This is a genomic window from Metapseudomonas phytobenefica (assembly GCF_043392685.1).
Lineage (GTDB): Bacteria > Pseudomonadota > Gammaproteobacteria > Pseudomonadales > Pseudomonadaceae > Metapseudomonas.
Map to the genome: position 1 here is coordinate 54,556 of NZ_JBHZGM010000017.1, position 52,146 is coordinate 106,701.

Genomic DNA, 52,146 nt, shown 5'->3' on the forward strand with positions numbered 1-52,146 from the left:
GGGGTATCGCGATGACTCGCCAGTCGTTGCCCACGGCGCGCATCTCGACGATTTCAAGTTCCTGCGCCTCCGCCATCCGCGCCAGGGGCCAGTCCAGCAACGGGCGGGCGCTGGAGCCGAGGAACTTGGCGGCGATGAAGATCTGGTACTCATCCACCAGCCCGGCCTGGGCGAAGGCACCGGCCAGGCGCGGGCCGGCTTCCACCAGGACTTCGTTCACGCCACGGCTGGCCAGTTCCTGCAACAGCTTGCGCAGGTCGACATGGCCATTGGCGCCGGGCAGCGCCAGCAGTTCGTGGCCCGCATAGGCGTCCGGGCTGGACACACTGGCGGTCACCACCAGTGCCGGGCCCGCCTGGAAGAAGGGCGCCGCCAGCGGTACCCGCAGGCGGCCATCCACCAGCACCCGCAAGGGCGGACGGCTGACCGCCAGGGCGGTGAGTTCGGGGTCGAGGCCCAGCTCATCGGCGCGGACGGTGAGGCGCGCGGCATCGGTGAGCACGGTGTCGGCGCCAGTCAGCACCACGCTGGCGCGGGCACGCAGGCGTTGCACCGCAGAGCGGGCAGCCGGGCCGGTTATCCACTGGCTTTCGCCGCTCGCCATGGCGGTGCGCCCGTCCAGGCTCATGGCCAGCTTGACCCGCACGAAGGGCAGGCCCTGCTCCATGCGCTTGATGAAACCGGCATTCAGCGCCCGCGCTTCGGCTTCCAGCACGCCGCTTGCGACGGCGATACCGGCATCGGCCAGCCGCTGCAGGCCACGCCCGGCGACCTGGGGATTGGGGTCCTGCATGGCCGCCACCACACGCCCCACCCCGGCGGCCACCAGCGCATCGGCGCAAGGCGGCGTGCGGCCGTGATGGCTGCAGGGTTCGAGGGTGACGTAGGCGGTGGCGCCACGGGCCAGCTCGCCGGCCTGGCGCAGGGCATGGACCTCGGCGTGGGGCTCGCCGGCACGGACATGCCAGCCTTCGCCGACGACCTGGCCATCGCGAACGATGACGCAACCGACGCGCGGATTGGGATGGGTGGAATAGATGCCCTTGCGCGCCAGCTCGAGGGCGCGGGCCATATAGGCCTGATCGCTGGCGGCCATCAGTCTTTAGACGGCTCGCGGGCCAGGCGCTCGATTTCCTCACGGAACTCGTTGAGGTCCTGGAAGCGCCGGTAGACCGAGGCGAAACGGATGTAGGCGACTTCGTCGAGCTTCTGCAACTCGGCCATCACCAGTTCCCCCAGCACCCGCGACTTCACTTCGCGTTCGCCGGTGGCGCGCAGCTTGTGCTTGATGTGGGCGATGGCCGCTTCCAGGCGCTCGACGCTCACCGGGCGCTTTTCCAGCGCGCGTTGCATGCCAGCGCGCAGCTTCTCTTCGTCGAAGGGCTGGCGGCTGCCGTCCTGCTTGATCAGCCGGGGCATCACCAGTTCAGCGGTCTCGAAGGTGGTGAAGCGTTCCTCGCAGGCCAGGCACTCGCGGCGACGGCGCACCTGGTCGCCCTCGGCAACCAGCCGCGAATCAATGACCTTGGTGTCGTGGGCGCCGCAGAAGGGACAGTGCATGGGTTCGAATGGGCATCGGCGGAAAAGGTGGTCCATGGTAGCGCATCCCCCGGGCAAGACAAGCCGGCGGCTTTGCGCTATAAGGCCCGCGCACTTGGCGTCTGTTGATATTTCGTTCGCGGCAACACGGCTCTTAAAGAAACGTCAACAGCCCCCCATATTCAAGGAAGTCCAGATGCGCCCACTCCTTCCCCTGCTCCTGACCGCCCTGCTCGCGGCCTGTGCCAGCGAAGAGCCTGCCCCGCAACTGCCCCAGCCGACGCAGAAACCCAGGGTGGAAGCGACACCGGCCCATATGCGCGAGCTCATCGGCGTGCTGCAGACGCCGCCTTCCGGCAGTGAAGTCGAGCTGGCACTGATGTCGATCGATTCCCGCGACCGTCCGCAGCGCCTGCTGGGCAGCCTCATGCTGAAGGGCAATGGCGGCCCGCTGCCCTTCCGCCTGCTGTTCAACCCGGAGTCCTTCCCCCGTGGCGAGCGCGTGGAACTACGTGGGCGCGCCAGCCTTTCCGGACGTCTGGTCCTCAAGCTGCAACCACGCCTCATCCTGCAGCCGGAAAACCAGACCCTCGGCCCGATACAGATGGTGCCTGCGCCATGACCGCTCCGAAGATGCTGCAACAGGCCCTGAGCCAGTTGCTCGGCGACGCCAGTCTCTGCGCGGAAACCCTGCCCGGCACCGACCTCAGGCTCTGGCTGATCGATGCCGGCAACATGGACCGCGCATTCAGCCCGGAAGAAACCCGGCGCATCCTCGAAGAGCCGCCCTACTGGTGCTTCTGCTGGGCCAGCGGCCTGGCCCTGGCGCGCTGGCTGGCCGAGAAGCCCGAATGGGTCGCCGGCAAGCGCGTACTGGACTTCGGCGCCGGTTCAGGTGTCGCCGCCATCGCTGCGGCCAAGGCCGGCGCCGCCGAAGTGGTGGCCTGCGACCTCGACCCGCTGGCCCTGGAAGCCTGCCGCGCCAATGCCGAGCTGAACGGCGTGGAGCTCAGCTACTCGGCGGATTTCTTCCAGGAAGAGGATCGCTTCGACCTGATCATCGTCGCCGACGTGCTCTACGACCGCGCCAACCTGCCACTGCTCGATCAGTTCCTCACCCGTGGCCGCCAGGCCCTGGTGGCCGATTCGCGGGTCCGTGACTTCCAGCACCCGCTCTACACCCGCCTCGCCGTGCTGGATGCCTGCACCTGGCCGGACCTGGCCGAGCCGGCGGAATTCCGCAATGTGAGCCTCTATCACGCGATTCGCTGAGGTTCTCGCCGGCTTCTGATGCCGGGGCCATGTTTGCGCCGAATTCGTGCGGGCGTATTCATCCCCGGCCGGCAGCCGTATGATTCGCCCATTCTTTCGTGCCTTCGAGAGCCCCGATGAGCGACATTCCCTACATCTTCGATACCACCAGCGCCGACTTCGACCAGGCGGTGATCCAGAACTCCTTCCACAAGCCCGTGCTGGTGGACTTCTGGGCCGACTGGTGCGCCCCCTGCAAGGCGCTGATGCCGCTGCTGGCGCAGATCGCCGAGTCCTACCAGGGCGAACTGCTGCTGGCCAAGGTCAACTGCGACATCGAGCAGGACATCGTGATGCGCTTCGGCATCCGCAGCCTGCCCACCGTGGTGCTGTTCAAGGACGGTCAGCCGGTGGACGGCTTCGCCGGCGCGCAGCCGGAATCGGCCATCCGCGCCATGCTCGAACTCCATGTGCAGATGCCGGCCACGCCCCAGGGCAACCTGCTGGACGCCGCCCAGGCCGCATTCAGCGAAGGCCGCATAAGCGAAGCCGAGAACCTGCTCAAGCAACTGCTGACTGAAGACAACACCAACGCTGCCGGGCTGATCCTCTATGCCCGCTGCCTGGCCGAACGCGGTGAGCTGGGCGAAGCGGAAACCGTGCTCAATGCGGTGAAGAGCGACGAGCACAAGCAGGCGATCGCGGGTGCCCGTGCCCAGCTGACCTTCCTTCGCCAGGCTGCCGACCTGCCGGAAGTCGCCGACCTGAAATCGCGCCTGGCCCAGGATGCCGGTGACGACGAAGCGGTCTACCAGCTGGCCATCCAGCAGCTTTCCCGCCAGCAGTACGAGCCGGCGCTGGACGGCCTGCTCAAGCTCTTCGTGCGCAACCGTGGCTACGAAGGCGGCCTGCCCCACAAGACCCTGCTGCAGGTATTCGACCTGCTGGGCACCGACCACCCCCTGGTCACCACCTACCGCCGCAAGCTGTACAACGCCATCTACTGACCCGCTCTACCCTGTGGGAGCGAATTCATTCGCGATTGAACGCGCTCCCACGGCTCATCACCCCCGCCAGATATAAAGAGGCGCGTCTTCCCGTCCCTCGACATGCACCTGCTCGCTGTGGCGCAGACGCACCAGCAGGCGCTTGCCTGCCGCCACGCCACCGGCCAGGGCTTCCAGCTCGGCGAGCAATCGTGGTCCTTCCATCTGTCCGGCTTCGCGCAAGAGTTGCCGGGCAGTCTCCCAGAGCGCGTCGGTGCGCGGTGCATCCGGGGCTTTCGACGCGGCCGTGTCCTTGTCCACCCGCCCCGGCGACAGGCGACTGGCCAGCTGGCCCCAGTCCTCGGCGTCCATTTCCAGCGTCAGGTCCACCGGCCAGTCGCCGATCTGTCCGCGTATGCGCAGCATGTCCAACTCCTCCAGAAACGAATGCGCAATGCTCCCACGGCGCTGGCGGGCTGCCTACATTTGTTATAACGTAACGAAATCTTTTTGCCTCCACGGAGACCTTCATGCGTCACCTGCTGCTTGTCCTGCCCTTCGCCTTGCTGCCCCTGGCCACTGTCCAGGCCCATGAACACGAGCACGAAAGCCTCGGCGCCCACGAACACGGCGTAGCGCGCCTGAACGCCGCGCTGGACGGCAATGCCCTTGAGCTGGAACTGGAAAGCCCGGCGATGAACCTGGTGGGCTTCGAGCATACCGCCAGCAGCGATGCCGACAAGGCCAGGGTCGCGGCCGTCCGCGCCGAGCTGGAAAGCCCACTGGAATTGTTCGCCCTCCCAGCGGCGGCCGGCTGCAAGCTCGCCTCCCAGGAACTGGAAAGCCCGCTCTTCGACGCGGACGAGCACCACGGCGAACATGCCGAGGATCATGACCATGAGCACAGCGAAGTCCACGCCCACTACCGGTTCGAGTGCTCCACCCCCGACGCGCTGAAGTCCCTGGACCTCGCCGGGCTGTTCAAGCGCTTCCCTGTCACCGAGAAAATTCAGGTACAACTGATCGGCCCGAACGGGCAGCAAGGCGCGGAACTAAGCAAGTCCAACGCCAGCCTGAGCTTCTGATTCCCCTGGAACCGGCCGGGGCAACCCGGCCGCTTGCCCATGAGCCAGACATTGATCGAACTCCAGGGGCTAGGTTTTGCCTGGCCCGGCCACCCGGAACTGCTGGATATTCCCGAGTTCCACCTGCAACGCGGCGAAAGCCTTTTCCTCAAAGGTCCCAGCGGCAGCGGCAAGACGACCCTGCTAGGCCTGCTCGGCGGAGTCCAGAAACCCGGTCGCGGCAGCATCCGCCTGCTCGGCCAGGACCTGGCCAGGCTCTCGGCCAGCGCCCGCGACCATTTTCGCGTGGATCACACCGGCTACATCTTCCAGCAGTTCAACCTGCTGCCCTTCCTCTCCGTGCGCGAGAACGTCGAGCTGCCATGCCGCTTCTCGCGCCTGCGTGCCGAACGCGCGCGCCAGCGCCATGGCAGCGTCGATGGGGCCGCCGCCACCCTGCTGCGCCACCTCGGACTCCAGGAAGAGCTGTTGCAGCGCCGGGCCGACGCCCTGTCCATCGGTCAGCAACAACGGGTCGCAGCCGCCCGTGCGCTGATCGGCCAGCCGGAGCTGGTGATCGCCGACGAACCCACCTCGGCCCTGGACGCCGACGCCCGCGAGGCTTTTCTGCAACTGCTGTTCGCCGAATGCCGAGAAGCCGGTTCCAGCCTGCTGTTCGTCAGCCACGACCAGAGCCTGGCGCCGCTGTTCGACCGCAGCCTGTCACTGGCGGACCTGAACCACGCCGCGCGCATCGAGGAGGTTTGAGATGTATCTGTTGCGCCTGGCCCTGGCGAGCCTCGCCAACCGCCGTTTCACCGCCCTGCTGACGGTGTTCGCCATCGCCCTTTCGGTCTGCCTGCTGCTGGCCGTCGAGCGGGTACGCACCGAAGCCCGCGCCAGCTTCGCCAGCACCATCAGCGGCACCGACCTGATCGTCGGCGCCCGCTCCGGCGCGGTGAACCTGCTGCTCTATTCGGTGTTCCGCATCGGCAACGCCACCAACAACATCCGCTGGGACAGCTTCGAAGCCATCAGCCAGGACAAACGGGTGAAGTGGGCCATCCCCATTTCCCTGGGCGACTCCCATCGCGGCTACCGCGTCATGGGCACCAGCACCGCCTATTTCGATCACTACCGCCATGGCCGCGGCCAGTCGCTGCGACTGGCCGAGGGCAAGCCATTCGCCGACATGTTCGAGGTGGTGCTCGGCGCCGAAGTGGCCGAGGCCCTGCACTACAAGCTGGGGGACAAGCTGGTGCTGGCCCACGGCGTCAGCAGCGTCAGCCTGGTGCAGCACGACGACAAGCCGTTCAGGGTGGTCGGCATCCTCGCGCGCACCGGCACGCCGGTGGATCGTACCCTGCACATTTCCCTGGCGGGCATGGAAGCCCTGCACGTCGACTGGCAGAACGGCGTGCCCGCGCGCGGCGCCGGCAAGGTCAGCGCCGACCAGGCCCGCGCGATGGACCTGCAACCCAGGGCCATCACCGCCTTCATGCTCGGCCTCAACAGCAAGATCGCCACCTTCGCGCTGCAACGGCAGATCAACGAATACCGTGGCGAGCCGCTGCTGGCGATCCTGCCCGGCGTGGCCCTGCAGGAACTCTGGAGCCTGATGGGCACGGCGGAGAAGGCACTTTTCGTGGTGTCGCTGTTCGTCGTGCTGACCGGCCTGATCGGCATGCTCACCGCCATCCTCGCCAGCCTCAACGAACGCCGCCGGGAGATGGCCATCCTCCGTTCCGTAGGTGCCCGCCCCTGGCACGTCGGCAGCCTGCTGGTGCTGGAAGCCTTTGCCCTGGCCATGGCGGGCGCGGTATTGGGTGTCGGCCTGTTGTACCTCGGTATCGGGCTCGGCCAAGGCTATGTGCAAGCGAGCTACGGACTCTACCTGCCGCTGGCCCTGCCCAGCCCCTATGAGTGGACGCTGCTCGCCGCTATTCTGGCAGCCGCCCTACTGATGGGCGTGGTACCCGCCTGGCGCGCCTATCGGCAGTCGCTGGCCGACGGCCTTTCCATTCGCCTTTGAGACGTCCATGACACGCATCCTGCTGGCCCTGCTGCTGGTCCTTTCCTCCCCGCTCTGGGCCGGCGAGGCACGTGAGCTCACCTGGGCGGAGATGATCCCGGAAGGCGCGCCGCCGCCCGCCCCGCCCGCGCCCTTCCATGACCTTTCGCAGCTGTCCGACGCCCTCAACGCCGAGGCCGGCCCGGCTGCGAGCCAGCAATCCCCCGCCGCGCCGGTGGTCGAGGCGCTGGATGGCCAGGAGGTGAAGCTGCCGGGCTACATCGTGCCGCTGGACGTGACCGAGGAAGGCCGCGTCACCGAGTTCCTCCTGGTGCCCTACTTCGGCGCCTGTATCCATGTCCCGCCGCCGCCGTCGAACCAGATCGTCCACGTGAAGAGCGAACTCGGGGTGCTGATGGATACCCTCTACCAGCCCTTCTGGATCGAAGGTCCGCTACAGGTGAAAGCCAGCAACAGCGAACTGGCGGAAGCCGGCTACCAGATGGACGCGAGCAAGATCTATCCCTACGAGTCCGGCGGCAGCTGAGCCGGGCGTGCTCCCCCTGGATGCACAAGGGCCCGGTCTAACCGGGCCCTTTGCTGTCGACCTCAAGCGATATTGCTCTGGATCAAGATACTAAGCTTCCTAATTACCGACACTGGTTCCAGCCAAACACTCTTAGAACTCACTGGAGCCTTCCATGCACAAGCCTCTTCTCGCTGCTTCCCTTCTCGCCCTTGCTGTCGCCTCCCCCCTGGCCCAGGCCCACAAGGCCGGCGACCTGATCGTCCGCGCAGGCGCGGCCACCGTTTCGCCGAACGAAGACAGCTCCAACCTGTCCATCGCCGGCGCCAAGGTCGGCGGCACCAAAGCCACCTTGGACAGCGACACCCAGCTCGGCCTGACCGGCACTTACATGCTGACCGACCATGTCGGTATCGAACTGCTGGCAGCCACCCCGTTCCAGCATGAAGTGGGCGTGAAAGGCCTTGGCGCACTCGACGGCAAACTGGCCGACATCAAGCACCTGCCGCCAACCCTGAGCCTGCAGTACTACCCGATGGACCCGAATTCCGCGTTCCAGCCTTATGTCGGCGCAGGCCTGAACTACACCCTGTTCTTCGACGAGGACCTGACCAGCTCGCGCAAGGGCCAGGGCTTCAGCAACCTGAACCTTGACGATTCCTGGGGCCTGGCCGCGCAGGTCGGCATGGACTACATGCTGACTGACAACATCCTGCTCAACGCCGCTGTCTGGTACATCGACATCGATACCAAGGCCACCACCGACCTGGCAGGCGTGGGCAAGGTCAAGGTCGATGTGGACGTGGACCCGTGGGTCTACATGGTCGGCCTCGGTTACAAGTTCTGAGCGGGCTCCTTTCGAGAGGAACACCCCCGCCAAAAGGCGCCTTCGGGCGCCTTTTTTTGTACCTCTGGGATCGAATTCATTCGCGATTGAAATCGCTCCCACAGGCAAATCGCGGCTCGCTGTTCAACGCCCCAAGAGGCGCGCCACACCCTCGCGCAGCGGTGTGGCCTCGGGGAACTCGTAGCGCAGCAGCAGGCGGGCATTGTTGGCCCGTGAATGGCGGATGTCCCCGGCGCGGGCTTCGGCGTAGTTCACGGTTGGCATTTCGCCCAGCACCTCACCGATGGCGGCAAGCAGCTGCTTGAGGCTGGTGGCGCGGTTCAGGCCCACATTCACCGGCCCGGCTTCCAGCCACTCCGCCTCCAGCGCCTGCACCAGCACCTGCACCAGGTCGCCGACGTAAACGAAATCGCGGGTCTGTTCGCCATCGCCGAACACGGTGATGGGCAACCCGGCCTGGGCGCGCTCGGTGAAAATGCTGATCACGCCGGAATAGGGCGAAGACGGGTCCTGGCGCGGACCGAAGATGTTGAAGAAGCGGAATACCGCCGGCTCCAGGCCGTGCTGGCGACGATAGAAATCCAGGTAGTGCTCGCTTGCCAGCTTGTCCGCCGCGTAGGGTGTCAGCGGCGACTTGGGGATGTCCTCATCGATGGCCATGCCTTCGCCGTTCTGGCCATAGACCGCAGCGCTGGAGGCGAAGATCACCCGCCTCACGCCGTGCTCGCGCATGGCTTCGCAGACATTCAGGGTGCCGATGAAATTGCTCTGGTGAGTCGCCACCGGATCGTCCACCGACGCCTGCACCGAAGCCACCGCAGCCAGATGCGCCACGGCCTTGCAGCCGGACATGGCGCGTGCCACCAGGGCAGCGTCGGCCACATCGCCCTCGATCAGCTCCAGACGCGGATCGTCCAGCGCCAGGTTGGAGCGCTTGCCAGTGGACAGGTTGTCCAGCACGCGCACGGCGTGGCCCCCGGCAAGCAGCGCATCGGCCAGGTGCGAGCCAATGAAACCGGCGCCGCCGGTGATGAGGATGGGGGAATCAGCCATGGCGGTAGTAACGGTCCAGCAAGGTTGGCAATGCAGCGCGCCAGGCGCGCGGCTTGATACCAAAGGTATGGAGGATTTTCTTGCAGGCCAGCACCGCGTTCTGCGGTTCGTCCGCTGCGTCGGGACGGGCAGCGTGGGCCTGCGGGGTGATGTCCTGGACCTTCAGCGGATGCAGGTTGCGGGCCTCGCTGAGCAGCGCCTGACCAAGGGCCAGCGGCGTCGTGGCCTCGTGGCCGCCGTAGTGATAGGTGCCCCAGAGCGGCGCCTGGCAATCCAGCTGCTTGATCACTGCGAGCAGCACGCGCGCGGCATCGTCCACCGGAGTGGGATTGCCGCGACGGTCATCCGCCAGGCAGATTTCCTCCGCTTGTTCGGCGCGGCGCAGGAAGCGCCCCAGGGAACCTTCCCGGCTGTCGTCCAGCAACCAGCCGAAACGCAGCAACACGTGTTTGGGGCAGGCGGCACGGACACTCTGTTCCATGCGCCAGATGGCCCGGCCACGTTCGCTGAGCGGGGAGGACTCGTCCTTCTCGCTGTAGGCGGTGGCGCGGGAGCCATCGAATACCCGGTAACTGGAGGGTTGCAGCAGGATGATGCCGTGGTGCTGGCAGAGCTCGGCCAGACGCTCCACACCGCGTTCCTGGGCCGCCAGGCGGACAGTACTGACGTCCTCGGCCTGGAACCAGTCGAAGTAGTAAGCGAGGTTGATCACGGCATCAGGCCGGGTGTCATCGAGAAGCTGGGTCAGGCTGGCGGCGTCCCAGCCCTGCTCGGGCGGACGCGGAGCGAGAAAACCTATGTCTTCCTCGGCGCCCTGGTGAATCAGCGCCTGTCCGAGAGAATTGCCGCCGCCCAACAGCATCAAGCGCATTCGCATAGAGAAAAAGGTCGCTTAAAGCCGGTTAGAGGGAGTTGGCGGGAAAATTGCCCGCCAGATAAGAGCCGCATTCTGCGGGTTTCACCGGCTCACGTCACTAGCCGCGTAGCGGTTACGCCTCACCCGGGCGGTAGAGATGGGCATGGCTGGCACGGTAAAGGGACGAATCGGTAAAGCCATCGGCCGCCAGCACCTTGCCCACGAGGATCAACGCCGTGCGGCGGAAGTCCCGCGCCGCCACCTTGGGGAGGATGTCGCCGAGGGTCCCGGTGACCTGCTCCTGGTCCGGCCAGCTGGCGCGATGGATCACGGCAATCGGGCATTCGGCGCCGTAGTGCGGCAACAGCTCTTCGACGATCTTCGCCAACTGGCTCACGCCCAGGTGGATGGCCATGGTCGCGCGATGCCGGGCCAGATCGCCCAGCGCTTCGCCTTCGGGCATGCGCGTCTTGCTGGCGTAACGGGTGAGGATCAGGGTCTGCGACACATCCGGCAGGGTCAGCTCGCACCCCAGCAGCGCGGCGCAGGCGGCGGTGGCAGTCACCCCTGGCACCACTTCGTAGGGGATGTTCCGTTCGCGCAGATGGCGGATCTGCTCGCCAATGGCGCCATAGAGCGACGGGTCGCCGGAATGCACCCGCGCCACGTCCTGGCCCCTGGCATGGGCCGCGGCAAGCAGGGCGATGATCTCCTCCAGGTGCAGCTCGGCGGTGTTCACCACCTGCTCGGCGCGATGCCCGGCCAACACGGCTTCGGGGACCAGGGACCCGGCGTAGAGAATCACCGGGCAGCTGCGAATCAGGCGCAGGCCCTTCACCGTGATGAGTTCCGGATCGCCAGGGCCGGCGCCGATGAAATAGACCGTCATGGCCTTTCAGCCTCCTGTGGGATACAGACCAGGGCGCAGGTGGCGCTGGCACTGCGGCGTTTGTCGATGAGCAGGGTGGCGCGACCGCCGAACAGGGACTCGGCCTGGACCAGGGCGGCCGCCTCGGCAACGCCCGGACTGCCAACGGCGTCCCGCACCCGGTCTGACGGCTGACTCAGGTATGTCTCACAGGCGGTGAGCCTGTCCACGGGCAGAAAATACAGCGGCAGGCCCAGTCGCCGGGCCAGGGCGATCAGCTCCGGCTCGGCCACCTTCACCTCACTGCTGGCCAGGGCGACCAGCTCATCGAGGGCGGCACCGGCCTCGGCAAGGCACTGCAGCAGCAGGCCTTGCAGCTCATCCACCGGGCAACCGCGCCGGCAGCCCAGCCCGGCGACCAGTTTCAAGCGGAGGGCGAGGCGTGGCGCTGGTACAGCCAGGCGGCTGCCCAGCCCAGTACGGCCCAGAACGCCGCATTGGTGATCAGCGAAGCGGCGATGAACTCATGCTCGAGCGCTTCTGGCGCCAGGCTGGAGTGCACTTCCGGCTGCGGCGCGCCCACGGCATGGGGGATCACCAGCAACACCACACCTGCCACGCGCAGCCCCCAATGACGGCCGAAGGCGATCAGGGCGAGACCGGCGGCCGTGGCGGCGGCAGTGCCGATCCACCAGACCTGGCGCTGGGCCAGATCGGCGGCGGCGGTGCCGGGCAATTCCGGCGGCAGGCCCAGGGATGGCGCCAGGGCGAAGGTAGCGAAGCCACCCAGCCCCCACAGCAGGCCATGCCAGGCGCGGGTCGGGCCGCACAGGCTGAACAGCCCGGCGAGGATCAGGGCGAAGCCCACGGCCACCACCAGGTTGCTGCCGCCCGTGGACAGGGTGCGCTGCCAGCCATCCTCCGGCGCCCAGGCTTCGTCGCTGTGCTCATGGATATGGGCGACAGCCGCGCCGCCGTGTTCATGGTCCAGAGCCTGCTCGACCGGGGCCGGCTCGGCGCTTTCATAGGTTTCCGCCTGGAGAATCAGCGGGGTGACCCACAGGCTCTGCAGCAGGGTCAGCACCAGGGCCGCGATGAGGCCGGCGAACCCGGCGGTCTGGGTGATGCGCTTGATCATGGATACATCACTCAATGGCAGGGGAAGGCGGCGCTGTGGCGGGTGTCGTGGGCCGCGTTGTGCACGGCCTCGATGTGCGAGAAGCCGGCGAAGTACACCAGGGACAGGCCGACCAGGCCGGCACCGATGGCCAGTACCAGGCGCTGGGCCAGGGTCGAGGAGGAAGCGGCGGAATGGGACAGGGTGCGGCTGGACATGGAAATTCCCTCTGCGTTGCTAGTGATACCGGCAGATGAGCACGCGCGAGGGAAGCGGACGCACGAGCGCCCAGGTTTCCGGCTTGCGCCCGCCCACCGCGGGTTGCCAAAACGTGATCAGGCCGGTCTCCGGGCTTGCGACGCCAGCCTTGGGCTGGATGGGCATGCCTTCCCATGCCGGTTCGGCACAGTGGCGTACTTGACCCTACGATCGCTTACCGTTGCGGGGGCAGCATCGGACTTGTCCGAAATGGACGCACCGATTTCCCGTTTCACCTCGCGTACGGCGACGCGAGGCACCTGAAAAAACCGCGCTAGGACATCACGAGTCCGACCGAGCGTCAACTGCGGCGATTGACCGCCGCAGGCACGCTGCGTAGCCTGCGCCCTTTCGAGGTTCTCCGGATGTACGCCGGAGCTAAGAGGGAACGTGGTCAAGGCCACGGCTGCCCCCGCAACTGTGAACGCCCCAGGGCCCTTCGATACGCCACTGCGCAAGCGGGAAGGCGAAGGTGCCGCGCAATGCGCAGGGACGTGAGCCAGGAGACCTGCCTCGAAGACATTCCAGACAACCGGGCGGGGTGATCCGGTGGCGAATCCGTTGCGCGGGGCCGGCCCCGCTGCGTTCGTCATGCCCGCCGACCGACCACGCAGAGGCGCGCATGAAAACCCTGGCCAAGCTCCCCGTCACCATCGTCACCGGCTTCCTCGGCGCCGGTAAGACCACCCTCCTCCGCCACCTGCTCGACAACGCAGAAGGCCGCCGCATCGCGGTGATCGTCAACGAGTTCGGCGAACTGGGCATCGACGGCGAGATCCTCAAGCAGTGCGCCATCGGCTGCACCGAAGAGGAGGCCGCGGGCCGCGTCTTCGAGCTGGCCAACGGCTGCCTCTGCTGCACCGTGCAGGAGGAATTCTTCCCAGTGATGCGCGAGCTGGTGGCACGCCGTGGCGACCTCGACCAGATCCTGATCGAAACCTCCGGCCTGGCCCTGCCCAAGCCCCTGGTGCAGGCCTTCCAGTGGCCGGAAATCCGCAACGCCTGCACCGTCGACGCGGTGATCACCGTGGTCGACAGCCCGGCCGTGGCCGCCGGCACCTTCGCCGCCCACCCCGAGCAGGTGGATGAACAGCGCAGGCAGGACCCGAACCTCGACCACGAATCCCCGCTGCACGAGCTGTTCGAAGACCAGCTCGCCAGCGCCGACCTGGTGGTGCTGAACAAGGCCGACCTGCTCGACGCCGACGCCCTCGCCGCCGTGCGCGCCGACGTGGCCGGGGAACTACCGCCGGCGGTGAAGATCGTCGAAGCCCGCGCCGGCAAGCTGCCGCTCGATGTCCTGCTGGGGCTCAATGCCGAAGCCGAACTGCACATCGACAGCCGCCCCACCCACCACGACCACGAAGGCCATGAAGACCACGATCACGACGAGTTCGACGCTTTCCACGTCGACCTGCCGGAAGTCGAGAAAGCCGCGCTGCTCGCCACACTCGGCTGCCTGGTGGAACGCCACACCATCCTGCGCATCAAGGGCTTCGCCGCCATTCCCGGCAAGCCGATGCGCCTGCTGATCCAGGGCGTCGGCAAGCGCTTCGACAAACACTTCGACCGCAAATGGCTGGAAGGCGAAACACGCGGCACCCGCCTGGTGGTCATCGGCCAGGACCTGGACCAGGCGGCCATCACCAATGAGCTGAAGACCGCGCTGGCCTGAACGTAGGAGCGAGCTTGCTCGCGAATCGCGGCAACCTCTTCGCGAGCAAGCTCGCTCCTACAAGATGTGGAGTCCCGCCATGCACCTGTTGCGCACCCAACCCGGCGGCTTCGTCCCCGACGATGGCATCGCCCACCTGGCCCAGACGCCCGCCGAGCTGGTGATCCTCTGCAGCGGCGATTCGCATCTGGCCCTGCTGGCAGAAGCCGCACGCGAACTGCCGGCGGACTACCCGAGCCTGCGCCTGGCCAACCCCATGCAGCTGCAGAACCACGCCTCGGTGGACCTCTACGTCGACGAGGTACTGCAGCACGCCAGGGTCATCCTCATCTCGGTGCACGGTGGCGTAGGCTACTGGCGCTACGGCATCGAACAACTGGTGGCGCTGGCCGAGCGTGGCGCGACGCTAATCCTGGTGCCCGGTGACGACCGCCCCGATCCGGAGCTGACAAGCCTCTGCAACGTCCCGAGGGAAGACGCCGAACGCCTCTGGCAGTACCTGCGCCAGGGCGGGCTGGAGAATGCGCGACAGCTCTTCAACTGCCTGGCCAATCGCTGGCTGGGGCGTGACTACCCCTGGCGCGAGCCGCAGGTCCTGCCCCGCGTCGCCCTCTACCACCCGCGCATCCGCCCGGCGCAACTGCAGGACTGGCAGGCCGAATGGCGGCCGCACCAGCCCGTGGCCGCCCTGCTCTTCTACCGCACGCACCTGCAGGCCGCGAACACCGCATTCATCGACGTCTTCTGCGAGCGGCTCGCCGCTCAGGGCCTCAATCCCCTGCCCATCGCGGTCGCCAGCCTCAAGGAAGCCGAGTGCCTGGCGGTGGTGGAAGACTGGCTGGACGCCGCAAGCGCCGGGTTGATCATCAACACCACTGGCTTCGCCCAGTCCAGCCCCGATACCCCCCGCCTGCGCCCGTTCCGCCGCGACGTCCCGGTGCTGCAAGCCATCTGCTCCCTGGACAACGAACCCCTCTGGCGCGGCAACCCGCAAGGTCTGGGCCCGCGCGACCTGGCCATGCACATCGCCCTGCCGGAGCTGGACGGCCGCATCATCACCCGTCCCATCAGCTTCAAGGGCATGGCCTGGCGCAGCGAGCGCAGCCAGAGCGACGTGGTCTGCTACCTGCCCCAGGTCGAACGCATGGACTTCGTCGCCGAGCTGGGACGGCGCTGGTGCGAACTGGCACGCAAGGCCAATGCCGACAAGCGCGTGGCGCTGATCCTCGCCAACTACCCCACCCGCGATGGCCGCATCGGCAACGGCGTGGGCCTGGACACCCCGGCCGCCGCGCTGAACATCCTCCGCGCCCTGGAAGACGAGGGTTACCCGGTCGCGGGTTTGCCGGACAGCGGCACGGCACTTATCCACAAGCTGCTCGGTGGCGTCAGCAACGACCTGGACAACCTCGACCTGCGCCCGTGCGCCCAAAGCCTCGCGCTTGCCGACTACCAGGCCTACTTCGCGCGCCTGCCCGAAGCCAACCAGCGCGCCGTGCGCGAACGCTGGGGCGAACCGCAGCAGGACCCGATGTTCCGCAGCGGCCGCATGATGATCGCCGGCCTGCGCCTGGGCCTGACCTTCGTCGGCATCCAGCCGGCCCGCGGCTACCAGCTCGACCCGGCGGCCATCTACCACGACGCCGACCTGGTGCCGCCCCACGGCTACCTCGCCTTCTACTTCTGGCTGCGCGAAGCGTTCGCCGCCGATGCGCTGATCCACGTCGGCAAGCACGGCAACCTGGAATGGCTGCCGGGCAAGGGTGTCGGCCTTTGTGCCGAGTGCTGGCCGGACGCCGTGATGGGGCCGCTGCCGAACCTCTATCCCTTCATCGTCAACGACCCGGGCGAAGGCGCCCAGGCCAAGCGCCGCGCCCAGGCGGTGATCATCGACCACCTGATGCCGCCGCTGACCCGCGCCGAGAACTACGGCCCGCTGCGCGACCTGGAACGCCTGGCCGACGAGTATTACGACGCCTCCCTGCTGGACCCGCGCCGCGCCGTGCAGCTGCGCGGGGAAATCCTCGAACTGGTGAAAGCCACCGCCCTGGACCGCGAGCTGAACCTGGTCATCAGCGACGACCCGGAAAGCTGGCTGCCACAACTGGACGCTTACCTCTGCGACCTCAAGGAATCACAGATCCGCGATGGCCTGCACGTGTTCGGTGAATCCCCCGAAGGGCGCCTGCGCGACGACACCCTGCTCTCCCTGGTGCGGATTCCGCGCGGCGACGGCAAGGGGGCCAACGCCAGCCTGCTGCGCGCCCTGGCCAGCGACCTGCACCTGGGCAGCGACCCGCTTGACCTCAACTGGGCCGAGCCCTGGCAAGGCCCACGCCCGGCAGTGCTGGAAAGGCTCAGCGACGAGCCCTGGCGCAGCAACGGCGACACCCGCGAGCGCCTGGAGCTGCTGGCGCTGGGGCTGATCGAAAGCGCCGATCCCGGCTCCATCGGCCCGGCCAGCGATGCGGTCCTGCAACATCTGCGGGCGGTGATCGCCCCCGCCCTGGATGCCTGTGGCAATGCCGAGATAGGCGGCGTGCTGGCGGCACTCGAAGGCCGCTTCGTGCTGCCCGGACCCAGCGGCGCCCCCAGTCGCGGACGCCTCGATGTCCTGCCCACCGGGCGCAATTTCTTTACCGTGGACGTGCGCAACCTGCCCACGTCCACGGCCTGGCGCCTGGGTTTCCAATCCGCCAGCCTGCTGCTGGAACGCCACCTGCAGGATCACGGCGACCACCTGCGCCAACTGGGCATTTCCGTCTGGGGCACCGCCACCATGCGCACCGGTGGCGACGACATCGCCCAGGCCCTGGCGCTGATGGGCGTGCGGCCGTTGTGGCAGGTGGGCAGCCAGCGGGTCGAAGACTTCGAAATCCTGCCGCTGTCCCTGCTGGACCGGCCTCGCGTGGACGTGACCCTGCGCGTCTCCGGTTTCTTCCGCGACGCCTTCGCCAACCTCATTCGCCTGTTCGATGCCGCGGTGCAGGCAGTGGCGGAACTGGACGAGCCCGAGGAGATGAACCCGCTGGCCGCGCGGGTGAAACAGGAAAGCGAACGTCTCGCCGCCGAGGGATTGGCCCTGGAGGATGCGCGCCTGCAAGCCGGCTGGCGGGTGTTCGGCGCCCAGCCCGGCGCCTACGGTGCGGGCGTGCAGGGCGTCATCGAAGAGCGCCAGTGGCAGGACCGCGCCGAGCTGGTCGAGGTCTACCTCAACTGGGGCGGCTACGCCTATGGCGCCCGGGACGCCGGCACCCCGGCGCGGGAACGCTTCGCCCAGCGCCTGCAACGCTTGCAGGCCGTCCTGCAGAACCAGGACAACCGCGAACACGACCTCCTCGACTCCAACGACTACTACCAGTTCCAGGGCGGCATGCTCGCCGCCGCCGAAACCCTGCGCGGCGAGAAGGTCGCCAGCTACCACGGCGACCACAGCCAGCCGGACCTGCCGCGCATCCGCTCACTGAAGGAAGAACTGGCCCGCGTGGTACGCGCCCGCGCCGCCAACCCGAAGTGGATCGCCGGCATGAAGCGCCACGGCTACAAGGGCGCCTTCGAACTGGCCGCGACCGTGGACTACCTGTTCGCCTTCGACGCCACCAGCGAACTGGTGGACGACCATCAGTACCAGTTGCTGGCCGATGCCTACCTGCTGGACGAGGACACCCGCACCTTCATCCACCAGCACAACCCCGAAGCCTTGCGCGACATCGCCGAGCGGCTGGTGGAGGCCCAGCAACGCGGACTGTGGGAGAACCCCGGGGAGTATCGCCAGGCGATCGAGAATCTGTTGCTGGATATCGAGGAGCAGTGATTCGCGCTGAGGTCCAGGCAACCTGTGAGAGCGAATTCATTCGCGAAATGGTTGGGCACCGAGCCGGCCGGCTGCTGCCCTCTCCCCCGGCCCCTCTCCCGCAGGCGGGAGAGGGGTGACTCTCGGCCCACCGCTGTCTCTCCCTGTGGGGCACATTCCCTGTGGGGGCGATTTCAATCGCCAAGCAGGACGCAGTCCTGCCTAGCTACAGGGGGAAAACCTGTCGGGTCCTCACCCGCGCAAGCGCTCCGCCGCCTCCCGCAGGATGCGCTCGGTGCCTTCCCAGCCCAGGCAGCCATCGGTGATCGATACGCCGTAGCGCAGATCGCAGGACAGCGACTGCGCGCCATCGAACAGGTGGCTCTCGATCATCACGCCGCGCAGGGCGTCCTGGCCGGCCAGACGTTGCTTGACCACGTCTTCCAGCACGGCGGGCTGGCGCAGCGGGTCCTTGCCGCTGTTGGCGTGGCTGCAATCGACCATGATGCGCGGCGCGATGCCGAGCTTTTCCAGCCCCTCGCGGGTCGCCTGCACGCTGGCGGCATCATGGTTCGGCCCCTTGTGGCCGCCGCGCAGCACCAGATGGGTGTCCGCATTGCCGGCGGTCTGCACCAGCGCCGGACGCCCCTGGGCGTCGATGCCGAAGTGCTGGTGGGCATGGGCGGCCGAGCGCATGGCGTCGGTGGCGATGCCGAGGCTGCCGTCCGTTCCGTTCTTGAAGCCCACCGGCAAGTCCAGCCCGCTGACCATCTCGCGGTGGATCTGCGACTCACTGGTGCGCGCGCCGATGGCGGCCCAGCTCAGCAGGTCATCCAGGTAGCCTGCCACCAGCGGTTGCAGCAGTTCGGTGGCGACCGGCAGGCCCAGTTCCGCCACCTCCAGCATCAGCCGGCGGCTCAGGGCCAGGCCCGCGGCCATGTCGCCGCTGCCGTCCAGATGCGGGTCGTAGACCAGCCCCTTCCAGCCCACGGTGGTGCGCGGCTTCTCAACGTAGGCACGCATCACCAGCAGCAGCTGGTCGCTGACCTCCGGCGCCAGCCTGGCGAGGCGACGTGCGTAGTCGAGGGCGGAATCGGCATCGTGGATGGAGCAGGGACCGACCACCACCAGCAGGCGCGAATCCTCGCCATCCAGCACGGCGCGCACGGCCTCGCGCTGGGCGCGGATCTGGCGGGCGAGCTCATGGGACAGCGGCAGGCGCTGGCGCAGTTCGGCGGGAGTGGGCAGCGGCTGGGTGCTGCGCGACGGGGGAAGGGCAGCCTCCAGTGCCATGGCATGGAGCGGCTGTACAGCGGTGGACAGAACGGATTGGTGCGAATTCATGACTGGCGTCCTCAGCCGGCGCGGTTCGATCCGCGCGCGGCGCTATCTGGGTGTTCGATTCAAGGGTGTCCGGGCGTTGGAGAAGCGGCTAAATCGCCAGTCGGAGTTGCGGTAATAGGTCTGGTAGGTGCGGTAGCTGATCATGGTGCGATCCTGTGTGTCGGTTGTTGGCCTTGTGGGCCGGAAAACAAAAACCCCCGGTCGGGTTGCCGACCGGGGGTTTCGTGGAGCTTTGGCGGCGACCCTGCTGGAGTGGGCCGCCTGATGGGTATCAGGTCAGCCCGTGGCTAAACCAATACCCGTAGAAATAGCTGGCCGCAGCGGCCACGCGCGCGCGCGCCCGGGCATGAGCCTGGCGAGCGGTGAGCGAAGTGGAAGCGCGTTGCGACATGACAATCTCCAAAGCGAATGCTGACTAACCTACTGCATTGCCATGCGCCCTTCAATCACTGATTTCTATCGGCTACCCCGACCTTTGGCTAACATGCGCAACACGCTTTCCCAGGATCCCGCCATGTCCGACCTTCCCCACTTTCCCCTGAGCGCGGTCGTCGCTTCCGACGAACTGAAGCTGGCGCTCTACCTCACCGCCATCGACCCCGCCATCGGCGGCGTGCTGATCGAAGGTCCGCGCGGCATGGCCAAATCCACCCTGGCGCGCGGCATCGCCGACCTCTTGCCGGAAGCCACCTTCATCACCCTGCCCCTGGGCGCCAGCGAAGAGCGCATCGTCGGCACCCTCGACCTGGACGCCGCCCTCGGCGAAGGCCGCGCACGCTTCTCGCCCGGCGTGCTGGCCAAGGCCCACGGCGGCGTGCTCTACGTGGACGAGGTGAACCTGCTGCCCGACCACCTGGTGGACCTGCTGCTCGACGTGGCCGCCAGCGGTGTGAACCTGGTGGAACGCGATGGCGTTTCCCACCGCCACCCGGCGCGCTTCGTGCTGATCGGCACCATGAACCCGGAAGAAGGCGAACTGCGCCCGCAACTGCTGGACCGCTTCGGCCTCAAGGTCCGCCAGGACGGCCAGCCGCAACCGGCCGAACGCGCCGAGATCGTTCGCCGTCGCCTGGCCTTCGACGCCGATCCGCAAGCCTTCATCGCTCAATGGAGCGGCGAACAGCAGGCCCTGGCCCACCGTTGCCAGGACGCGCGGGCACGCCTGCCCGGCATTCCCCTGGACGATGCCGCCCTCGATGACATCGCCCAGCGCTGCTTCGCCGCCGGCGTCGACGGCCTGCGCGCCGACCTGGTCTGGCTGCGCGCCGCCCGCGCCCACGCGGCCTGGCGCGGCGCCGGGCGCATCGAGGCCAAGGACATCGACGCCGTCGAAGATTTCGCCCTCGCCCACCGTCGCACCCACACGCCGCCACCCGCCGCGCAACCGCCGCAATCCCCGCCGGCCGCCTCGCAATCACAGGCAACCGGCGCAGAGGGCCAATGGGGCGAACTGCCCGCGCAAGCGGTAACCATGGGCGAGCGCCGCGACCTGCCACGTTGGCCAAAAAAGCCCTGAGCATCCGCCCGCGCACGGTCACAGGGGCGGGTGCCCGGCCCAGACCCGGCACGCTTGGCAACGGCCGCAGCGGCGCGCGCCGTGCGGGCGCCCATGGCGCGATCCAGTGGCTGCCCACGCTCCTGCGTGGCCGCCCGCGCAAGGCCGCCGACCTGGTGCGCGCACCGCGCAGCCAGCGCCCCGACCAACTCTGGCTGGTGGTGGTGGATGCCTCCGCCTCCACCCGCCGCCACGGCGCCCTGGCCCAGGCCAAGGGATTGCTCGCCAATCTGTTCGAGGCTGCCTATCGCCAACGGGCACGCCTCGCCCTGCTCCACGCCACCGGCCACCAGCCCCGCTGGCTCTGGCAGGGCCAGAAAGCCTCCCCCGCCCTGCATCACTGGCTTGCCGAACTCGGCGCCGGCGGCGGCACGCCCATCATCGAAGCCCTGCAGCAATCCGCCCACTGGCTGGCCCGCCGACAGCGGCAGAAGCCGGCCGAGGAACAGCGTTTGCTGGTGTTCACCGATGGGCGTTTGAACGACTGGTCGTCACTGCAGCCGCCGGGTTGCCCGACGCTGCTGGTGGATATCGAAAGCGGGCCGATTCGGCTGGGGCGGGCAAAGAAGCTGGCGGAGGAATTGGGGGCGGAGTACCGGGCCATTTCCGAGCTGTGAGTCGATGGGTTTCGCTCCTCAGCGGAACGCCCACGTCCCTTCCGGCGAACTAGATCCCGGTAATCAGCAGGTCCAGGGCCGCAATGATTTCATTGCGCATGGCAGAGAGATCAGCGACCTGCTTGCCCAGCACTTTCCTGGACACCCCGGCCAGCTGTGGGGTGAGCATGACAACAGGCGTTCCCTCCACCTCGAAGACCGGCATCAGGGTCTTCAGCACCTTGTCCTTCATCACCTCCGCCGTATGGAGGGGCACGACGACACGGGTACTCAACTCGGCGATCAGGTCGCTCTGTACATCGAGCAAGTAAGGAATGCTCATACGGGTCGCAGGATTGGCGTTCAGGTAAACGGCGAATTGCGGCATCAGAAGCCCCGCAGGTCGTCGCTGAAAACGCCTTCGTCTTCCACGTACTGGTTGTAGGCGGCAATTGCTGCGCGATTTTCAGCCAGCCAGGCTTCACGCTGCTTGAGCCTCAGCTCTTGCGCCAGGGCGTGTTCAAGCGTGGCGGACAGATTGATATCCAGCGCCCGCGCCTTGTTGAGGAGGTCGCTGTTGATGCTGAGGTTCGCGGCCTTCTTTGGCGCATGAGGATCGTAGATGGGACGCATGAGCAGGTTTCCAGGAAAATCCATGCGCATACCCTATGCGCATGGCAGTACGACAGTCAAAGCCGGGGGCCGGACGGTACCTGCGAGTGCATCAACATCTCAGGCACCTGCCGATCGTCCACGATCCGCTCCTGCACCCAGCGCAGCACCTCTTCCTCATTGCCAATGCGGTACCACTCGCCTTCCGGGTAGAGGCTGGCGGTAGGTCCGTCATCGCAGGGGAACTGGCATTGGGTACGGGTGATGTGCACGCCGCCCGCGCATTCCAGCTTGCCGGCGGCCTTGAGGGTTTCCCGCAGTTTCTTCCACAGCGGCAGCGCGCCACGACGGGTACAGCGTGGGCCGTTGCACAGCAGCAGGCGGCGGGCGTGGGGCGGGATGCAGGACCAGGCATGGCGCTCCGACAGTGCCGGTACGTCCACGCAGGGCAGATGCAGTTCGCGGCGTTCGGCCAGGGTGCAGGCGGCGTTGGCCGGGTCGACGTCGAACTGGCCCAGCAGGCTGGCGGCGAAGAGCTGCTCAGGGGCATTCAGCTTGCCCAGCTCGCTGCGCAGCCAGTCCAGGTGCTGGGATGAGGATTGTGGGTCGAGTTCAATCACCAGCAAGGGACGCGGACTCGCCTGAACGCGTTGCCACAGCAGCTCATGACCGGCGCTGGTGTCGACGATGTCAGCCAAGGCCGCCTCGCCACGCAAAGCCAGAAGCTGGCGGCGGAACAGTTCGGCGAACGAACCTTCGGCAAGGTCCGGCCCGGCGAACAGCACGCGGGCGTAGGGGGTTGCGCTCATGGGGTTTCCAGGTAAGTGGCGAGGGCCTGCCAGAGGCTCTCGACGGAGTCGAATTCGCGGGTTACGGCAGGCAGCTCCGGGCGTTCGAGGATCAGCACCGGCAGCCCGAGTTCGCGGGCGACCTGCAGCTTGGGTTCGGTGGACTGGCTGCCACTGTTCTTGCTGATCAGCACATCGCAGCGCAAGCGGCGGAACAGCTCGCGCTCGCCGTCGAGGCTGAAGGGGCCTCGGGCGCCGATCACCTCATAGCGTTCGCCAGTCGGTTGCCCTTGTAGGCAGCGCACGGTCCAGTGCTGCTCTGGCGGGATCTCGTGCAGGTGCTCCAGCGGTTCGCGGCCGAGGGTGAAGAAGGGCCGGCGGAAGGCTTTCAGTGCCTCGATCAGCCCAGTCCAGTCAGCCACCTTGCGCCAGTCATCATTTGGGCCGGCCTGCCAGCCGGGACGCCGCAGGGCCCAGCAGGAAACCCCAGCCACCCCGGCAGCCGCAGCCGCGTTGTGGCTGATTTGCGCGGCGTAGGGATGTGTGGCATCCACCAGCAGGCCGATTCCCTCGTTGGCGATGAACCGCGCCAGCCCCTCGGCACCGCCAAAGCCGCCGACACGAACCCGGCAAGCGAGGTCATCCGGCACCTTGCCGAGGCCGGCAAGGCTGTAGAGGTGTTCCGGGCCCAGGCGGCGCGCCAGCGCCAGGGCTTCGGCAACGCCGCCCAGCAGCAGGATGCGTTTCATCGCGGCTCCACCGCCTCGCCGACGATATTGCCCTGGCGGTCGATGGCGAAGACTTCCAGCGCCACGCTGGACGGCACCGTCTTGCGGGCGAAGGCCAAGGCGCGCGCGCAAACCGCGTTGCCCAGTGGGATACCGGCGTCATGGGCCATGGCCAGCGCCAGCTGGCTGGTATTGGCGCCGCGCATGGCGGCCTGCAGTTCGGCGCTGGCACCCAGTTCGGCAGCCCATTGCGCCAGCAGCGGCAGGTCGATGCTGGAGCTGCGGCTGTGCAGGTCCAGATGGCCAGCGGCGAGTTTGCTGATCTTGCCGAAACCGCCGCACAGGCTGAGCCTGGCCACAGGCGCCTTGCGCAGGTGCTTGAGCACGGCGCCGGCGAAGTCGCCCATCTCGATCAGGGCGGTATCGTCCAGGTGATAACGACGGCGCATGGCATCTTCACTGGCATTGCCGGTGCACGCCGCAAGATGGGTGAAACCGTTGGCGCGGGCGACGTCGATGCCCTGATGGATCGAGGCGATATAGGCCGAACAGGAGAAAGGCCGGACGATGCCGGTGGTGCCGAGGATGGAAATGCCGCCGAGGATGCCGAGGCGCGGATTCATGGTCTTCAGCGCCAGCTCGGCGCCGCCCTGCACGCAGATGGTCACCTCGAAGCCGCCCGGGTAGTGGTACTCGGTGGCGAGGCGGGTCAGGTGCTCGGTCATCATCTGCCGGGGCACCGGGTTGATCGCGGGTTCCCCCACCGCCAGGGTCAGGCCCGGCCTGGTGACGGTGCCGACGCCGGGACCGGCATGGAAGCGCACGCCGGGTTCCGCGCTCAGGCGCACTTGTGCATGGATCAGCGCACCGTGGGTCACATCCGGATCATCGCCGGCATCTTTCCGGGTGCCGGCTTCCGCGCCATCTTCGCTCAGGCGGCAGAACTCCAGGCGCATCAGCACCTGCTGGCCCTTGGGCAGGACGATCTCCACCGCATCGGCCGCCTCGCCGCCCAGCAGCAGGCGCGCCGCCGCCAGGCTGGTGGCGGTGGCGCAACTGCCGGTGGTGTAGCCGCTACGCAGGGGCGCGGGGTGCTCGGGGGTTTCGTCACGCATGGGAAAGGATACGTCCACTCAAGGTTCACGCAGATTGGGCCGGGCCACGCTGGAGCGCGGAACCAGCCGCCGCCCGTGCTTCGGAGTGTTGGGCTTCGCTGCGCTCTGCGCCAACCTACGGGTCATTTGCTCACTTCAAGCAAGGTAATCGGCAGCGCCGAACGCCAGGTATCGAAGCCGCCTAGCGGCTGGGCCTGGGCGATGGCGATGCGGGTAAGTTCACCGCCCTGGCGCTCGCGGAAGGCCACCAGCGTGGCTTCGCTCTGCAGGGTCACGGCGTTGGCGATCAGCCGGCCGCCGGGCTTGAGCCGGTTCCAGCAGGTGTCCAGCACGCCGGGTTCGGTGACGCCGCCGCCGATGAAGATGGCATCCGGCGCCGGCAGTCCTTCCAGCGCTGCCGGTGCCTGACCGGCCACCAATTGCAGGCCGGGCACGCCCAGGGCATCGCTATTGTGGCGGATGTGCGCCTGACGGCCCTCGTTGGCCTCGATGGCGATGGCGCGGCAAGCCGGGTGCGCGCGCATCCACTCGATGCCGATGGAGCCGCAGCCGGCGCCCACGTCCCAGAGCAGTTCGCCGGGGCGCGGCACCAGGCGCGCGAGGGTGATGGCGCGAACGTCGCGCTTGGTCAGCTGGCCGTCGTGGCGATAGGCGTCATCCGGCAGGCCGGTGGTCAGCGGCAACTGACGGGTGCCCTCGCCGGGCCGGACTTCGACGGCCACCAGGTTGAGCGCGGCGACCTCATCGACGGACCAGTCGCAGGCGATGCCGTCGATGCGTCGTTCCTGCGCGCCGCCCAAGTGCTCCAGCACGGTGATCCGGCTGGGGCCGAAGCCACGTTCGCTCAGCAGTGCGGCGATGGCGGCCGGGCTGCTGCCGTCGTTGCTCAGCACCAGCAAGCGGGTGCCCTGGTGCAGATGGGCATTGAGGGCCGCAAGGGGACGGGCGACCAGCGAGAGCAGGGTGACCTCCTGCAATGGCCAGCCCAGGCGAGCCGCTGCCAGGGAACAGGACGAGGGGGCCGGGATCACGCGCAGTTCTTCCGCCGGCAGCTGCCGCGCGAGGCTGGCGCCGACACCGAACAGCATGGGATCGCCGCTGGCCAGCACGCAGATCGGCGTGCCGCGCCGTTCCAGCACCGGCGCCAGCGAGAAGGGGCTGGGCCAGGGCGTACGCCGGGCGCGAATGCAGCACGGCAGCAGGTCGAGCTGACGCGGGCCGCCCACCACCTCGGAGGCCCCCAGCAGGGCATGACGTGCGGCCTTGCCGAGGCCCGCATAACCGTCTTCGCCAATCCCCACAACTGTCAGCCAGGGCTGCATTCGCACTCCTCGATTCTGAAAACGCCAGGGGTGTTCGGCTTCCGACAGGCAGCCTTTTCCCCGGTCCGGGCAAAGCGGGCATAATAGCGCCCTTCATCGGTCGCTGGCGCTCACCTGACGAGCCCCAGCCTAAGAGGGAACACGGTCGAGCCGTGGCTGCCCCCGCAACTGTAAGCAGCGAGTCCATGCAATCGAGGTCACTGGGTATCCCGGGAAGGCCGCAATGGATGATGACCTGCCAGCCAGGAGACCTGCCGGTGGAACCAGTCGCGTGTGCAAGCATCGAGCGGGGTGTATCGGTGCAACGTTGTCCCTAGCCTAGGGACCCGGGTCGCCGCGACGCCAACCATGGTGACCTGAGTGAAGCACGCCCGGCCCACATCGTTTTCCGTTCGCCCCTCGGCCTGCCCGGGGTTGCTGCGCATCGTCCAGGCGAAGGACGGCGGCATCTGCCGGATCAAGCTCCCCTGCGGCCGTCTCGGTTCCAGCCAGGCCCGCGCCGTAGCCGCCGCCGCGACGGTCCATGCCAGCGGCGTGATCGAGGCCACCAACCGTTCCAACCTGCAGATTCGCGGCGTCAGGCCGGGCGCGGAACAGGCGCTAATCGGGGCCCTACTGGCCGCCGGCCTGGGCGCGGGCTCTCCCGGTGCCGACGACGTGCGCAACCTGATGGTCAGCCCGCTGGCCGGCCTCGATTCCAGCGCCCTGGTCGATGTCTCGCCACTGGCCGCAGACATCCTCAACCTGTTGCAGGACAAACCGCACTTCCACGCCCTGTCGCCCAAGTTCGCCCTGCTGCTGGATGGCGGCGAAGCAGTGGCGACGCTGGAACACCCCCACGACATCTGGCTCTCGGCCATGAGCTCCGGCAGCCAGGCGCAGTTCGCCTTCGGACTGGCCGGCTGCCCGCCCCGATCCGGCGACGACGCGCCCGCCCTGGCCGCCGTACCGCGCGACCAGGTTCCCGCCCTGGTGAACGCCGTGCTGGAGTTGTTCCTTGAACTGGCAACGCCCGAGCAGACGCGCATGCGCCACCTGCTCGCCGGGCACCCGGTGGGCGACCTGCTGCTGCGCCTGCAACAACGGCTGGAATTCCCCCTGCTGCCGGCCGGCGGCTGGCAGCGCCCTGCCCCGCAGCCCTTCGCTCACCTGGGCATTCGCGAGGGCCGCCATGTCGGCGGCGCGCCAGGCCTCGGCCGGCTGGATTCCGCGCATCTCATCGCCCTCGCCGATCTCGCCGACCAGCAGGGCGACGGCAGCCTGCGCCTGACGCCCTGGCAATCCGTGCTGCTGCCCAACGTCCGGGATGCCGGCGCTGTGCTGCGAGCGATGCGGGAACTGGGCCTGGCCACCGATGCCCGCGAGCCCCAGGCCCGCCTGATCGCCTGCACCGGTTCCGCCGGCTGCGCCAAGGGCCTGGCCGACACCAAGGCCGATGCCCTGGCCCTGGCGCCGCTAATGCCGTCCGGAGCGGTGGTCCACCTCAGCGGCTGCCCGCGCTCCTGCGCCGCCGCCCATGTGGCGCCCTTTACCCTGCTGGCCGTCGCCCCCGGCCGCTACGACCTGTTCCAGCGCGGTGGCGAAGGCTTCGGCCGCCTGCTGTCGCGCGACATCGACATCATCGAGGCCGGCGAATGCCTGGCCGTCTCTCCTGACACCTGGAGTTCCACCCAATGATCGAGTACATCCGCGATGGTCAGGAGATCTATCGCAACTCCTTCTCCATCATCCGCGCCGAAGCCAAGCTCGCCGGCATACCCACCGACCTGGAAAAGCTCGCGGTGCGGGTGATCCACGCCTGCGGCATGGTCGATGTGGTGGAAGACCTGCGCTTCTCCCCCGGAGCAGGGGCCGCCGGCCGCGCCGCCCTCACCGCCGGTGCGCCGATCCTCTGCGATGCGCGCATGGTGGCCGAAGGCATCACCCGCGCCCGCCTGCCGGCGAACAACCGGGTCATCTGCACCCTCAACGATCCGGGGGTTCCGGAACTGGCCCGTGAGCTGGGCAACACCCGCTCGGCCGTGGCCCTGGAACATTGGCGCGAGCACCTGGAAGGCAGCGTGGTGGTAATCGGCAACGCCCCCACCGCGCTCTTCTACCTGCTGGAAATGCTCGACGCCGGCGCCCCGAAGCCGGCGCTCATCCTCGGTTTCCCGGTGGGCTTCGTCGGCGCGGCGGAGTCCAAGGACATGCTCGCTGCCGACAGCCGCGGCGTGCCCTATGTGATCGTGCGTGGCCGTCGCGGCGGCAGCGCCATGGCGGCGGCCGCGGTCAACGCCCTGGCCACGGAGGTGGAGTGATGGCGCGCAAGGGACGGCTGATCGGCCTGGGCGTGGGCCCTGGCGACCCGGAACTGATTACCCTGAAGGCCCTGCGCCTGCTGCAATCGGCGCAGGTGGTGGGGTACTTCGTGGCCAAGGCGAAAGCCAGCCAGGGCCAGGGCGGCAATGCCTTCGGCATCATCGAGCAGCATCTTGCCGACACCCAGCAACGCATGCCGCTGGTGTACCCGGTGACCACCGAGAAACTGGAACCGCCGCTGACCTACGAAACCGTCATCAGCGACTTCTACGACACCGCCGCCGAGCAGGTGGCCCGGCATCTGGACGCCGGTCGCGACGTGGCGGTGATCTGCGAGGGCGACCCCTTCTTCTACGGCTCCTACATGTACCTGCACGACCGCCTGGCTGGACGCTATGAGGTGGAAGTGGTGCCCGGCGTCTGCTCCATGCTGGGTAGCGCGGCGGTGCTCGGCGTGCCGCTGGTGTACCGCAACCAGAGCCTGTCGGTGCTTTCCGGCGTGTTGCCGGAAGACGAGCTGAAGGCGCGCCTGGCCGACGCCGAAGCCGCCGTGGTGATGAAACTCGGACGCAACTTCGACAAGGTGCGCCGCGTCCTCCAGGACCTCGGCATCGCCGGCCGCGCCCATTACGTGGAGCGCGCCACCATGGCCAACCAGCGCATCGTGCCGCTGGATGAAGTGGACCCGATGGCTTCGCCCTACTTCTCGATGATCGTCATCCCCGGGCAGAAGTGGAAAGGATGATGCCATCCGTCTCCGTAGGGTGCGCCGTGCGCACCAATGACTTCCGGTGCGCGCGGCGCACCCTAGCTGTGGAGCTCTGCCATGCATAACCCACCGGCCATCATCCTGCTCGGCAACGGCGGCCTGCCCGTCGCAAGACGCATCCAGGCGCTTTATCCACAGGCGCGCATCCTCGGTCTGGCCGGACGTGTCGAGGGGGCGGACGAGGCCTACACGGAATTCGGCGAAACCCTGCGCGAACTCTACCGCACCGACACGCCGATCATCGCCCTGTGCGCCGCCGGCATCGTCATCCGCACGTTGGCGCCGCTGCTGGTGAGCAAGGGTGCCGAGCCGCCGGTGCTGGCGGTCGCCGAAGACGGCAGCGCTGTGGTGCCGCTGCTCGGCGGTCTCGGCGGGGTGAATCGCATGGCGCGGGAAATCGCCTCCGCACTGGAGGTGGCAGCGGCCATCACCACCAGCGGCGAACTTCGTTTCGGCGCCTGCCTGCTGGAGCCGCCAGCCGGCTTCGCCCTGGCCGATATCGAGCAGGGCAAGCGCTTCGTCGCCGACCTGCTGGGCGGCGAAAGTGTGCGGGTACAGGGCGAAGCGCCCTGGCTGGACGAGGCCCGCCTGCCCCTGGCGGATGAAGCGCAGCGGGTCATCCACGTCACCCCCCGGGCGCGCACGGCGGCACGGGATGAACTGCTGATCCATCCGCGCGTGACCGTTGCGCGCGTGGATGGCGAAACCAGCGCACAAGCCATTCGCCAGGTGCTGGCCGACACCGGACTGGCGCCGCTTTCCCTAGCCTGCCTGCTGGCGGACCGCTCGCGAATGTTCGATTCCAGACTGGCCGCCACTGCCACAGAACTGGGCGTGCCGCTGCGCTTTTCCACCGACGAGTCCGCGCTGCCGCCCCTGCACCAGCAAGTCGCCGGCATCCGCCTCCATCTGGCCAGTGAACCGCTGGACCCGGCCCTGATCGGCCAGCCGCGCGGCCGCCTCAGCGTGATCGGCCTCGGTCCCGGCGCCACCGAGTTCATGGTTCCCGCCGCACGCCAGGCCCTGGATGAAGCCCAAGACCTGCTCGGCTACGAAACCTACATCCGCATGGCCGGGCCGCTGCGTCCGGGCCAGGTGGCGCACTGCACCGATAACCGCGAAGAGCTTCAGCGCGCCCGTCATGCCTTCGAACTGGCAGCCAGCGGTCGCCGCGTGGCAGTGGTGTCTTCCGGCGATCCGGGGGTGTTCGCCATGGCTGCTGCCGTGCTGGAGGCCCTGGACGAGTCCCGCGATCCGGAATGGCTTCAGGTCGAACTGCAGGTATTTCCCGGGGTTTCCGCCGCCCTCGCCACGGCGGCCAGGGCCGGCGCACCGCTGGGCCATGACTTCTGCCTGATCTCGCTGTCGGACAACCTCAAGCCCTGGGAGGTGATCGAGAATCGCCTCGACCACGCGGCCGCCGCCGACTTCGCCATGGCCTTCTACAACCCCATATCCAGGGCACGCCCCTGGCAGCTGGGCCGAGCCCTGGAAATCGTCGCCCGTCATCGCAAGCCGGAAACGGTGGTCGTGCTTGGGCGCGATATCGGCCGCCCCGCCGAGAAGCTGAGCCTCATCACGCTTGGCGAACTGACGCCGGAACAGGTGGACATGCGCACCCTGGTGATCATCGGTTCGTCGCTCACCCGCCGCGTGCCGAAAGGCAATGGCGAGGATTGGGTCTACACGCCGCGCTGGTATCGCTAGCGAGACTCAGGTTGCAGGAACGCGCCAGCTCGTGGACGCTTTCGCAAGCAGGGCATGCCGGGACCGATAAATCGGCTTCAGAAACGAAAAAGGCGCAGCCCGAGGGCTGCGCCTTTGTCTTTCCACTTGCGCGATTCGACTCAGAACGGAATGTCGTCATCGAAGCTGTCGTAGTCCGGAGCCGGCTGGGCGGCTGGCTGCGGGGCCGGACGCTGCTGCGGGGCAGACTGCTGCGGCTCACGCTGCGGGCGCGGCGCGCGCGGGGCGTCACCTTCGCTGCCAGGACGGCCGCCGAGCAGCTGCATGTTGCCGCCCATGTCGACCACGATCTCGGTGGTGTAGCGCTTCACGCCATCCTTTTCCCACTCGCGGGTCTGCAGGCGGCCCTCGACGTAGACTTGCGAACCCTTGCGCAGGTACTCGCCGGCGATCTCGGCGAGACGGCCGAAGAACACCACGCGGTGCCATTCGGTGCGCTCCTGCTGCTGGCCGGTCTGCTTGTCCTTCCAGGACTCGCTGGTGGCCAGGGTGATGTTGGTCACCGCGTTACCGTTGGGCAGATAGCGGGTTTCCGGATCACCACCGACGTTACCAACCAGAATGACTTTGTTAACCCCACGGGCCATGACGTTCTCCTAGGCTTCAGCGCGTTCCTGGCCCGATTCGATCAGGCTATCCAGGGACGCGCGGTCCAGTTTTTCAGAATCCACTTTGATATAGATGGCCGCCTCTTCGGCCACCACGACGGCATCCGCCACTCCGGGCAGTGCCAGCAAACGCGCAACCAGGCCGCGATCGGCTAGAGCGGCGGCGCCTAGCGGCAGGCGCAGGCTGGTTACGTACGGAGGTTCACGCATAGTAACAGCAATGATCAACCAAATCGCACAGACCACCGCACAGCCGACGAACACCGCCGACAGGCCGCCATGCTGGAACAGCCAGCCGCCGAAAATGCCGCCTGCGGCTGCGCCGAGGAACTGGCTGGTGGAGTACACGCCCATGGCGGTGCCCTTGCCACCGGCCGGTGCCACCTTGCTGATCAGCGACGGCAGCGAGGCCTCCAGCAGGTTGAACGCGGTGAAGAAGACGATGGCGCCGAGCACCAGCCCACGCAGGCTGTCGCCGAACTGCCAGAAGAACAGTTCGCAGGCGCAGAGCACCGCGACCGCGCCCACCAGCACCCGCTTCATCTGGCGCTTCTTCTCGCCATAAATGATGAAGGGAACCATGCCAAAGAAGCCCACCAGCAGCGCGGTGAGGTAGACCCACCAGTGCTCTTCCTTGGGCAGACCGGCCTTTTCCACCAGCGCCAGCGGCAGAGCGACGAAGCTGGCCATGAGGATGGCGTGCAGGGCAAGGATGCCAAAGTCCAGGCGCAGCAGATCCGGGTGCTTCAGCGTCGGCAGCAGCGCCTGCCGTGCCACGCCGGATTCACGGTGCTGCAACGGGTGGGTGGCACGCGGCACCATGGTGGCGATGATCACGATGCCCAGCAGCGCCATGACGGCCGTGGCCCAGAACAGCCCGGACAGGCCGAAGGCGCGGGTCAGCAGCGGCCCGATCACCATGGCGACGGCAAAGGAGATACCGATGCTCATGCCGATCATGGCCATGGCCTTGGTGCGGTGCTGTTCACGGGTGAGGTCGGATAGCAGCGCCATCACCGCGGCGGAAATGGCGCCGGCGCCCTGCAGCACACGGCCGGCGATCACCCCCCAGATGGAGTCGGCGTTGGCCGCCAGGGCTGCGCCGGCAGCGAAGATCAGCAGGCCGACGTAGATCACCGGCAGGCGGCCGATGCGGTCGGAAATCACGCCGAAGGGAATCTGCAGCACCGCCTGGGTCAGGCCGTAGGCGCCGATGGCCAGGCCGATCAGGGCCGGGGTCGCGCCGGAAAGGTCCTGGCCGTAGGTGGCCAGAACCGGCAATACCATGAACATGCCGAGCATGCGGAACGCAAAAACCAGGGCCAGGCCGCTGGCTGCGCGCGTTTCACTGCCGCTCATGCGTTCTGAGTGGGAATCGTGCATAGGTGCCTCAAGGGAAAGCGATCGGGGGCTGCGTCATGCGCCCTGTCAGGCTGGCCACCCGTTCCCGGGTGCCTGGCCGTCGCCAGTGCCTGAAAAATGCCGCGCATTCTAGCAGTCCCGACGGGTTGCGACACACTTGTGACGCTTTGCTGCGTTCAGGCGGCGGGCCGTATAATCGCGGGTTTCCGCCCGCCAAGTGAGGCCGTTGTGGACAAGATCCTGATCCGTGGGGCACGCACCCATAACCTGAAGAACGTCGACCTCACCCTGCCCCGCGACAAGCTGATCGTGATCACCGGTCTGTCCGGTTCGGGCAAGTCGTCGCTGGCCTTCGACACTCTCTACGCCGAGGGCCAGCGCCGCTATGTGGAGTCCCTGTCGGCCTATGCCCGGCAGTTCCTGTCGATGATGGAAAAGCCCGATGTGGACACCATCGAAGGCCTGTCGCCGGCGATCTCGATCGAGCAGAAGTCCACCTCCCACAACCCGCGCTCCACCGTCGGCACCATCACCGAGATCTACGACTACCTGCGCCTGCTCTATGCCCGCGTCGGCACGCCGCGCTGCCCGGACCACGATGTGCCGCTGGAAGCCCAGACCGTCAGCCAGATGGTCGACCAGGTACTGGCCCTGCCCGAAGGCCGCAAACTGATGCTGCTGGCCCCAGTGGTGCGCGAGCGCAAGGGCGAACACCTGGCCGTGTTCGAGGAACTGCGCGCCCAGGGCTTCGTGCGCGCCCGCGTGGACGGCAAACTGTACGAGCTGGATGAACTGCCCAAGCTGGATAAGCAGAAGAAGCACTCCATCGACGTGGTGGTCGACCGCTTCAAGGTGCGCAGCGACCTGCAGCAGCGCCTGGCGGAATCCTTCGAGACGGCCATCAACCTGGCCGACGGCATCGCCCTGGTAGCGCCCATGGACGACGAGGAAGGCGACGAGATCATCTTCTCCGCGCGCTTCGCCTGCCCCCATTGCGGTCACTCCATCAGCGAGCTGGAACCCAAGCTGTTCTCCTTCAACAACCCGGCTGGCGCCTGCCCCACCTGTGACGGACTGGGCGTGAAGCAGTTCTTCGACGCCAAGCGCCTGGTCAATGGCGAGCTGACCCTGGCCGAGGGTGCCATCCGCGGCTGGGATCGGCGCAACGTCTACTACTTCCAGATGCTCGGCTCCCTGGCCGCGCATTACGGCTTCAGCCTGGAGAAGCCCTTCGACGAGCTTTCTGCCGAACACCAGAAGGTGATCCTCTTCGGTAGCGGCCGCGAGAATGTCGACTTCCGCTACCTCAACGACCGTGGCGACATCGTCAAGCGCTCCCATCCCTTCGAAGGGATCATCCCCAACCTCGAACGCCGCTATCGCGAAACCGAATCGGCCACCGTGCGCGAGGAGCTGGCCAAGTTCCTCAGCACCCAGCCCTGCCCCGACTGCCATGGCACACGCCTGCGCCGCGAAGCACGCCATGTCTGGGTTGGCGACAAGACCCTGCCGGCGGTCACCAGCCTGCCGGTGGGTGAAGCGGCTGATTACTTCGGCGTCCTGAGCCTGACCGGCCGACGGGGCGAGATCGCCGAGAAGATCCTCAAGGAAATCCGCGAACGCCTGCAGTTCCTGGTCAATGTAGGCCTCGATTACCTGACCCTGGATCGCAGCGCGGACACCCTCTCTGGCGGCGAAGCCCAGCGCATTCGCCTGGCCAGCCAGATCGGCGCCGGCCTTGTGGGGGTCATGTACATCCTCGACGAGCCCTCCATCGGCCTCCACCAGCGCGACAACGAACGCCTGCTGGCGACCCTTACCCACCTGCGCAACCTGGGCAACACGGTGATCGTGGTCGAGCACGACGAGGATGCAATCCGTCTCGCCGACTATGTGGTGGACATCGGCCCAGGCGCTGGCGTGCATGGCGGCCGGATCGTCGCCGAGGGCACACCGGATGAAGTCATGGCCCACCCGGACTCGCTGACCGGCAAGTACCTGTCCGGCCGGGTGAAGATCGAAGTGCCGGCCAACCGGACCCCCCGCGACAAGAAGAAGTCCCTCAAGCTCAAGGGCGCCAGCGGCAACAACCTGCAGCAGGTGAACCTGGAGATTCCCGTAGGCCTGCTGACGTGCGTGACCGGAGTCTCCGGCTCGGGCAAGTCGACCCTGATCAACAACACCCTGTTCCCCATCACCGCCACCGCGCTGAATGGCGCCACCTCGCTTGAGGCGTCTGCCCACGAGAGCTTCGATGGCCTGCAGCACCTGGACAAGGTGGTGGACATCGACCAGAGCCCCATCGGCCGGACGCCGCGCTCGAACCCGGCTACCTACACCGGGCTGTTCACGCCGATCCGCGAGCTGTTCGCCGGCGTGCCGGAGTCCCGCTCCCGTGGCTACGGTCCGGGGCGCTTCTCCTTCAACGTGAAGGGAGGCCGCTGCGAGGCCTGCCAGGGCGACGGCGTGATCAAGGTGGAGATGCACTTCCTGCCGGACATCTACGTCCCCTGCGACGTCTGCAAGGGCAAGCGCTACAACCGCGAAACCCTGGAAGTCCGCTACAAGGGCAAGAGCATCCACGAAGTGCTGGAAATGACCATCGAGGAAGCCCGCGAATTCTTCGACGCGGTGCCGGCCATCGCCCGCAAGCTGCAGACGCTGATGGACGTCGGCCTGTCGTACATCAAGCTCGGGCAGAGCGCGACCACGCTATCCGGCGGCGAGGCGCAGCGGGTGAAGCTGTCGCGCGAGCTGTCCAAGCGCGATACCGGCAAGACGCTGTACATCCTCGACGAGCCCACCACCGGCCTGCACTTCGCGGACATCCAGCAACTGCTGGACGTGCTGCATCGCCTGCGTGACCACGGCAACACGGTCGTGGTCATCGAACACAACCTGGACGTGATCAAGACCGCCGACTGGCTGGTGGACCTGGGGCCGGAAGGCGGCTCCAAGGGCGGCCAGATCATCGCCACCGGTACGCCGGAAGAAGTCGCGGCGATGCCGCATTCCCACACCGGCCGTTTCCTCAAACCGCTGCTGGAGCGCGACCGGGCCTGATCCAGGCGACGCGACGAAAAAAGGCCGGGCATCGCTGCCCGGCCTTTTTCATTCAGGGTGGTTTGCGGCTCGGTTGCCGGCTTCGAGCGCCGCGCGGACACCGTTGCCGTAATCCGGGTGCACCTTGTCGAAGTGCGCCAGCTGGCGGTCGATGATGAACTGCGGTACGCCCGTCATGGACGCGGCGATATTCGCGAACAGCCGCTGCCGCTGGCCTTCAGCGAACAGCTGGAACAACGCACGCGGCTGGCTGTAATCGTCGTTGCCATCGAGGTGGTCGTAGCGATCGGCAGCACCGTCGATGGCCAATGCCGGCTCGGCATACTCCGCGGCCTGCACCGGGCCACCAAAGGAATTCGGCTCGTAGTAGGCGTCCGGGTTCTGGCTGTTGGCGAAGAAGCGCATCGCGCCGTCCTTGTGATAGTGATGAACCGGGCATTTCGGCGCGTTCACCGGCAGCGCCTCGTAATGGGTGCCCAGGCGATAGCGGTGCGCATCGGCGTAGCTGAATACACGAGCCTGGAGCATCTTGTCGGGCGAATGACCGATGCCGGGCACGACGTTGGAGGGCGAGAAGGCAGCCTGCTCGATCTCGGCGAAATAATTTTCCGGGTTGCGATTCAGTTCCAGGATTCCCACCTCGATCAGCGGGAACTCTGCATGGGGCCAGACCTTGGTCAGGTCGAACGGGTTGTAGCGGGTGCACCGGGCCTGCTCCTCAGTCATGACCTGAATGCAGAAGCGCCACTTCGGGAAGTCGCCGTTCTCGATGCTGTAGAACAGATCCTCCTGGGTGGTTTCCCGGCTTCGACCAACCACTGCAGCGGCTTCGTCGTTGGTCCAGTGCTTGTGGCCTTGCAGCGTCTTGAAGTGGAACTTGACCCAGAAGCGCTCGTTGGCTGCGTTGATGAAGCTATAGGTGTGCGAGCCGTAGCCGTTGATGTGGCGCACGTCGGTGGGCAGGCCGCGGTCGGACATCAGGATCGTCACCTGGTGCAGGCTCTCCGGTGACAACGACCAGAAATCCCAGGCGGCGGTGTTCGAGCGCAAGTTGGTCTTCGGGTGGCGCTTCTGGGTGTGGATGAAGTCGGGGAACTTGAGCGGATCGCGGATGAAGAATACGGGAGTGTTATTGCCCACCACGTCCCAGTTGCCTTGCTCGGTGTAGAACTTCAGGGCGAAGCCACGCACGTCGCGCTCGGCATCAGCGGCTCCGAGTTCACCTGCTACGGTGGAGAAGCGCGCGAGCAGCTGGGTCTTCTTGCCGACTTCGGAGAACACCGAAGCCTTGCTGTAGCGGGTGATGTCGTTGGTGATGATCAAGGTGCCATAGGCGCCCCAGCCCTTGGCATGCACGACGCGCTCGGGAATGCGCTCGCGGTTCTGATGGGCCAGCTTCTCGATCAGGTGATAGTCCTGGAGCAACAGCGGCCCGCGCGGCCCGGCGCTGAGGGAATTCTGGTTGTCCGCAACCGGACTACCGGCGGTCGTGGTGAGAATCGGCTTCTGGCTCATGCAACTACTCCTTCTGGACTCGATTGATTCCGGTGTGACCGGATGAGCAGGAGTATCGATTCAGCCAGAAATTGATTCCAATTTATTAACAGAACGAAATCGATAGATATCATCTAATTTATAGTGCATAAAAAACCGGGCACAAGGCCCGGTTTTTTATGCAACGACCGACTTACTCGGCAGCAGCTTCGACTTCACCAGCGACCGGACGGTCAACCAGCTCGACGTAAGCCATGGGAGCGTTGTCGCCAGCGCGGAAACCGCACTTCAGGATGCGCAGGTAGCCACCCTGACGGTTGGCGTAGCGCTTGCCCAGATCGTTGAACAGCTTGCCTACGGCAGCTTTCGAACGGGTACGGTCGAAAGCCAGGCGACGGTTGGCAACGCTGTCTTCCTTGGCCAGGGTGATCAGCGGCTCGGCAACGCGACGCAGCTCCTTGGCTTTGGGCAGGGTGGTTTTGATCAGTTCGTGCTCGAACAGCGACACTGCCATGTTCTGGAACATGGCCTTGCGGTGTGCGCTGGTGCGGCTCAGGTGACGGCCACTTTTACGATGACGCATGGTTCAATTCCTTACCAAACTACTACGTTCGGTGATTACGACGATCAGGCAGTCGCCTTGTCGTCCTTCTTGAGACTTGCCGGCGGCCAGTTGTCGAGGCGCATACCGAGGGACAGACCACGGGAGGCCAGGACGTCCTTGATCTCGGTCAGGGACTTCTTGCCCAGGTTCGGAGTCTTCAACAGCTCTACTTCGGTGCGCTGAATCAGGTCGCCGATGTAGTAGATGTTCTCCGCCTTCAGGCAGTTGGCCGAACGTACGGTCAGCTCGAGGTCATCAACCGGACGAAGGAGGATCGGATCGATCTCATCTTCCTGCTCAACCACTACCGGCTCGCTGTCGCCCTTCAGGTCGACGAACGCTGCCAGTTGGTGTTGCAGGATGGTAGCGGCACGACGGATAGCCTCTTCAGGGTCCAGGGTGCCGTTGGTTTCCAGATCGATGACCAGCTTGTCCAGGTTGGTGCGCTGCTCCACACGGGCGTTTTCAACCACGTAGGCAACACGACGGACGGGGCTGAACGAGGCGTCGAGCTGCAGACGACCAATGCTGCGGCTCTCGTCTTCGTCGCTCTGGCGCGCATCGGCGGGCTCGTAACCACGGCCGCGGGACACCTTGAGCTTCATGTTCAGGACGCCGTTTTCCGCCAGGTTGGCGATCACGTGGTCGCCGTTGACGATTTCGACATCATGATCCAGCTGAATATCGGCAGCAGTGACCACGCCCGAGCCTTTCTTCGAAAGGTTCAGCGTTACTTCGTCACGGCCGTGCAGCTTGATAGCCAGGCCTTTCAGGTTCAGGAGGATCTCGATGACATCTTCCTGAACACCCTCGATGGCGCTGTACTCGTGGAGTACGCCATCGATTTCGGCCTCGACTACTGCACAGCCAGGCATGGAGGACAACAGGATGCGACGCAGCGCGTTGCCCAGGGTATGGCCGAAACCACGCTCGAGAGGCTCGAGCGTGATCTTGGCGCGGGTCGGACTGACCACCTGCACATCAATGTGGCGGGGGGTCAGGAACTCATTTACCGAACTCTGCATGGATGCACCTATTTTCTAGCCCTTACTTGGAGTAGAGCTCGACAATCAGGTTTTCGTTGATGTCGGCGGACAGATCGCTACGAGCCGGCACGCTCTTGAACACGCCGGACTTCTTGTCTGCGTCGACCTCGACCCACTCCACGCGGCCACGCTGGGCGCACAGTTCGAGGGCCTGGGCGATACGCAGCTGGTTCTTCGACTTCTCGCGAACGGCAACCACGTCACCAGCTTTGACCTGGTAGGACGGAACGTTCACGGTCTGACCGTTAACGCTGATGGCCTTGTGGGAAACCAGCTGACGGGACTCGGCACGAGTAGCGCCGAAGCCCATGCGGTACACGACGTTGTCCAGGCGGCACTCGAGGAGTTGCAGCAGGTTTTCGCCGGTAGCGCCTTTGCGGGCAGCAGCTTCTTTGTAGTAGTTACCGAACTGACGCTCCAGCACACCGTAGATGCGGCGTACTTTCTGCTTTTCGCGCAGCTGGGTGCCGTAGTCGGACAGACGGCCGCGACGGGCGCCATGCTGGCCAGGAGCGGATTCGATGTTGCACTTGGATTCGAGCGCGCGAGCACCACTCTTCAGGAAGAGGTCGGTACCTTCACGACGGGACAGTTTGCACTTGGGACCAATGTAACGAGCCATTTCTCACTGTCTCCTTTTACACGCGACGCTTCTTCGGCGGACGGCACCCGTTGTGCGGGATAGGCGTCACGTCGGTGATGCTGGCGATCTTGTAGCCGCAGGCGTTCAGTGCACGCACAGCGGATTCGCGACCCGGACCCGGGCCCTTGACGTTCACGTCGAGGTTCTTCAGGCCGTATTCCAGAGCAGCCTGACCGGCGCGCTCGGCTGCAACCTGGGCAGCGAACGGGGTGCTCTTACGGGAGCCGCGGAAACCGGAACCACCGGAGGTCGCCCAGGACAGAGCATTGCCCTGACGATCAGTGATGGTAACGATGGTGTTGTTGAAAGAAGCGTGGATATGGGCGATCCCATCCACCACTGTCTTTTTGATTTTCTTACGAGGACGAGCAGCAGGCTTAGCCATGACTTAATTCCTGTCGATTCGCGGGCGCAATTACTTGCGGATCGGCTTACGCGGGCCCTTGCGGGTACGCGCGTTGGTCTTGGTGCGCTGGCCATGAACAGGCAGGCCGCGACGATGACGCAGACCGCGATAGCAGCCCAGGTCCATGAGACGCTTGATGTTCATGTTGATTTCGCGACGCAGGTCACCTTCAGTGGTGAGCTTCGCTACTTCGCCACGCAGCTGTTCGATCTGCTCGTCAGAGAGATCCTTGATTTTTGCCGCCGGATTTACGCCGGTGACAGCGCAGATTTTCTGCGCAGTGGTGCGACCAACACCGTAGATGTAGGTCAGCGAGATAACAGTGTGCTTGTTATCTGGAATGTTGACGCCTGCAATACGGGCCATTCAGTGAAACTCCAGTTGACAGCTACCTACGCCCCGGAAGCCAAGAAAAGGGCGCGAGATATTAGCGCTGTAAAAACGAATAATCAACCCGGCAGCGCACTAGCTGCCGGGCTCATAACGCGTGAATCACACTCAGCCTTGGCGCTGCTTGTGACGCGGTTCCGCGCTGCAGATCACGCGAACGATACCGTCGCGACGGATGATCTTGCAGTTGCGGCACAGCTTTTTCACCGATGCACGAACTTTCATCAGTAACTCCTAAAACCTTACGGAACCGGGTCAGCGGAGCATGCCGCTGCCGTAGCCCTTCAGGTTGGCTTTCTTCATCAGGGATTCGTACTGGTGCGAAACGAGGTGGGATTGTACTTGGGCCATAAAGTCCATAACAACCACAACCACGATCAGCAACGAGGTCCCGCCAAGGTAGAACGGTACATTCGCTGCAACCACCAGGAACTGGGGCAGCAGGCAAACAGCCGTCATGTACAGAGCACCAAACATGGTCAAGCGGGTCAGTACGCCATCGATATAGCGCGCCGACTGCTCGCCCGGTCGGATACCCGGAATAAAGGCACCGGACTTCTTCAGGTTCTCCGCCACGTCTTTCGGATTGAACATCAGCGCTGTGTAGAAGAAGCAGAAGAATACGATCCCCGCACTAAACAGCAGAATGTTCAACGGCTGACCAGGAGCGATAGCCTGTGCGACGTCCTGCAGCCAGCCCATGCTTTCGGACTGACCAAACCAGGCGCCCAGAGAGGCCGGGAACAGCAGGATGCTGCTGGCGAAAATAGCCGGAATAACGCCGGCCATGTTCACCTTCAACGGCAGGTGGCTGGTCTGCGCAGCGAAGACCTTGCGGCCCTGCTGACGCTTGGCGTAATGCACCGCAATGCGGCGCTGACCACGCTCGATGAACACCACGAAACCGATGATCGCTACTGCCAGCAATCCGATGGCGACCAGGGCGAAGATGTTGATATCGCCCTGACGTGCAGACTCGAAAGACTGCCCGATCGCACTCGGCAAACCGGCCACGATGCCAGCAAAAATCAGCATCGAGATACCGTTGCCGACACCGCGCTCAGTGATCTGTTCGCCCAGCCACATCATGAACATCGCACCAGCCACGAAGGTGGTGACAGCCACGAAGTAGAAGCCGAAATCAGTCGAGAAAGCGACGCCTTGGCTGGCCAGACCAACGGACATGCCGATGGCCTGGACCAATGCCAGGACTACAGTGCCGTAGCGGGTGTACTGGCTGATCTTGCGACGGCCAGCCTCACCTTCCTTCTTCAACTGCTCCAACTGCGGGCTGATAGCGGTCATGAGCTGCATGATGATCGACGCCGAGATGTACGGCATGATCCCCAGTGCAAAGATACTCATCCGTTCCAGCGCGCCGCCGGAGAACATGTTGAACAGGCTAAGAATGGTCCCCTCGTTCTGCCGGAACAGCTCGGCCAGCCGGTCAGGGTTGATACCGGGCACTGGAATGTGCGCGCCGATCCGGTAGACGATGATCGCCAGGAACAGGAAACGCAGTCGAGCCCAGAGCTCGGACAACCCGCCATTGCTGAGCGCGGAGAGAGCACCTTGCTTAGCCATTTAGTCCTCGAACTTACCGCCAGCTGCTTCGATAGCCGCACGCGCACCTTTGGTGGCGGCGATACCTTTCAGGGTGACCGCGCGAGTAACGTCGCCGGACAGCATGACTTTCACACGCTGTACGTTCTGGTTAACCACGTTGGCATCCTTCAGCGCCTGCAGAGTGATGACGTCGCCTTCGACCTTGGCCAGCTCGGAAGTACGCACTTCTGCGCGATCCATAGCCTTCAGGGAAACGAAGCCGAACTTCGGCAGACGACGGTGCAGCGGCTGCTGACCGCCTTCGAAGCCCGGAGCAATGGTGCCACCGGAGCGGGAGGTCTGACCTTTGTGACCACGGCCACCAGTCTTACCCAAACCGCTACCGATGCCACGGCCCGGACGGTGCTTTTCGCGACGGGCACCCGGCGCGGAACGCAGATCGTTCAGTTTCATGGATTAACCCTCGACACGCAGAAGGTAGTAAGCCTTGTTGATCATGCCGCGATTCTCAGGAGTGTCCTGAACTTCTACGGTGTGACCAATGCGACGCAGGCCGAGACCTTTGACGCAAGCCTTGTGGTTGGCCAGACGGCCGTTAACGCTTTTGACCAGCGTCACTTTGACAGTTGCCATGATTAGAGAATCTCCTCGACGCTCTTACCACGCTTGGCCGCAACGGACTCAGGGGACTGCATATTCTTCAGCCCCTTGAAGGTGGCGTAAACCACGTTCACCGGATTGGTAGAGCCGTAGCACTTGGCCAGAACGTTCTGCACACCGGCCACTTCCAGAACGGCGCGCATGGCGCCGCCGGCGATGATACCGGTACCTTCGGAAGCCGGCTGCATGAACACCTTGGAGGCGCCATGGGCGGACTTGATCGGGTACTGCAGGGTGGTGCCGTCCAGATCAACCTGGATCATGTTGCGACGGGCAGCTTCCATCGCCTTCTGGATCGCAGCAGGCACTTCGCGGGACTTGCCGCGACCGAAGCCGACACGACCTTTGCCATCACCAACCACGGTCAGTGCGGTGAAGGTGAAGATACGACCACCTTTTACGGTCTTGGCAACGCGGTTAACCTGAACCAGCTTCTCGATGTAGCCTTCGTCGCGCTTTTGCTCGTTATTTGCCATAACTTAGAACTCCAGCCCGCCTTCACGAGCAGCATCAGCCAGCGCCTTGACGCGGCCGTGGTACTTGAAGCCAGAACGATCGAATGCCACCTGAGTGACGCCAGCGGCCTTAGCACGCTCGGCAACCAGCTGACCAACCTTCTTGGCCGCGTCGACGTTGCCAGTGGCGCCGTCACGCAGTTCTTTGTCCAAGGTCGAGGCGCTGGCCAGGACCTTGGCGCCGTCGGCCGAAATGACCTGGGCGTAGATGTGCTGGGAAGAGCGGTACACGCAGAGGCGTACGGCTTCCAGCTCGCGCATTTTCAGGCGTGCCTTGCGAGCGCGACGCAGACGAGTTTCTTTCTTTACGCTCATTTGCTATGCCCTACTTCTTCTTAGCTTCTTTACGACGGACGACTTCGTCGGCGTAACGTACACCCTTGCCTTTGTAAGGCTCCGGCGGACGGAAGTCGCGGATCTCAGCGGCCACTTGACCGACCAGCTGCTTGTCGATGCCCTTGATCAGGATATCGGTCTGGCTGGGGGTTTCAGCGGTGATGCCTTGCGGCAGTTCGTAATCCACCGGATGCGAGAAGCCGAGAGCCAGGGACAGCGTTTGACCTTTGGCCTGAGCTTTGTAACCAACGCCGACCAGCTGGAGCTTGCGCTCGAAGCCTTGGCTGACGCCGATCACCATGTTGTTAACCAGCGCACGGGTGGTACCGGCCATGGCCTTGTTCTGCTGGTCGCCATTGCGAGCAGCGAAACGCAGCTCACCGGATTCCTGCAGGACTTCCACGGACGGATGCACTTTCAGTTCCAGAGCGCCCTTGGCACCCTTGACCGAGAGCTGCTGACCAGCGATCTTGACTTCCACGCCAGCGGGCAGCTTGACGGGGTTCTTAGCAACGCGAGACATGCTTCACCCCCCTTAGAACACAGTGCAGAGCACTTCGCCGCCAACACCAGCAGCGCGAGCAGCACGATCAGTCATCACACCCTTATTGGTGGAAACGATCGATACGCCCAGGCCGCCACGTACTTTCGGCAGCTGATCGACGGACTTGTACTGGCGCAGGCCAGGACGACTTACGCGCTTCAGCTCCTCGATGACCGGGCGGCCTTCGAAGTACTTCAGCTCGATGGACAGCAGAGGCTTGATGTCGCTGCTGACTTGGTATCCCGTGATGTAACCCTCGCTCTTCAGAACGTCGGCTACTGCCACCTTCAGCTTGGAGGACGGCATGCTTACGACAGACTTTTCAGCCATCTGGGCATTACGGATACGAGTTAGCATGTCCGCTAACGGGTCCTGCATACTCATGGGCTAGATGCTCCTGATACAAAAAGAAATAGCCTTGCGGCTAGTGTCACACGCGAGCACTGGGCGGATTTTGGCCAAGCTCGGCGAGCCGGACATTCTAGAGATACTCCAGAAACGAATCAAGCCCCAAAAGGGGCTTGATTCAGATCACCTGGACTGGGCCGACCGGAGGGGTCGGCCTGGCCGACGGCCATTACCAGCTGGCTTTCACCAGACCAGGTACGTCACCGCGCATGGCAGCTTCACGCAGCTTGTTACGGCCGAGGCCGAACTTGCGGTAAACGCCGTGCGGACGGCCGGTGATGCGGCAGCGGTTACGCAGACGCGAAGCGCTGGCGTCACGGGGCTGCTTCTGCAGGGCTACCTGGGCTTCCCAACGAGCTTCCGGAGTGGAGTTCGGGTTGGCAATGATAGCTTTCAGCTCAGCGCGCTTTTTTGCGTACTTAGCAACCGTCTGCTGACGCTTCAGCTCGCGGTTTTTCATGCTCTGTTTGGCCATATTCCTACTCCAATCAGTTGCGGAACGGGAAGTTGAAGGCGCGCAGCAGGGCACGACCTTCGTCATCCGTACGGGCGGTGGTGGTCAGGGTGATATCCAGACCGCGCAGCGCATCGATTTTGTCGTAATCGATTTCCGGGAAGATGATCTGCTCTTTCACACCCATGCTGTAGTTGCCACGACCGTCGAAGGACTTGGCATTCAGGCCGCGGAAGTCACGCACGCGCGGCAGGGAGATGGCCAGCAGACGATCCAGGAACTCGTACATGCGATCACGGCGCAGGGTAACCTTGACGCCGATCGGCCAACCTTCACGAACCTTGAAGCCTGCAATGGATTTGCGGGCGTAGGTCACGACGGCTTTCTGGCCAGTGATCTTTTCCAGGTCGGCTACAGCGTTCTCGATGACTTTCTTGTCACCGATCGCTTCGCCCAGACCCATGTTCAGGGTGATTTTGGTGATGCGCGGAACTTCCATCACGTTCGCAAGCTGAAGTTGTTCCTTCAGCTTCGGCGCGATTTCTTTCCGGTAAATCTCTTTCAGTCGTGCCATGGTTATCTACCTAGCAGTTCTCAAGCATCAACCGGTTTTTGGGTCGACTTGAAGACACGAATTTTCTTACCGTCTTCAACCTTGAAACCAACGCGATCAGCCTTGTTGGTTTCGCCATTGAAGATGGCCACGTTGGAGAGGTGCAGAGGCGCCTCTCGCTCGACGATACCGCCCTGGACACCGGCCATGGGGTTAGGCTTGGTGTGGCGCTTGATCAGGTTTACACCACTGACCAGCACGCGGCTGTCAGCGAGAACCTTGAGCACCTTGCCACGCTTGCCCTTGTCCTTGCCGGCGATGACGATGATCTCGTCGTCACGACGAATCTTTTGCATGACGGCTTCTCCTTACAGCACTTCGGGGGCGAGCGAGACGATCTTCATGAACTTCTCGGAACGCAGTTCACGGGTCACGGGCCCGAAGATACGGGTGCCGATCGGCTCCTGCTTGTTGTTCAGCAGGACGGCGGCGTTGCCGTCGAAGCGGATGATCGAGCCGTCAGGGCGACGAACGCCGTGCTTGGTACGGACCACAACAGCGGTCATTACCTGGCCTTTCTTCACCTTGCCACGCGGAATCGCTTCTTTAACGGTCACTTTGATGATGTCGCCGATGCCGGCGTAGCGACGGTGCGAACCACCAAGGACCTTGATGCACATAACGCGACGAGCACCGCTGTTGTCAGCGACGTCGAGCATGGATTGAGTCTGAATCATATCTTTCTCCGACCCTTAGTCCTTAGACTTCCACGGCACGTTCGACGACTTCCACCAGGGACCAGGATTTGGTCTTGGCCAGCGGACGGGTCTCGCGAATGGTGACCTTGTCGCCGATGCGGCACTGGTTGGTTTCGTCGTGGGCGTGCAGCTTGGTCGAACGCTTCACGTATTTACCGTAGATCGGGTGCTTTACACGGCGCTCGATCAGAACGGTGATGGTCTTGTCCATCTTGTCGCTGACGACGCGGCCGGTCAGCGTACGGACGGTTTTCTGAGCTTCAGCCATGATTACTTACCTGCTTGCTGGTTGAGCACAGTTTTCACGCGAGCGATGTCGCGCTTCACTTGCGAGAGCAGGTGAGACTGCCCCAACTGGCCAGTTGCTTTCTGCATGCGCAGATTGAACTGGTCGCGCAGCAGGCCGAGCAGTTGCTCGTTCAGCTGCTGTACGGATTTTTCACGAAGTTCATTCGCTTTCATCACATCACCGTCCGCTTAACAAAGGAGGTGGCGAGCGGCAGCTTTGCAGCGGCCAGGGCGAATGCCTCACGCGCCAGCTCTTCGGAAACACCCTCGATCTCGTACAGGACCTTGCCCGGTTGAATCTGGGCTACCCAGTACTCGACACCACCCTTACCTTTACCCATACGTACTTCCAGGGGCTTCTTGGTAACGGGCTTGTCCGGGAACACACGGATCCAGATCTTGCCGCCACGCTTAACGTGCCGAGTGAGGGCACGACGTGCAGCCTCGATCTGGCGGGCAGTGAGACGACCACGGCCAGTAGCCTTCAGCGCGAACTCGCCGAAGCTGACCTTGCTACCGCGCTGAGCCAGACCACGGTTGTGGCCGGTCATCTGCTTGCGGAATTTCGTACGCTTTGGTTGCAGCATTTGGCGTACCCCTTACTTAGCAGCTTTTTTACGAGGAGCGGGCGCTACCGGCTTCAGCTCTTCCTGGCGGCCACCAATGACCTCACCTTTGAAGATCCAAACCTTCACACCGATCACACCGTAGGTGGTGTGCGCTTCATAGGTTGCGTAGTCGATGTCGGCACGCAGGGTGTGCAGAGGCACACGACCTTCGCGGTACCACTCGGTACGGGCGATTTCAGCGCCGCCCAGACGACCGCTCACCTGAATCTTGATGCCCTTGGCACCAATGCGCATGGCGTTCTGTACAGCGCGCTTCATGGCGCGACGGAACATAACGCGACGCTCCAGCTGCTGAGCTACGCTCTGCGCAACCAGCATACCGTCGAGTTCCGGCTTGCGGATCTCTTCGATGTTGATGTGCACGGGCACACCCATTTGCTTGGTCAGGTCCTGGCGCAGCTTCTCAACATCTTCACCCTTCTTGCCGATCACGATGCCGGGACGAGCGGTGTGGATGGTGATGCGTGCGGTTTGAGCCGGACGATGAATATCGATACGGCTTACGGACGCGCTTTTTAGTTTGTCTTGGAGGTACTCACGCACCTTCAGGTCGGCAAACAGATAATCGGCATAAGTGCGCTTATCTGCGTACCAAACGGAGGTGTGCTCCTTGACGATACCCAGGCGAATGCCAGTGGGATGTACTTTCTGACCCATCTGATCGACTCCGTTACTTGTCCGCAACCTTGACAGTGATATGGCAAGACCGCTTGACGATGCGATCAGCACGGCCCTTGGCACGCGGCATGATGCGCTTCAGCGAACGCCCTTCGTTGACGAAAACGGTGGAAACCTTCAGGTCATCCACGTCTGCGCCTTCGTTGTGCTCAGCGTTGGCCACGGCCGACTCCAGCACTTTCTTCATGATTTCAGCAGCTTTCTTGCTGCTGAAGGTCAGCAGGTTGAGCGCTTCGCCCACCTTCTTCCCGCGGATCTGGTCGGCGACCAAGCGGGCTTTCTGGGCGGAGATTCGAGCGCCCGACAGCTTAGCGGCTACTTCCATTTCCTTACCCCTTAACGCTTGGCTTTCTTGTCCGCAGCATGACCGCGATAGGTGCGGGTAGCAGCGAACTCGCCGAGTTTGTGGCCGACCATGTCTTCGTTCACGAGGACCGGGACATGTTGGCGACCGTTGTGAACCGCGATGGTCAGACCGACCATTTGCGGAAGAATGATGGAGCGACGCGACCAGGTTTTAACCGGCTTGCGATCGTTTTTCTCCACCGCCACTTCGACCTTCTTCAGCAGGTGAAGATCGATAAAAGGACCTTTTTTCAGAGAACGCGGCACTGTCGTATCCTCAGTTATTTACGGCGACGGACGATCATGTTGTCGGTGCGCTTGTTCGCGCGGGTCTTCGCACCCTTGGTCGGGAAGCCCCACGGAGACACCGGATGACGGCCACCAGAGGTACGACCTTCACCACCACCATGCGGGTGGTCTACCGGGTTCATTGCCACACCACGAACGGTCGGGCGAACACCACGCCAGCGTTTGGCACCAGCCTTACCCAGCGAACGCAGGCTGTGCTCGGAGTTCGAGACTTCGCCCAGGGTCGCACGGCATTCGGCCAGGACTTTGCGCATCTCGCCGGAGCGCAGACGCAGGGTCACGTAGGCGCCTTCACGGGCAACCAGCTGAACGGACGCACCAGCGGAACGGGCAATTTGCGCACCTTTGCCGGGCTTCAGTTCGATACCGTGAACAGTACTACCAACAGGGATGTTGCGCAGCGGCAGGGTGTTACCGGCCTTGATCGGTGCATTGACGCCCGAGATCAGCTGGTCGCCAGCGCTCACGCCCTTCGGCGCGATGATGTAGCGACGCTCGCCATCGGCGTACTTCAGCAGAGCGATGTGAGCAGTACGGTTCGGATCGTATTCGATACGCTCAACGGTGGCAGGAATGCCATCCTTGTTGCGACGGAAGTCGACCAGACGATAGTGCTGCTTGTGACCACCGCCGATGTGGCGAGTGGTGATGCGGCCGTTGTTGTTACGACCACCGCTCTTCGATTTCTTCTCGACCAGCGGGGCGTAGGGAGCGCCTTTGTGCAGCTCCTGGTTGACGACCTTGACCACGAAACGGCGGCCAGCGGAAGTCGGTTTGCACTTAACGATTGCCATGATGCACCCCTTTACTCAGCGCTGCTGGCGAAATCGAGATCCTGGCCCGGCTGGAGGGCGATGTACGCCTTTTTCCAGTCGTTACGCTTGCCCAGGCCGCGAACGGTACGCTTGGTCTTGCCCTTCACATTGAGGGTGGTGACGTGAGCGACTTTCACGCTGAACAGGCTTTCAACAGCCTTCTTGATTTCGAGCTTGGTTGCATCGGTGGCAACCTTGAAGACGAATTGGCTCTTGCCGTCGGCCAGCATAGTGGCCTTCTCGGAGATGTGCGGGCCAACCAGCACCTTGAATACGCGTTCCTGGTTCATGCCAGCAGCTCCTCGAATTTCTTCACGGCAGACACGGTGATCAGCACCTTGTCGTAGGCGATCAGGCTGACCGGGTCGGAACCCTGAACGTCACGAACATCAACGTGCGGCAGGTTGCGAGCAGCCAGGTACAGGTTCTGATCAACGCCTTCGGAAACGATCAGCACGTCGGTCAGACCCAGGCCGTTCAGCTTGCCCAGCAGAGCCTTGGTTTTCGGGGCTTCAACAGCGAAGTCCTCAACCACTACCAGACGATCCTGACGAACCAGCTCGGAGAGGATGGAGCGCAGGGCAGCGCGATACATCTTCTTGTTGAGCTTCTGGGAGTGATCCTGGGGCTTGGCAGCGAAGGTGGTACCACCGGAGCGCCAGATGGGGCTGCGAATGGTGCCAGCGCGAGCACGACCAGTGCCCTTCTGACGCCACGGCTTCTTGCCGCCACCGGAAACTTCGGAACGGGTCTTCTGCGCACGAGTGCCCTGACGGCCACCGGCCATGTAGGCGACAACAGCCTGGTGAACCAGGGTCTCGTTGAACTCACCGCCAAAAGTACGCTCGGAGACCTCGATAGCCTGAGCGCCATTTACATTCAGTTGCATCTCAGCTTCCCCTCTTAACCGCGAGCCTTGGCTGCCGGACGCACAACCACATCACCGCCGGTAGCGCCAGGAACGGCACCCTTGACCAGCAGCAGATTGCGTTCTGCATCGACACGCACAACTTCCAGGGACTGAACAGTCACACGCTCGGCACCGAGGTGACCGGACATTTTCTTGCCCTTGAAGACACGACCAGGAGTCTGGCACTGGCCAATAGAACCCGGGGCGCGGTGGGAAACGGAGTTACCGTGGGTGTTGTCCTGACCACGGAAGTTCCAGCGCTTGATGGTACCGGCATAGCCTTTACCCTTGGACTGACCGGTAACATCTACCAGCTGACCAGCCTGGAACAGCTCCGCGGTAACCTGATCACCAGCCTGGTATTCACCTTCTTCAAGACGGAATTCCCAGACGCCGCGACCAGCTGCCACATTAGCCTTGGCGAAGTGACCGGCTTGCGCCTTGGTCACGCGAGAGGCGCGACGCTCGCCGACAGTTACCTGCACAGCGCGATAGCCATCGCTTTCTTCGGTTTTGAACTGCGTCACGCGATTCGGCTCGATCTCAATGACCGTAACCGGAATGGAGACACCTTCTTCGGTGAAAATGCGGGTCATGCCGCACTTACGACCGACTACACCAATAGTCATGTTGTAAACCTCATGAGTGTACGGGGCTTTCACCCGCTATGGCCGCCCATTTCAGAGCGTTACACGACTAAAACCCGAAGGTTATTAGCCGAGGCTGATCTGCACTTCCACGCCTGCCGCAAGGTCGAGCTTCATCAGCGCGTCGACGGTTTTATCCGTCGGCTGGACGATATCCAGAACACGCTTATGGGTACGAATTTCGTACTGATCACGCGCGTCTTTGTTGACGTGCGGGGAGATCAGAACGGTGTACCGCTCTTTGCGGGTAGGCAGAGGAATAGGACCACGCACCTGAGCACCAGTACGTTTCGCGGTTTCCACGATTTCCTGGGTGGATTGATCGATCAGGCGATGGTCAAAAGCCTTCAACCGAATACGGATTTGTTGGTTTTGCATTTTGACCTCAGACTCTATCTCTGCTATCCCCAACGGACGGACTACGCCCGTTAAAAGGAGGCGTGATTGTACGGATGCCCCCAAGAGGTGTCAACTTTTAACCAATCAAAAGAAAAGGGCCCCGAAGGGCCCTTTCTTTTAGCGAGATCCTCGATTACTCGATGATCTTGGCAACCACGCCGGCGCCAACGGTACGGCCGCCTTCGCGGATCGCGAAGCGCAGGCCATCTTCCATGGCGATCGGAGCGATCAGGGTAACAACCATCTTGATGTTGTCGCCCGGCATTACCATCTCTACGCCTTCCGGCAGTTCGCAGTTACCGGTCACGTCAGTGGTACGGAAGTAGAACTGCGGACGGTAGCCCTTGAAGAAGGGAGTGTGACGACCACCTTCTTCCTTGGACAGTACGTACACTTCGCACTCGAACTTGGTGTGCGGCTTGATGGTACCCGGCTTGGCCAGAACCTGACCACGCTCTACATCATCACGCTTGGTGCCGCGCAGCAGGGCGCCGATGTTCTCACCAGCACGACCTTCGTCGAGCAGCTTGCGGAACATTTCCACGCCGGTGCAAGTGGTCTTGGTGGTCGGACGGATACCGACGATTTCGATCTCCTCGCCCACCTTGACGATGCCACGCTCGACACGACCGGTTACCACAGTACCGCGGCCGGAGATGGAGAACACGTCTTCGATCGGCATCAGGAACGGCTGGTCGATGGCACGCACCGGCTCCGGAATGTAGGAGTCCAGGGTCTCTACCAGCTTACGAACGGCGGAAACGCCAATTTCGTTGTCGTCCTTGCCTTCCAGGGCCATCAGAGCGGAACCGATCACGATCGGAGTGTCGTCGCCCGGGAAGTCGTAGGTGTTCAGCAGGTCGCGAACTTCCATCTCAACCAGTTCCAGCAGCTCGGCGTCGTCAACCATGTCGGCCTTGTTCAGGAACACGACGATGTAGGGAACGCCTACCTGACGGGACAGCAGGATGTGCTCGCGGGTCTGCGGCATGGGGC

Annotated in this window: 65 protein-coding genes and 3 riboswitches (1 of these 68 only partly in view); of the genes, 17 read left to right on the top strand and 48 right to left on the bottom strand. The window is 64.6% G+C overall.

Annotated elements, in window-relative coordinates; all coding sequences use genetic code 11:
• Positions 1-1,096 carry the 5' portion of a bifunctional diaminohydroxyphosphoribosylaminopyrimidine deaminase/5-amino-6-(5-phosphoribosylamino)uracil reductase RibD gene (gene ribD, locus ACFW0B_RS14910; RefSeq protein ID WP_449149422.1) on the bottom strand. It extends 14 nt beyond the left edge of the window, so only the first 1,096 of its 1,110 coding nucleotides appear in the window; it begins with the start codon at positions 1,094-1,096; its stop codon lies off the left edge, out of view.
• Complete coding sequence (gene nrdR / locus ACFW0B_RS14915; RefSeq protein WP_151138642.1) at positions 1,096-1,560, bottom strand: transcriptional regulator NrdR; 465 nt, start codon at positions 1,558-1,560, stop codon at positions 1,096-1,098. The genes ribD and nrdR overlap by 1 nt, the downstream gene beginning before the upstream one ends.
• 175 nt (positions 1,561-1,735) lie before the next feature.
• On the opposite strand from nrdR, the gene ACFW0B_RS14920 reads away from it, so the two are divergent.
• The 3 genes from ACFW0B_RS14920 to trxA all read left to right on the top strand — a co-directional run bounded on the left by ACFW0B_RS14920 (position 1,736) and on the right by trxA (position 3,797).
• Positions 1,736-2,161 carry a YbaY family lipoprotein gene (locus ACFW0B_RS14920; RefSeq protein WP_449149424.1) on the top strand — a complete coding sequence of 142 codons (426 nt, stop codon included), beginning with the start codon at positions 1,736-1,738 and terminating at the stop codon, positions 2,159-2,161.
• On the top strand, positions 2,158-2,811 hold the full coding sequence (locus ACFW0B_RS14925; RefSeq protein ID WP_449149426.1) for a class I SAM-dependent methyltransferase: 654 nt from the start codon (positions 2,158-2,160) through the stop codon (positions 2,809-2,811). The genes ACFW0B_RS14920 and ACFW0B_RS14925 overlap by 4 nt, the downstream gene beginning before the upstream one ends.
• Positions 2,812-2,927: 116 nt before the next feature.
• Entirely contained in the window at positions 2,928-3,797 is an 870-nt protein-coding gene (gene trxA, locus ACFW0B_RS14930) for a thioredoxin (protein WP_449149428.1), read from the top strand.
• Positions 3,798-3,854: 57 nt separating this feature from the next.
• Here the strand turns inward: trxA and ACFW0B_RS14935 are convergent, their stop codons facing one another.
• The gene (locus ACFW0B_RS14935) at positions 3,855-4,202 is read right to left on the bottom strand and encodes a hypothetical protein (protein WP_449149430.1); all 348 of its coding nucleotides are present in this window, start codon (positions 4,200-4,202) and stop codon (positions 3,855-3,857) included.
• 104 nt (positions 4,203-4,306) lie between these two features.
• Here ACFW0B_RS14935 and ACFW0B_RS14940 point away from each other — a divergent pair, with 104 nt between their 5' ends.
• The 5 genes from ACFW0B_RS14940 (at position 4,307) to ACFW0B_RS14960 (ending at position 8,224) form a co-directional block, all read left to right on the top strand.
• Entirely contained in the window at positions 4,307-4,861 is a 555-nt protein-coding gene (locus ACFW0B_RS14940) for a DUF2796 domain-containing protein (RefSeq protein ID WP_449149432.1), read from the top strand.
• Between the two features lie 39 nt (positions 4,862-4,900).
• Positions 4,901-5,608: an ABC transporter ATP-binding protein gene (locus ACFW0B_RS14945; RefSeq protein ID WP_449149434.1), complete on the top strand. Its 708-nt coding sequence runs from the start codon at positions 4,901-4,903 to the stop codon at positions 5,606-5,608.
• A 1-nt stretch (position 5,609) separates the two neighbouring features.
• Complete coding sequence (locus ACFW0B_RS14950; RefSeq protein WP_449149436.1) at positions 5,610-6,872, top strand: ABC transporter permease; 1,263 nt, start codon at positions 5,610-5,612, stop codon at positions 6,870-6,872.
• Between the two features lie 7 nt (positions 6,873-6,879).
• Positions 6,880-7,398, top strand: a complete 519-nt coding sequence (locus ACFW0B_RS14955; RefSeq protein WP_449149438.1) for a DUF3299 domain-containing protein — start codon at positions 6,880-6,882, stop codon at positions 7,396-7,398.
• Positions 7,399-7,552: 154 nt separating this feature from the next.
• On the top strand, positions 7,553-8,224 hold the full coding sequence (locus ACFW0B_RS14960; RefSeq protein WP_449149440.1) for an OmpW/AlkL family protein: 672 nt from the start codon (positions 7,553-7,555) through the stop codon (positions 8,222-8,224).
• A 123-nt stretch (positions 8,225-8,347) separates the two neighbouring features.
• On the opposite strand, the gene ACFW0B_RS14965 is transcribed toward ACFW0B_RS14960, so the two are convergent.
• From ACFW0B_RS14965 to ACFW0B_RS14990, 6 genes are all read right to left on the bottom strand, one after another.
• The gene (locus tag ACFW0B_RS14965; protein WP_449149442.1) at positions 8,348-9,277 is read right to left on the bottom strand and encodes an NAD-dependent epimerase/dehydratase family protein; all 930 of its coding nucleotides are present in this window, start codon (positions 9,275-9,277) and stop codon (positions 8,348-8,350) included.
• Positions 9,270-10,154 carry a sugar nucleotide-binding protein gene (locus ACFW0B_RS14970; protein ID WP_449149444.1) on the bottom strand — a complete coding sequence of 295 codons (885 nt, stop codon included), beginning with the start codon at positions 10,152-10,154 and terminating at the stop codon, positions 9,270-9,272. The genes ACFW0B_RS14965 and ACFW0B_RS14970 overlap by 8 nt, the downstream gene beginning before the upstream one ends.
• A 112-nt stretch (positions 10,155-10,266) precedes the next feature.
• Positions 10,267-11,022, bottom strand: coding sequence for a precorrin-4 C(11)-methyltransferase (cobM, locus tag ACFW0B_RS14975; RefSeq protein ID WP_449149446.1), 756 nt, complete (start codon positions 11,020-11,022; stop codon positions 10,267-10,269).
• A complete protein-coding gene (locus tag ACFW0B_RS14980) occupies positions 11,019-11,429 on the bottom strand; it encodes a cobalamin biosynthesis protein (protein ID WP_449149448.1) in 411 nt (136 codons plus the stop codon). The genes cobM and ACFW0B_RS14980 overlap by 4 nt, the downstream gene beginning before the upstream one ends.
• Positions 11,426-12,139, bottom strand: coding sequence for a CbtA family protein (locus ACFW0B_RS14985; RefSeq protein WP_449149450.1), 714 nt, complete (start codon positions 12,137-12,139; stop codon positions 11,426-11,428). Before ACFW0B_RS14985 ends, ACFW0B_RS14980 begins: the two co-directional genes overlap by 4 nt.
• Before the next feature lie 11 nt (positions 12,140-12,150).
• Positions 12,151-12,336: a CbtB domain-containing protein gene (locus ACFW0B_RS14990; protein WP_151131602.1), complete on the bottom strand. Its 186-nt coding sequence runs from the start codon at positions 12,334-12,336 to the stop codon at positions 12,151-12,153.
• 103 nt (positions 12,337-12,439) lie between these two features.
• Positions 12,440-12,655: riboswitch (cobalamin riboswitch) on the bottom strand.
• Positions 12,656-12,713: 58 nt separating this feature from the next.
• A riboswitch (cobalamin riboswitch) is annotated at positions 12,714-12,906 on the top strand.
• 92 nt (positions 12,907-12,998) lie between these two features.
• On the opposite strand from ACFW0B_RS14990, the gene cobW reads away from it, so the two are divergent.
• The gene (gene cobW, locus ACFW0B_RS14995; protein ID WP_449149452.1) at positions 12,999-14,051 is read left to right on the top strand and encodes a cobalamin biosynthesis protein CobW; all 1,053 of its coding nucleotides are present in this window, start codon (positions 12,999-13,001) and stop codon (positions 14,049-14,051) included.
• Between the two features lie 79 nt (positions 14,052-14,130).
• Positions 14,131-17,865: a cobaltochelatase subunit CobN gene (cobN, locus tag ACFW0B_RS15000; RefSeq protein WP_449149454.1), complete on the top strand. Its 3,735-nt coding sequence runs from the start codon at positions 14,131-14,133 to the stop codon at positions 17,863-17,865.
• 231 nt (positions 17,866-18,096) lie between these two features.
• On the opposite strand, the gene ACFW0B_RS15005 is transcribed toward cobN, so the two are convergent.
• A complete protein-coding gene (locus tag ACFW0B_RS15005) occupies positions 18,097-19,188 on the bottom strand; it encodes a 3-deoxy-7-phosphoheptulonate synthase (RefSeq protein WP_449149456.1) in 1,092 nt (363 codons plus the stop codon).
• 514 nt (positions 19,189-19,702) lie between these two features.
• Here ACFW0B_RS15005 and ACFW0B_RS15010 point away from each other — a divergent pair.
• Complete coding sequence (locus ACFW0B_RS15010; RefSeq protein ID WP_449149458.1) at positions 19,703-20,704, top strand: ATP-binding protein; 1,002 nt, start codon at positions 19,703-19,705, stop codon at positions 20,702-20,704.
• The gene (locus ACFW0B_RS15015) at positions 20,629-21,360 is read left to right on the top strand and encodes a vWA domain-containing protein (protein ID WP_449149460.1); all 732 of its coding nucleotides are present in this window, start codon (positions 20,629-20,631) and stop codon (positions 21,358-21,360) included. Before ACFW0B_RS15010 ends, ACFW0B_RS15015 begins: the two co-directional genes overlap by 76 nt.
• Positions 21,361-21,409: 49 nt before the next feature.
• On the opposite strand, the gene ACFW0B_RS15020 is transcribed toward ACFW0B_RS15015, so the two are convergent.
• The 6 genes from ACFW0B_RS15020 to cbiE all read right to left on the bottom strand — a co-directional run bounded on the left by ACFW0B_RS15020 (position 21,410) and on the right by cbiE (position 25,904).
• On the bottom strand, positions 21,410-21,727 hold the full coding sequence (locus tag ACFW0B_RS15020; RefSeq protein ID WP_449149462.1) for a CcdB family protein: 318 nt from the start codon (positions 21,725-21,727) through the stop codon (positions 21,410-21,412).
• Positions 21,727-22,002 carry a type II toxin-antitoxin system CcdA family antitoxin gene (locus ACFW0B_RS15025; RefSeq protein ID WP_449149464.1) on the bottom strand — a complete coding sequence of 92 codons (276 nt, stop codon included), beginning with the start codon at positions 22,000-22,002 and terminating at the stop codon, positions 21,727-21,729. Before ACFW0B_RS15025 ends, ACFW0B_RS15020 begins: the two co-directional genes overlap by 1 nt.
• A 26-nt stretch (positions 22,003-22,028) precedes the next feature.
• Positions 22,029-22,760, bottom strand: a complete 732-nt coding sequence (locus ACFW0B_RS15030; protein ID WP_449149466.1) for a (2Fe-2S) ferredoxin domain-containing protein — start codon at positions 22,758-22,760, stop codon at positions 22,029-22,031.
• Positions 22,757-23,488 (bottom strand): cobalt-precorrin-6A reductase, encoded by a 732-nt coding sequence (locus tag ACFW0B_RS15035; RefSeq protein WP_449149468.1) that lies wholly within the window; start codon positions 23,486-23,488, stop codon positions 22,757-22,759. The genes ACFW0B_RS15030 and ACFW0B_RS15035 overlap by 4 nt, the downstream gene beginning before the upstream one ends.
• Complete coding sequence (locus ACFW0B_RS15040) at positions 23,485-24,582, bottom strand: cobalt-precorrin-5B (C(1))-methyltransferase (RefSeq protein ID WP_449149470.1); 1,098 nt, start codon at positions 24,580-24,582, stop codon at positions 23,485-23,487. Before ACFW0B_RS15040 ends, ACFW0B_RS15035 begins: the two co-directional genes overlap by 4 nt.
• A gap of 122 nt (positions 24,583-24,704) precedes the next feature.
• Positions 24,705-25,904, bottom strand: a complete 1,200-nt coding sequence (cbiE, locus tag ACFW0B_RS15045; RefSeq protein ID WP_449149472.1) for a precorrin-6y C5,15-methyltransferase (decarboxylating) subunit CbiE — start codon at positions 25,902-25,904, stop codon at positions 24,705-24,707.
• An 80-nt stretch (positions 25,905-25,984) separates the two neighbouring features.
• Positions 25,985-26,177, top strand: a riboswitch (cobalamin riboswitch).
• Between the two features lie 87 nt (positions 26,178-26,264).
• Between cbiE and cobG the strand changes: the two genes are divergently transcribed.
• The 4 genes from cobG to cobJ all read left to right on the top strand — a co-directional run bounded on the left by cobG (position 26,265) and on the right by cobJ (position 30,681).
• Entirely contained in the window at positions 26,265-27,581 is a 1,317-nt protein-coding gene (gene cobG / locus ACFW0B_RS15050) for a precorrin-3B synthase (protein WP_449149474.1), read from the top strand.
• Positions 27,578-28,204 carry a precorrin-8X methylmutase gene (locus ACFW0B_RS15055; protein WP_449149476.1) on the top strand — a complete coding sequence of 209 codons (627 nt, stop codon included), beginning with the start codon at positions 27,578-27,580 and terminating at the stop codon, positions 28,202-28,204. Before cobG ends, ACFW0B_RS15055 begins: the two co-directional genes overlap by 4 nt.
• Entirely contained in the window at positions 28,204-28,950 is a 747-nt protein-coding gene (locus tag ACFW0B_RS15060; protein ID WP_449149478.1) for a precorrin-2 C(20)-methyltransferase, read from the top strand. The genes ACFW0B_RS15055 and ACFW0B_RS15060 overlap by 1 nt, the downstream gene beginning before the upstream one ends.
• Positions 28,951-29,031: 81 nt before the next feature.
• Positions 29,032-30,681 carry a precorrin-3B C(17)-methyltransferase gene (gene cobJ / locus ACFW0B_RS15065; RefSeq protein WP_449149480.1) on the top strand — a complete coding sequence of 550 codons (1,650 nt, stop codon included), beginning with the start codon at positions 29,032-29,034 and terminating at the stop codon, positions 30,679-30,681.
• A gap of 140 nt (positions 30,682-30,821) precedes the next feature.
• Here cobJ and ACFW0B_RS15070 read toward each other — a convergent pair whose 3' ends face one another.
• Both ACFW0B_RS15070 and ACFW0B_RS15075 read right to left on the bottom strand, forming a co-directional pair.
• Positions 30,822-31,307 carry a single-stranded DNA-binding protein gene (locus ACFW0B_RS15070; protein ID WP_377694848.1) on the bottom strand — a complete coding sequence of 162 codons (486 nt, stop codon included), beginning with the start codon at positions 31,305-31,307 and terminating at the stop codon, positions 30,822-30,824.
• A 9-nt stretch (positions 31,308-31,316) separates the two neighbouring features.
• Positions 31,317-32,711 (bottom strand): MFS transporter, encoded by a 1,395-nt coding sequence (locus tag ACFW0B_RS15075; RefSeq protein ID WP_449149482.1) that lies wholly within the window; start codon positions 32,709-32,711, stop codon positions 31,317-31,319.
• 207 nt (positions 32,712-32,918) lie between these two features.
• Between ACFW0B_RS15075 and uvrA the strand changes: the two genes are divergently transcribed.
• Positions 32,919-35,753, top strand: coding sequence for an excinuclease ABC subunit UvrA (gene uvrA / locus ACFW0B_RS15080; RefSeq protein WP_449149484.1), 2,835 nt, complete (start codon positions 32,919-32,921; stop codon positions 35,751-35,753).
• Between the two features lie 48 nt (positions 35,754-35,801).
• Here the strand turns inward: uvrA and ACFW0B_RS15085 are convergent, their stop codons facing one another.
• The 30 genes from ACFW0B_RS15085 to ACFW0B_RS15230 form a co-directional block, all read right to left on the bottom strand.
• Complete coding sequence (locus ACFW0B_RS15085) at positions 35,802-37,268, bottom strand: catalase (RefSeq protein WP_449149486.1); 1,467 nt, start codon at positions 37,266-37,268, stop codon at positions 35,802-35,804.
• Between the two features lie 172 nt (positions 37,269-37,440).
• Positions 37,441-37,830, bottom strand: a complete 390-nt coding sequence (gene rplQ / locus ACFW0B_RS15090; protein ID WP_004419938.1) for a 50S ribosomal protein L17 — start codon at positions 37,828-37,830, stop codon at positions 37,441-37,443.
• Between the two features lie 44 nt (positions 37,831-37,874).
• Positions 37,875-38,876: a DNA-directed RNA polymerase subunit alpha gene (locus ACFW0B_RS15095; protein ID WP_190826499.1), complete on the bottom strand. Its 1,002-nt coding sequence runs from the start codon at positions 38,874-38,876 to the stop codon at positions 37,875-37,877.
• 22 nt (positions 38,877-38,898) lie between these two features.
• Positions 38,899-39,519 (bottom strand): 30S ribosomal protein S4, encoded by a 621-nt coding sequence (rpsD, locus tag ACFW0B_RS15100; RefSeq protein WP_449149489.1) that lies wholly within the window; start codon positions 39,517-39,519, stop codon positions 38,899-38,901.
• A gap of 16 nt (positions 39,520-39,535) precedes the next feature.
• On the bottom strand, positions 39,536-39,925 hold the full coding sequence (gene rpsK, locus ACFW0B_RS15105; RefSeq protein ID WP_039806105.1) for a 30S ribosomal protein S11: 390 nt from the start codon (positions 39,923-39,925) through the stop codon (positions 39,536-39,538).
• A gap of 30 nt (positions 39,926-39,955) precedes the next feature.
• A complete protein-coding gene (rpsM, locus tag ACFW0B_RS15110) occupies positions 39,956-40,312 on the bottom strand; it encodes a 30S ribosomal protein S13 (protein ID WP_003448758.1) in 357 nt (118 codons plus the stop codon).
• Positions 40,313-40,444: 132 nt separating this feature from the next.
• A complete protein-coding gene (gene rpmJ, locus ACFW0B_RS15115; protein WP_003093693.1) occupies positions 40,445-40,561 on the bottom strand; it encodes a 50S ribosomal protein L36 in 117 nt (38 codons plus the stop codon).
• Between the two features lie 30 nt (positions 40,562-40,591).
• Positions 40,592-41,920 carry a preprotein translocase subunit SecY gene (secY, locus tag ACFW0B_RS15120; RefSeq protein WP_449149492.1) on the bottom strand — a complete coding sequence of 443 codons (1,329 nt, stop codon included), beginning with the start codon at positions 41,918-41,920 and terminating at the stop codon, positions 40,592-40,594.
• On the bottom strand, positions 41,921-42,355 hold the full coding sequence (rplO, locus tag ACFW0B_RS15125) for a 50S ribosomal protein L15 (protein ID WP_449149494.1): 435 nt from the start codon (positions 42,353-42,355) through the stop codon (positions 41,921-41,923).
• Between the two features lie 3 nt (positions 42,356-42,358).
• Complete coding sequence (gene rpmD, locus ACFW0B_RS15130) at positions 42,359-42,535, bottom strand: 50S ribosomal protein L30 (RefSeq protein ID WP_036991154.1); 177 nt, start codon at positions 42,533-42,535, stop codon at positions 42,359-42,361.
• A 2-nt stretch (positions 42,536-42,537) separates the two neighbouring features.
• On the bottom strand, positions 42,538-43,038 hold the full coding sequence (gene rpsE, locus ACFW0B_RS15135; protein WP_003448746.1) for a 30S ribosomal protein S5: 501 nt from the start codon (positions 43,036-43,038) through the stop codon (positions 42,538-42,540).
• 3 nt (positions 43,039-43,041) lie between these two features.
• Positions 43,042-43,392, bottom strand: coding sequence for a 50S ribosomal protein L18 (gene rplR, locus ACFW0B_RS15140; protein WP_044872684.1), 351 nt, complete (start codon positions 43,390-43,392; stop codon positions 43,042-43,044).
• Between the two features lie 10 nt (positions 43,393-43,402).
• Entirely contained in the window at positions 43,403-43,936 is a 534-nt protein-coding gene (gene rplF, locus ACFW0B_RS15145; protein WP_044872685.1) for a 50S ribosomal protein L6, read from the bottom strand.
• 12 nt (positions 43,937-43,948) lie between these two features.
• Positions 43,949-44,341: a 30S ribosomal protein S8 gene (gene rpsH / locus ACFW0B_RS15150; RefSeq protein ID WP_449149498.1), complete on the bottom strand. Its 393-nt coding sequence runs from the start codon at positions 44,339-44,341 to the stop codon at positions 43,949-43,951.
• A 193-nt stretch (positions 44,342-44,534) separates the two neighbouring features.
• Positions 44,535-44,840 carry a 30S ribosomal protein S14 gene (rpsN, locus tag ACFW0B_RS15155; protein ID WP_044872687.1) on the bottom strand — a complete coding sequence of 102 codons (306 nt, stop codon included), beginning with the start codon at positions 44,838-44,840 and terminating at the stop codon, positions 44,535-44,537.
• Between the two features lie 13 nt (positions 44,841-44,853).
• Positions 44,854-45,393 (bottom strand): 50S ribosomal protein L5, encoded by a 540-nt coding sequence (rplE, locus tag ACFW0B_RS15160; RefSeq protein WP_449149500.1) that lies wholly within the window; start codon positions 45,391-45,393, stop codon positions 44,854-44,856.
• Between the two features lie 20 nt (positions 45,394-45,413).
• A complete protein-coding gene (gene rplX / locus ACFW0B_RS15165; RefSeq protein WP_028629285.1) occupies positions 45,414-45,728 on the bottom strand; it encodes a 50S ribosomal protein L24 in 315 nt (104 codons plus the stop codon).
• Between the two features lie 12 nt (positions 45,729-45,740).
• A complete protein-coding gene (rplN, locus tag ACFW0B_RS15170) occupies positions 45,741-46,109 on the bottom strand; it encodes a 50S ribosomal protein L14 (protein WP_003448734.1) in 369 nt (122 codons plus the stop codon).
• Positions 46,110-46,131: 22 nt separating this feature from the next.
• Positions 46,132-46,398 carry a 30S ribosomal protein S17 gene (gene rpsQ, locus ACFW0B_RS15175; RefSeq protein ID WP_003448733.1) on the bottom strand — a complete coding sequence of 89 codons (267 nt, stop codon included), beginning with the start codon at positions 46,396-46,398 and terminating at the stop codon, positions 46,132-46,134.
• Between the two features lie 2 nt (positions 46,399-46,400).
• Entirely contained in the window at positions 46,401-46,592 is a 192-nt protein-coding gene (gene rpmC / locus ACFW0B_RS15180) for a 50S ribosomal protein L29 (protein ID WP_016490538.1), read from the bottom strand.
• Positions 46,592-47,005, bottom strand: coding sequence for a 50S ribosomal protein L16 (gene rplP, locus ACFW0B_RS15185; RefSeq protein WP_016490537.1), 414 nt, complete (start codon positions 47,003-47,005; stop codon positions 46,592-46,594). The genes rpmC and rplP overlap by 1 nt, the downstream gene beginning before the upstream one ends.
• Positions 47,006-47,017: 12 nt before the next feature.
• On the bottom strand, positions 47,018-47,704 hold the full coding sequence (gene rpsC / locus ACFW0B_RS15190) for a 30S ribosomal protein S3 (protein WP_028629286.1): 687 nt from the start codon (positions 47,702-47,704) through the stop codon (positions 47,018-47,020).
• Between the two features lie 13 nt (positions 47,705-47,717).
• Positions 47,718-48,050 carry a 50S ribosomal protein L22 gene (gene rplV, locus ACFW0B_RS15195; RefSeq protein ID WP_007161246.1) on the bottom strand — a complete coding sequence of 111 codons (333 nt, stop codon included), beginning with the start codon at positions 48,048-48,050 and terminating at the stop codon, positions 47,718-47,720.
• Between the two features lie 11 nt (positions 48,051-48,061).
• Positions 48,062-48,337 (bottom strand): 30S ribosomal protein S19, encoded by a 276-nt coding sequence (gene rpsS, locus ACFW0B_RS15200; RefSeq protein ID WP_347808168.1) that lies wholly within the window; start codon positions 48,335-48,337, stop codon positions 48,062-48,064.
• A gap of 14 nt (positions 48,338-48,351) precedes the next feature.
• The gene (gene rplB, locus ACFW0B_RS15205) at positions 48,352-49,173 is read right to left on the bottom strand and encodes a 50S ribosomal protein L2 (RefSeq protein ID WP_016490534.1); all 822 of its coding nucleotides are present in this window, start codon (positions 49,171-49,173) and stop codon (positions 48,352-48,354) included.
• 11 nt (positions 49,174-49,184) lie between these two features.
• Positions 49,185-49,484: a 50S ribosomal protein L23 gene (rplW, locus tag ACFW0B_RS15210; protein WP_449149505.1), complete on the bottom strand. Its 300-nt coding sequence runs from the start codon at positions 49,482-49,484 to the stop codon at positions 49,185-49,187.
• Positions 49,481-50,083, bottom strand: a complete 603-nt coding sequence (rplD, locus tag ACFW0B_RS15215) for a 50S ribosomal protein L4 (protein WP_151131574.1) — start codon at positions 50,081-50,083, stop codon at positions 49,481-49,483. Before rplD ends, rplW begins: the two co-directional genes overlap by 4 nt.
• A 14-nt stretch (positions 50,084-50,097) precedes the next feature.
• On the bottom strand, positions 50,098-50,733 hold the full coding sequence (gene rplC / locus ACFW0B_RS15220) for a 50S ribosomal protein L3 (RefSeq protein WP_151131573.1): 636 nt from the start codon (positions 50,731-50,733) through the stop codon (positions 50,098-50,100).
• 84 nt (positions 50,734-50,817) lie between these two features.
• Entirely contained in the window at positions 50,818-51,129 is a 312-nt protein-coding gene (gene rpsJ, locus ACFW0B_RS15225) for a 30S ribosomal protein S10 (protein ID WP_003243886.1), read from the bottom strand.
• Positions 51,130-51,283: 154 nt separating this feature from the next.
• Positions 51,284-52,146 (bottom strand): elongation factor Tu (locus ACFW0B_RS15230; RefSeq protein WP_449149508.1); only part of this gene is annotated, 863 nt, incomplete at its 5' end.

Excerpts from the sequence above, each read along its gene's own strand:
- nrdR (WP_151138642.1), bottom strand. The coding sequence starts at position 1,560 with ATGCACTGTCCCTTCTGCGGCGCCCACGACACCAAGGTCATTGATTCG.
- ACFW0B_RS14920 (WP_449149424.1), top strand. The coding sequence starts at position 1,736 with ATGCGCCCACTCCTTCCCCTGCTCCTGACCGCCCTGCTCGCGGCCTGT.
- ACFW0B_RS14925 (WP_449149426.1), top strand. The coding sequence starts at position 2,158 with ATGACCGCTCCGAAGATGCTGCAACAGGCCCTGAGCCAGTTGCTCGGC.
- trxA (WP_449149428.1), top strand. The coding sequence starts at position 2,928 with ATGAGCGACATTCCCTACATCTTCGATACCACCAGCGCCGACTTCGAC.
- ACFW0B_RS14935 (WP_449149430.1), bottom strand. The coding sequence starts at position 4,202 with ATGCTGCGCATACGCGGACAGATCGGCGACTGGCCGGTGGACCTGACG.
- ACFW0B_RS14940 (WP_449149432.1), top strand. The coding sequence starts at position 4,307 with ATGCGTCACCTGCTGCTTGTCCTGCCCTTCGCCTTGCTGCCCCTGGCC.
- ACFW0B_RS14945 (WP_449149434.1), top strand. The coding sequence starts at position 4,901 with ATGAGCCAGACATTGATCGAACTCCAGGGGCTAGGTTTTGCCTGGCCC.
- ACFW0B_RS14950 (WP_449149436.1), top strand. The coding sequence starts at position 5,610 with ATGTATCTGTTGCGCCTGGCCCTGGCGAGCCTCGCCAACCGCCGTTTC.
- ACFW0B_RS14955 (WP_449149438.1), top strand. The coding sequence starts at position 6,880 with ATGACACGCATCCTGCTGGCCCTGCTGCTGGTCCTTTCCTCCCCGCTC.
- ACFW0B_RS14960 (WP_449149440.1), top strand. The coding sequence starts at position 7,553 with ATGCACAAGCCTCTTCTCGCTGCTTCCCTTCTCGCCCTTGCTGTCGCC.
- ACFW0B_RS14965 (WP_449149442.1), bottom strand. The coding sequence starts at position 9,277 with ATGGCTGATTCCCCCATCCTCATCACCGGCGGCGCCGGTTTCATTGGC.
- ACFW0B_RS14970 (WP_449149444.1), bottom strand. The coding sequence starts at position 10,154 with ATGCGAATGCGCTTGATGCTGTTGGGCGGCGGCAATTCTCTCGGACAG.
- cobM (WP_449149446.1), bottom strand. The coding sequence starts at position 11,022 with ATGACGGTCTATTTCATCGGCGCCGGCCCTGGCGATCCGGAACTCATC.
- ACFW0B_RS14985 (WP_449149450.1), bottom strand. The coding sequence starts at position 12,139 with ATGATCAAGCGCATCACCCAGACCGCCGGGTTCGCCGGCCTCATCGCG.
- ACFW0B_RS14990 (WP_151131602.1), bottom strand. The coding sequence starts at position 12,336 with ATGTCCAGCCGCACCCTGTCCCATTCCGCCGCTTCCTCCTCGACCCTG.
- cobW (WP_449149452.1), top strand. The coding sequence starts at position 12,999 with ATGAAAACCCTGGCCAAGCTCCCCGTCACCATCGTCACCGGCTTCCTC.
- cobN (WP_449149454.1), top strand. The coding sequence starts at position 14,131 with ATGCACCTGTTGCGCACCCAACCCGGCGGCTTCGTCCCCGACGATGGC.
- ACFW0B_RS15005 (WP_449149456.1), bottom strand. The coding sequence starts at position 19,188 with ATGAATTCGCACCAATCCGTTCTGTCCACCGCTGTACAGCCGCTCCAT.
- ACFW0B_RS15010 (WP_449149458.1), top strand. The coding sequence starts at position 19,703 with ATGTCCGACCTTCCCCACTTTCCCCTGAGCGCGGTCGTCGCTTCCGAC.
- ACFW0B_RS15015 (WP_449149460.1), top strand. The coding sequence starts at position 20,629 with ATGGGGCGAACTGCCCGCGCAAGCGGTAACCATGGGCGAGCGCCGCGA.
- ACFW0B_RS15020 (WP_449149462.1), bottom strand. The coding sequence starts at position 21,727 with ATGCCGCAATTCGCCGTTTACCTGAACGCCAATCCTGCGACCCGTATG.
- ACFW0B_RS15025 (WP_449149464.1), bottom strand. The coding sequence starts at position 22,002 with ATGCGCATGGATTTTCCTGGAAACCTGCTCATGCGTCCCATCTACGAT.
- ACFW0B_RS15030 (WP_449149466.1), bottom strand. The coding sequence starts at position 22,760 with ATGAGCGCAACCCCCTACGCCCGCGTGCTGTTCGCCGGGCCGGACCTT.
- ACFW0B_RS15035 (WP_449149468.1), bottom strand. The coding sequence starts at position 23,488 with ATGAAACGCATCCTGCTGCTGGGCGGCGTTGCCGAAGCCCTGGCGCTG.
- ACFW0B_RS15040 (WP_449149470.1), bottom strand. The coding sequence starts at position 24,582 with ATGCGTGACGAAACCCCCGAGCACCCCGCGCCCCTGCGTAGCGGCTAC.
- cbiE (WP_449149472.1), bottom strand. The coding sequence starts at position 25,904 with ATGCAGCCCTGGCTGACAGTTGTGGGGATTGGCGAAGACGGTTATGCG.
- ACFW0B_RS15055 (WP_449149476.1), top strand. The coding sequence starts at position 27,578 with ATGATCGAGTACATCCGCGATGGTCAGGAGATCTATCGCAACTCCTTC.
- ACFW0B_RS15060 (WP_449149478.1), top strand. The coding sequence starts at position 28,204 with ATGGCGCGCAAGGGACGGCTGATCGGCCTGGGCGTGGGCCCTGGCGAC.
- cobJ (WP_449149480.1), top strand. The coding sequence starts at position 29,032 with ATGCATAACCCACCGGCCATCATCCTGCTCGGCAACGGCGGCCTGCCC.
- ACFW0B_RS15070 (WP_377694848.1), bottom strand. The coding sequence starts at position 31,307 with ATGGCCCGTGGGGTTAACAAAGTCATTCTGGTTGGTAACGTCGGTGGT.
- ACFW0B_RS15075 (WP_449149482.1), bottom strand. The coding sequence starts at position 32,711 with ATGCACGATTCCCACTCAGAACGCATGAGCGGCAGTGAAACGCGCGCA.
- ACFW0B_RS15085 (WP_449149486.1), bottom strand. The coding sequence starts at position 37,268 with ATGAGCCAGAAGCCGATTCTCACCACGACCGCCGGTAGTCCGGTTGCG.
- rplQ (WP_004419938.1), bottom strand. The coding sequence starts at position 37,830 with ATGCGTCATCGTAAAAGTGGCCGTCACCTGAGCCGCACCAGCGCACAC.
- ACFW0B_RS15095 (WP_190826499.1), bottom strand. The coding sequence starts at position 38,876 with ATGCAGAGTTCGGTAAATGAGTTCCTGACCCCCCGCCACATTGATGTG.
- rpsD (WP_449149489.1), bottom strand. The coding sequence starts at position 39,519 with ATGGCTCGTTACATTGGTCCCAAGTGCAAACTGTCCCGTCGTGAAGGT.
- rpsK (WP_039806105.1), bottom strand. The coding sequence starts at position 39,925 with ATGGCTAAGCCTGCTGCTCGTCCTCGTAAGAAAATCAAAAAGACAGTG.
- rpsM (WP_003448758.1), bottom strand. The coding sequence starts at position 40,312 with ATGGCCCGTATTGCAGGCGTCAACATTCCAGATAACAAGCACACTGTT.
- rpmJ (WP_003093693.1), bottom strand. The coding sequence starts at position 40,561 with ATGAAAGTTCGTGCATCGGTGAAAAAGCTGTGCCGCAACTGCAAGATC.
- secY (WP_449149492.1), bottom strand. The coding sequence starts at position 41,920 with ATGGCTAAGCAAGGTGCTCTCTCCGCGCTCAGCAATGGCGGGTTGTCC.
- rplO (WP_449149494.1), bottom strand. The coding sequence starts at position 42,355 with ATGAAACTGAACGATCTGCGTTCCGCGCCGGGTGCCCGTCGCGAAAAG.
- rpmD (WP_036991154.1), bottom strand. The coding sequence starts at position 42,535 with ATGGCAACTGTCAAAGTGACGCTGGTCAAAAGCGTTAACGGCCGTCTG.
- rpsE (WP_003448746.1), bottom strand. The coding sequence starts at position 43,038 with ATGGCAAATAACGAGCAAAAGCGCGACGAAGGCTACATCGAGAAGCTG.
- rplR (WP_044872684.1), bottom strand. The coding sequence starts at position 43,392 with ATGAGCGTAAAGAAAGAAACTCGTCTGCGTCGCGCTCGCAAGGCACGC.
- rplF (WP_044872685.1), bottom strand. The coding sequence starts at position 43,936 with ATGTCTCGCGTTGCTAAGAACCCCGTCAAGCTGCCCGCTGGCGTGGAA.
- rpsH (WP_449149498.1), bottom strand. The coding sequence starts at position 44,341 with ATGAGTATGCAGGACCCGTTAGCGGACATGCTAACTCGTATCCGTAAT.
- rpsN (WP_044872687.1), bottom strand. The coding sequence starts at position 44,840 with ATGGCCAAACAGAGCATGAAAAACCGCGAGCTGAAGCGTCAGCAGACG.
- rplE (WP_449149500.1), bottom strand. The coding sequence starts at position 45,393 with ATGGCACGACTGAAAGAGATTTACCGGAAAGAAATCGCGCCGAAGCTG.
- rplX (WP_028629285.1), bottom strand. The coding sequence starts at position 45,728 with ATGCAAAAGATTCGTCGTGACGACGAGATCATCGTCATCGCCGGCAAG.
- rplN (WP_003448734.1), bottom strand. The coding sequence starts at position 46,109 with ATGATTCAGACTCAATCCATGCTCGACGTCGCTGACAACAGCGGTGCT.
- rpsQ (WP_003448733.1), bottom strand. The coding sequence starts at position 46,398 with ATGGCTGAAGCTCAGAAAACCGTCCGTACGCTGACCGGCCGCGTCGTC.
- rpmC (WP_016490538.1), bottom strand. The coding sequence starts at position 46,592 with ATGAAAGCGAATGAACTTCGTGAAAAATCCGTACAGCAGCTGAACGAG.
- rplP (WP_016490537.1), bottom strand. The coding sequence starts at position 47,005 with ATGCTGCAACCAAAGCGTACGAAATTCCGCAAGCAGATGACCGGCCAC.
- rpsC (WP_028629286.1), bottom strand. The coding sequence starts at position 47,704 with ATGGGTCAGAAAGTACATCCCACTGGCATTCGCCTGGGTATCGTCAAG.
- rplV (WP_007161246.1), bottom strand. The coding sequence starts at position 48,050 with ATGGAAGTAGCCGCTAAGCTGTCGGGCGCTCGAATCTCCGCCCAGAAA.
- rplB (WP_016490534.1), bottom strand. The coding sequence starts at position 49,173 with ATGGCAATCGTTAAGTGCAAACCGACTTCCGCTGGCCGCCGTTTCGTG.
- rplW (WP_449149505.1), bottom strand. The coding sequence starts at position 49,484 with ATGAACCAGGAACGCGTATTCAAGGTGCTGGTTGGCCCGCACATCTCC.
- rplD (WP_151131574.1), bottom strand. The coding sequence starts at position 50,083 with ATGCAACTGAATGTAAATGGCGCTCAGGCTATCGAGGTCTCCGAGCGT.
- rplC (WP_151131573.1), bottom strand. The coding sequence starts at position 50,733 with ATGACTATTGGTGTAGTCGGTCGTAAGTGCGGCATGACCCGCATTTTC.
- rpsJ (WP_003243886.1), bottom strand. The coding sequence starts at position 51,129 with ATGCAAAACCAACAAATCCGTATTCGGTTGAAGGCTTTTGACCATCGC.